Below are 57,671 nucleotides of genomic sequence, written 5' to 3' on the forward strand. Positions count from 1 at the left end.
GCCGATCCGCGTCGGGAAGGTGTGGTCATGGGCGACTGACTGCCCTTTGTTTCGGTCACGCCAGCGGCTATTCGCCTCGCGCCGTAATGGCCCCGCATGCTTTGCAAAGGCTGCTGAGCATGCGAGGCCCCGACTGCGGAGCGAACCGTCTAGCTAGCCGGCTCGCCTAGACGACGCGCGCCTCGTGCTCGAGACGCTCGATTGCGCTGTCGAGCTCATCCATCGCCTGAACAGCGCTCGGATGGTTCTGCTTCAGCAACGTCTCGCTACGCTCGCAGGCGGCGCGCAACTGCGGAACGCCGCAGTAACGGGTCGCCCCGTGCAGGCGATGGATGCGGTCAATCAGGGCCTGCCGGTCATTCACCAGGCGTGCCTCACGAATGGCGCGGCGGTCATCCTCCAGCGAGGCCAACAACATGCTCATCATGTCTGCAGCCAGATCGGCTTTTCCGGCCGCCAGACGCAAGCCTTCTTCGGAATCCAACACTTTCAGGAGGGTGTCCGGTAGCAGCGGCTCGGCAGGTGCCGCAAGGAAGCTGCGTGCCAGCGGCAAGCCGGTCCATTTCAGGATCACCTGAGCCAATTGCCGCTCGCTGATTGGCTTGGTCAGGTAATCGTCCAGGCCACTCTGCAGCAGTGAGCGTTTTTCGTTGGACAGCGCATGCGCGGTGAGCGCGATGACGGGCAATGGCGGCTGGCCAGAATCGGCTTCCCAGAGACGTATTGCCTCGGTGGTTTGGCGCCCATCCATCCCGGGCATCTGCACGTCCATGAACACCAGATCGAAGGATCTGCGCTTCACCGCCTCCAGCGCTTCCTGCCCACTGCTCACCGCCTCGACTTCGCCGCCCATGTCAGTCAACAGGGTTTCCAACAGCAACAGGTTGGCCGGATTGTCGTCCACACAGAGGACGCGGGGTGGCCGGGTTTCAGGCAGCGCGAGGCTTTCAACCAGCGCCTGTGGCGGGCGCAGCAGATCGAGAAGGACCCGCTGCAGCTTGCGGGTGCAAGCCGGTTTGCTTTGCAGCTGGGCATGCGTATGTGATTCGGGCAGCGCATCGTGGTACTGCGCCTGTTCGCTGGTTGGGCACAGCACGATGCATTTGCAGCCCAACGCTTCGAAATCCCATAGGCGCTGGCAGAGTTGCTGGGGGGCAATCTCGCGCTGGCTGACGCCAAGCACGGCGATATCTATCTGAGTCTCGCTGCTATGCGCTGCGGCAACCGCGTCGTGCAGCAGGTCCAGGCTTTCGAATGGCAGCACCTCCAGCCCGCAACTTTCCAGTTGATGTTGCAACGCCTGGCGCGCCAGCGGGTGCTGCTCGAGCACGCCGACCCGGCGGCCCACGAGCCCCGCACGAGGCAGGTCTTCGATGTCGTCACGCGCTTTCGGCAAGCTCAGGCTGATCCAGAACTCGGAGCCTTCTTCAGGAATGCTGTCGACCCCGATTTCACCGCCCATCTGCTCGATCAGGCGCTTGGAAATTACCAACCCAAGCCCCGTGCCGCCTGGCTGGCGCGACAACGAATTGTCCGCCTGGCTGAACGCCTGAAACAGCGAGCGCAGATCCTGATCGGTCAGGCCAATTCCGGTGTCTTGCACGCTGATGCGCAATTGCGCCCGATCGGAACGTTCATCCTCGACCATGGCGCGGACGACCACCGTGCCTTCATTGGTGAATTTGATGGCGTTGCTGACCAGGTTGGTCAGCACTTGCTTGAGCCGCAGCGGATCACCAACCAGCGACAGCGGCGTATCGCGGTAAACCAGGCTGACCAGCTCCAGATGCTTGGAGTGCGCCGCCGGGCCGAGAATCGTCAGGGTGTCCTCGATAAGGTCGCGCAGGTTGAAGGGGATGCTGTCGAGCACCAGCTTGCCGGCCTCGATTTTGGAGAAGTCGAGGATCTCGTTGATGATCCCGAGCAGGCTGTCGGCGGACTTTTCGATGGTCGACAGATAGTCTTGCTGGCGCGGTGAGAGGTCGCTTTTCTGCAGCAGATGAGTGAAGCCAAGGATGCCGTTGAGCGGCGTACGGATCTCATGGCTCATGTTCGCGAGGAATTCGGATTTGATCCGGCTGGCTTCCAGCGCTTCCTTGCGTGCCAGGTCCAGTTCGATGTTCTGGATCTCGATGGTCTCGAGGTTCTGCTGCACGTCCTCGGTGGCCTGGTCGATACTCTGCTGCAGCTCCTCGCGCGCACTGAGCAACGCCTCCGCCATGCGGTTGATACCGGCCGCCAGCTCGTCCATTTCGTGACTGCCAAGCGCCGGCAGACGGGTTTCTAGATAACCGTCCTTGAGCTGCGCGACCGCCACCTTGACCTTGTGCAACGGCTTGCTGATGGCGGTGCTCATCCGCAGCGCCAGCAGCGCGGTGATGATCAGCCCCGCGCCGATCAGCAGCAGGCTGGTAAACAGGCTGCGATACCCGCGCAGCAACGTGCCCTGGTGCGACAGCTCGAGCTCCAGCCAGCCAATCTGGCGAAGGTCGTCTTCCGGGTTGTCTGCGGCGAGGTTCAGGTGTTTGCCCAGGACCGGCAAGAGGATGCGCGTGGTGTCGACGCTACTGACCTGGGTCAGCGCCTCCGGGTCGGTGGGCGGCGAGGGAGTGATCATGTTCGGCCCCGCATGGGCCTGCACGTTGCGCTCGGTGTCGAGGATGGACACGGCACGCACATCCGGCTGGTCCAGCACCTGGTTAAGGATCCGCTGTAGACGCTTGCCGTACCCCTGCGCCATGGCCGGCGCTGCCAGGGGCGCCAATTGCTCGGCAATCAGTTGCCCGCGCTCGTCGAGCTGATGACGCATTTCCGACAACTGCATCCACGTGAAGTAGACGCCAAGCGCCACGGCTAGCACTGTGCTGGGCAGCAATATCAACACCAGCACGCGACTCTTTATTCCTAGGTCTCTCAGCACGGATCCATTCCCCTGGTTGCCAGGCCGCTAGTGTAGCGGCTCAGCAAGCGGGAATCTGCACGGCAGAGCCGTCGGCCGTCGGCGGATATGAATCAGTGGTGACGCTGGGGCGGATCGGCTGGGACGATCAGTCCAGACCGCGGATATCACGCCCCTGGAAATCGGGCAGCTTCCACTCAAAGATCATCGCCAGCACCCGGAACAGGAAACCCGCACAGAGCGTGGCGAGCGAGGCGATCGAGTTGCTGATGCCCAGCCACAGCAGGCCGACGTACAGCACACCGGTGAACAGCGCCACGGTGGCATACAGCTCGCGCCGCAGCACCAGCGGAACCTCGTTGCAGAGGATGTCGCGCATCAGCCCGCCGAAGACGCCCGTGATCACGCCGGCCAGCACGACGATGGAAAGGTGCACGCCCATTTCCATTGCCACGCCACAACCAATCACCGTGAAGGCCACCAGCCCCAGACCGTCGACCAGCAGGAACACCTGCCGCAGATGGTGCATGTGCCGCGCCACCATGGCGGTCACGATGGCTGCGCCGACGGTAAAGCCTAGGTATTCGGGGTGAGCAATCCAGCCGATCGGGTGATGCCCGAGCAGCACGTCCCGCGCGGTGCCGCCGCCCAATGCGGTAACGGTCCCCAGCAGGCAAATGCCGAACAGATCCATGCCGCGCCGCATCCCCATGATGGCTCCCGACATGGCTTCGGCTGTGATGGCGACCAGATAGATGATGTGCAGCAGCGTCACAGCGGTACTCCAGAACAGGGCATAACGGATGGAAGGTGCGCCATTATGGGGCCGGCCTTTTGTAAATTGACCCAGCTAAGCAAATTTAGGCTATACAAACATTTTCTTAATCTGGAAGAAGCCGCTTGAATCTCGACCCCAAGCAGACCGAAGCCTTCCGCGCCGTCATCAGGACCGGCAGCTTCGAGCAGGCCGCGTTGCGCCTGCATCTGACCCCGCCGGCGATTTCGCAACGGGTACGCGCCCTGGAGAGCGCATTGGGCAATGCGTTAGTGGTACGCAGCCGCCCGTGCCGGCCGACTGAAACCGGTCAGCGATTGTTGCAATACCTCAAGCGAGCCACCCTGCTCGAAGCCGATCTGATGGCCGATCTGGCCGAGCGTAGCGATGCGCCGCTGGTGGTGGTGGCCGCGCTCAATGCCGACAGCCTCGGCACCTGGTTCTTTCCGGCGCTGGCGGAAGTCCTGATTCAAGAACGCGTATTGCTGGACCTCACCATCGAGGACCAGGATCACACCTACAGCCTGCTGGAAACCGGGCTGGCCATTGGCTGCATCAGCACCGAACCCAAGCCCATGCGGGGGTGCACGGCAACGCCGCTTGGCAGCATGCGCTATCGCCTGGTCGCGTCCGCCGCGTTTCGCCAGCAATACTTCGCCAACGGCCTGACCCGCAACGCCGCACGCAACGCGCCGGTCGTCGCCTACACACGCAAGGACCGCCTCACCTCGTCCTTCTTGCTGCAGCAGCTTGGCCTGCCCGAAGGCGCCTATCCCTGCCACTACGTGCCCGGTGCCGAGCCGCGCTTCAGTGCCATTCGCTGCGGGCTGGGTTACGGCATGGTGCCGGAGCTGCTGTTGCACGATGCGCTGGCTGAGGGCTTGGTGGTCGATCTGGCGGCAAACGCACCGTTGGATGTTTCGTTGTACTGGCACACCTGGAAAGTGCAGTCGCCGCGAATGGAAAATCTATCGCGGCAGATCGTCGAAGCCGCGCCCAGAATTCTCGCGCGGCCCGCCGACGCGTGACGGCGGCACGGCAGGACTGCGTTTGCCTCAACGGTAAGGCACACTAACGCTCATGAACCCGCTTCCTCCACAACCCGCCTGTTGCTCGCCGCTGCAGGACCATTGGCCACTGCCGCGCGCCCTGCCCGGCGTGCGCCTGGTCAGCACCCGTTTCGATTCCGACCTGCTTGACCCCGAGGACTTCATTCGCTGGGGCATTCCCCCCATGGCGGCAGTGAGCAAGCGTCAGACCGAGTTTCTCGCCGGGCGCCTCTGCGCGTTCGAAGCCTTGCGCAGGGTCACCGGCGAGCCTGGCATTCCTCCCGTAGGCGAAGACCGCGCACCCTGCTGGCCGGCCGGCGTGGTGGGCTCCATCACGCACGGCGCCGGTTGGGCCGCGGTGGTCGTAGCTCAGGCTGCTCAGTGGCGCGGGCTCGGGCTTGATGTCGAAAAACGCCTTGCGATCCAGCGGGCCGACCGGTTGGCGGCCGAAATCCTCACACCACGAGAACTGGAAGGCTACGCCGAGCTTGACGACGCACAGCGGGCACTGCGCGTGACGCTGACTTTCTCGATCAAAGAAAGCCTGTTCAAAGCGCTCTATCCGCTGGTCAAGACACGCTTCTATTTCCAGGAGGCCGAACTGATTCACCAGGACGCCGGCGGCCATGCGCGGCTGCGCTTGCTCAACGACCTCTCGGAGGAATGGCGGACGGGGGCAGAACTCGACGGCCAGTTCGTTCTGTTCGACGACTACCTGCTGAGCCTGGTAAGCATCCCGGCCTGATCAGCCCCGGCGAACTACTACCCCATCACCTAGAGCCCGCTCCACACCCGCCCGCTCACACAACCTGAGTGGCGAACCTGTTCGCCCATGAGGCCGACAGCTCCGGTGCGACTGGCTCAGCCCACTACTGCGTATGCTTACGCGGCCAGACCAGGCTGAAGCGCGCACCGCCCAGTTCGCTGTGACCGATCTGCGAGCGGCCGCCGTGCCAGTACGAAATCCGCCGCACGATGGACAACCCCAGCCCGTGCCCGCCAGAGGCGCGGGTGCGGCTGTCGTCGAGACGTAGGAACGGCGCGAAAACCTTTTCCCACGCCTCTTCCGGCACGCCCGGGCCGTCGTCATCCACCGCCAACTCCGCCCGCTCGTTATCGACGATGAAGCTCACCTGCACACGGGTTTCGGCGTGACGCATGGCGTTGGTGATCAGATTGCTCAGGGCCCGGCGCAGGTAATGGGGCTCGGCATCGACCACGCTGCCGGTGTCGTTCGCCGCAACACAGGCGCCCCGTTCGACCCTTACGGTTGGGCGCAGCGGAGCGAGCTCGCCGATGACCTGATCGATCAGCGCGCCGAGGTCCACCGCCTGAAAGGTCAACTCCGGTGATCCGCGCTCCAGGCGCGTGTAGACCAGCATCTCGTCCACCAGACGGTCGAGATCATCGATGTCGCCGTCCATGTCGTCCAGATAGCGCGTTCGGGCCTCTGGTGTCTGCGCCGAACCAGCCATTTCCAGCCCAAAGCGCAACCGGGCCACTGGCGTCCGCAGTTCGTGCGCGACCGCGCTGACCATCTCCCGCTGTACCGCCAGCAGACGCTGCAGGTGGCTGGCCATGCCGTTGAAGGCTTTCGCCAATCGACCGACCGAGTCCGTCCCGGCATCCGGCACCCGCGTTTCCAGATGGCCGGCAGCGATACGCGTGGCGGCGCGCTCAACACCGCGCAAACGCCGCTCCAGCTGTCGCACCAGCAAATAAACCATCAACCCGATCAGCGACAAGCCGAGCACGCCGATCAGCGCGAGCAATTGCGGCGGGTACAAATTGAGCTGGTAGAGCGGCCCCAGCGCCATGATCCAGGCCGTGCCGGAAACCGCCGCGAACACTCGAATGGCTTCGCCACCGCGAACCAGAGCCATCACCGTATCGCCTTCATCCAGACGGCGCCGCTGATCGTCGTCGAGGCTGGCGCTGTCGCGGGTCAACAGGTCCAGCTCATAACCAAACCCGTGCGTCTGCTTGAGCTCGGCCAGCCGCCGGGGTTGTTCGTCTTCCGGGTAGCGGATCAATTCGTCGATAAGCAGGTAAATGGTCGCGCGCGCCAGCTGCTCGCTGAGCTGCTCCACTTCACCGGTCAGGGCCAGGCGGTCTTCTGCGCTGACCAGCGAAAAGACCGTGACGCTGTGCGGCCGCACCTGCTCGACCAGCACCTGGCCGTTGAGCAGGCGTGCTTCCAGGCGGCTCTCCAGGCTGATGTCGTCCAGCGTCCGCACCCGCAGCGGAATGCCCAGCAAGCGACCCCAGAGGTTTGCCGCCTGACGCCGCTCGATCGGCGTCATGCTGCTCATGTTGTAGGCCATCAAGCGGAATGTCCCGCTGGCCAGCGCCTCCCGATGCCGATCCGCCCGGACCTCGTTGAGCAACTGCAAGCCGCCTGCGCCCAGCAACCCAACCAGCACCAGCACAGCGAGCATGCCGCCATAGATGCGCAGGAAGATTGAATTCACTGCAGCGCTTCAGCCGCTTCGGATACGAACAGATAACCCTTGCCGCGCACCGTCTTGATCAGGCGCGGATGATCCGGATCATCGCCGATTTTCGGACGAATCCGCGAAATGCGCACATCAATGGAACGATCCTGGCCGTCGTACTCGATCCCGCGCAGCTCTGCGAAAATCTGCTCGCGCGACATGATGCGGCCGGGGTTGGAGGTCAGCAGCCAGAGGAGGTCGAACTCGGCGCCAGTCAATTCGATGCCTTCGCCCCGCAGCCAGGCTTCGCGCAGTGCATGGTCGACCACCAGCGGGCCGTACTGGATACGCTTGCTGGCTGCCGGCGCCGTCTCGACACCTTCACGTCGACGCAGCAGCGCGCGGATACGCGCCAGCAACACCCGAGGGCGCACCGGCTTGCAAACATAGTCGTCAGCGCCAATTTCAAGGCCGAGCACCTGATCGAGGTCATCGGCGCGGGCGGTGAGCATCAGGATCGGGCCGTCATAACGGTCACGAACCTTGCGGCAGATGCTCAACCCATCCTCACCCGGCAGCATGAGATCGAGCACCACCAGATCGGGGCGCTCGTTGATGATGCGTGCCGCGGCCTGGGCGCCGTCCGCTTCGACAGCAACGTGCAAGCCGTTGCCTTCAAGATATTCCCGCGTCAACTCGGCCAACCGCTGGTCGTCTTCGACAATGAGAATTCGCCAAGCTTCTTGATCCGTCATGCGCCCTCCTTACAGGCCATCGGGCGCATTGTAGCGTCAGGCTGCAGCCACATGGCAGCGGTTGCGACCGCCCCGCTTGGCGGCATACAGAGCTTCATCGGCCTGCCGCATCAAGTCGGCACTGGCCAGTTCGCCAACCGGTCTGGCCACAGCGGCACCAATGCTGACGGTGATGCAAGACTGATCGCCGCCAGCCGCATGCGGAATCGCCAGGGCCTCGATTGCGGCGCGCACTCGCTCCGCCACGCGCCGCGCGGTTGGCAAGTCCGTCTCGGGCAATAGCACGACGAACTCCTCCCCGCCCAACCGAGCCACCAGGTCAATCTTCCGCACCTGTTTGCCGATAATCGCGGCGACCCGCTGTAAACAGACGTCACCCATCGGGTGACCGAACGCATCGTTGTAGGCCTTGAAGTGGTCGATATCGATCATCAGCAGCCCCACCTCATCGCCCGCCGTTCCGGCTTCCCGCCAGGTCGCTTCGAACACCTGCTCGAACCGACGGCGGTTCGCCAGCTGGGTCAGAGGGTCGGTCTGGGAGATATGCGTCAGTGTGAGGTTGTCTTCGCGCATGGCATCAGCGCGCAGCTGCTCACGCAAGAGGAACAGATACGCACGTCGATCGGTCACCTCGAACCTGAGATTCGCGACCAGCGTGAAAACCGCCGTCGCCGTCGCAAGCACCAGGGAAAACAACTGCGCATCAACGCCCAATGTAGAGGAAGACAGTACGTACCCCGCCATCACCAGCAGGCCGGCCACCGAGGCCGCGAGCGCGTACTTGAAGCGCAGCGCGATGACAATGTTCCCGGCCAGTAGAATCAGATCGAAGGAAAACGGGTCGAACATATCGACTGGCGAAGTGGTGATACGGAAAATTTGACCCGAAATCGCCATCGCCACCACCACCAGGCAGGCCATCAGGCCTTCCCTCCACCGAGCCGTTACGCCCCGGTGAATCACCAGCAGGTAGAACAGCCCAATAGGTGTCATCAGGCCCAGACGCAACAGCAGGATTTCAGCGAAATTTACCTGTCGCATCGCGTAATCGCCGATAAGAAACGCATTGAAAATGCACAGGGACACTAACCCAGTAAGCACAAACATCCGCGCCCGTCCTGCGCCGGTATCCGATTCGAACCGCTGCTCCAGGTCCGGACTGAAGCGCAAGCGCTTTCTAAGTAGATTCGACTCGATCTGGTGCAACAGCTCGTCGGTGGTTGGCAGCGTCGTTTCGGATGTATTCATGGCGTGGCTCACGAACGCTCGAATGATATCAGTGAGCCATTATTGCCGAAGTGCCCTGCACTTACCTTTCCTGTTGTCGGAAAGTGGCGCCTGGGCGGGAAAGACAGCCGAAAAACAAACACTACATATAGTGTTGTCAAGTGATTTTGGAAGACTCGCATTTCGTACTCAGCGGGCGACAAACGCGCAAGACCTTGAAGCGTCTGGACCACAGGTGATAACCCACAAATCGCCCACATGTTATCCACAGGTTGTTCATTTTCTCGCACCTTGCGTTAGCCAAGCAGCGCAACTATCGTGTCGATCCGAGCGGGTTAAACCCTATATGTGGGGTTGTATCAGCCATCGAGACACAACCGAGCAAAAAAGCAAGCAAAAAAGATTTCGTGTCAGGTAACGCTTTCGTTACCGCCGTTCGGTCAGTGCGGCAGCCGTGAAAGCCCCGGCCAGCCGAGCCCAACATTGATTTCGCTCAAGCCCACCCGTAGCGCACGCGCCAAGCGCGTCACACTACATGTTGTGTTTTGAGGTTGTGATCTTCACAACGTCTGACTATGCTTCGGCACATTCGATTCGCCGCGTCCCGCGACAGGATCGACCCCTATTAGCGACACCCATGTACCGGTTCGCCGGGGCATGCTTCATGCAATACGACACACGCAATAGAACAAGGCCGCTCACGAAGCAGGCCCAACACCTAACGTGCTACCGAGACAGAGAGAATCCGGAGACCCCATGCAGAACGAGTCCATTCGCGAGAACCCGCACGCCACAGACAGCACGCTGGACCTGGCCGCCACTGCGCCGGGCCAGCTGCGCGTGATCAAGCGCAACGGTACAGTCGTCCCCTACACCGATGACAAGATCACCGTCGCCATCACCAAGGCGTTTCTCGCAGTGGAAGGCAACAGCGCCTCCGCCTCGTCGCGCATCCATGACACCGTCGCCCGCCTGACCGAACAGGTCACCGCCACCTTCAAGCGCCGTATGCCCTCCGGCGGCACCATCCATATCGAAGAAATCCAGGACCAGGTCGAACTGGCCCTGATGCGTTCCGGCGAGCAGAAAGTCGCCCGCGACTACGTGATCTATCGCGAATCCCGCAGCCAGGAGCGCAAGCGCGGCGCAGTCGACGCCCCGGTCGACGCCCACCCGAGCATCCGCATCAAGCGTGCCGACGGCAGCATGGCGCCGCTGGACCTGGGCCGCCTGAACACCATCATCACCGAAGCCTGCGAAGGCCTCGAAGAAGTCGATGGCTCGCTGATCCAGAAAGAAACCCTGAAGAACCTCTACGACGGCGTCGAGCAGACCGACGTCAACACCGCTCTGGTGATGACCGCCCGTACTCTGGTTGAGCGTGAGCCGAACTACTCCTACGTCACCGCCCGCCTGCTGATGGACACCCTGCGCGCCGAGGCTCTGACTTTCCTGGAAGTCGCCGAGTCCGCTACCCATCACGAAATGGCCGACCTCTACGCCAAGGCGCTGCCGGCCTACGTGGACAAAGGCGTGCAGTTCGAACTGCTCGACCCACGCCTGAAGGAATACGACCTGGCCAAGCTGGGCGCCGCGATCAACCACGAGCAGGACCAGCAGTTCACCTACCTCGGCCTGCAGACCCTTTACGACCGCTACTTCATCCACAAGGATGGCGTTCGTTTCGAGCTGCCGCAGATCTTCTTCATGCGCGTCGCCATGGGCCTGGCCATCGAGGAAGAACAGCGCGAAGCCCGCGCCATCGAGTTCTACAACCTGTTGTCGTCCTTCGACTACATGGCCTCCACGCCAACCCTGTTCAACGCCGGCACCCTGCGTCCGCAGCTGTCCTCTTGCTACCTGACCACCGTGCCGGACGACCTGGGCGGTATCTACGACGCCATCCGCGATAACGCCCTGCTCTCCAAGTTCGCTGGCGGCCTGGGCAACGACTGGACTCCGGTGCGCGCACTGGGCGCCTACATCAAGGGCACCAACGGCAAATCCCAGGGCGTCGTGCCCTTCCTGAAAGTGGTCAACGACACCGCCGTCGCGGTCAACCAGGGCGGCAAGCGCAAGGGCGCGGTCTGCGCGTATCTCGAAACCTGGCACCTGGACATCGAGGAATTCCTCGAGCTGCGCAAGAACACCGGTGACGACCGTCGCCGTACCCACGACATGAACACCGCCAACTGGATTCCGGACCTGTTCATGAAGCGCGTCTTCGATGACGGCAAGTGGACCCTGTTCTCGCCAAGCGAAGTACCCGACCTGCACGACCTCACCGGCAAGGCCTTCGAGGAGCGCTACGAGTACTACGAAGCCCTGATCGAATACGGCAAGATCAAGAACTACAAGACCCTGCAGGCCAAAGACCTGTGGCGCAAGATGCTCTCCATGCTGTTCGAAACCGGCCACCCATGGCTGACCTTCAAGGACCCGTGCAACCTGCGCAGCCCGCAGCAGCACGTCGGCGTGGTGCACAGCTCCAACCTCTGCACCGAGATCACGCTGAACACCAACAAAGACGAGATCGCCGTCTGCAACCTGGGCTCGATCAACCTGCCGCGCCACATCGTCGACGGCAAGCTCGACACCGCCAAGCTGGAGCGCACCGTGCGCACCGCCGTGCGGATGCTCGATAACGTTATCGACATCAACTACTACTCGGTGCCGCAGGCGCGCAACTCCAACCTCAAGCACCGCCCGGTGGGCCTGGGCATCATGGGCTTCCAGGACGCGCTGTACCTGCAGCACATCCCGTACGGCTCAGATGCCGCCATCGACTTCGCCGACAAGTCCATGGAAGCGGTCAGCTACTTCGCCATCCAGGCCTCCTGTGACCTGGCCGACGAGCGCGGCGCCTACGAAACCTTCCAGGGTTCGTTGTGGAGCCAGGGCGTGCTACCGCTGGATTCCCAGCAGATCCTCATCGAAGCGCGTGGCCAGAAGTATATCGACGTCGACCTGACCGAGTCCCTGGATTGGGCCCCGGTGCGTGCCCGCGTCAAGAACGGCATCCGTAACTCGAACATCATGGCCATCGCACCGACCGCGACCATCGCCAACATCACCGGCGTATCGCAGTCCATCGAGCCGACCTACCAGAACCTATACGTGAAATCGAACCTCTCGGGCGAATTCACCGTGATCAACCCCTACCTGGTTCGCGACCTCAAGGCACGCGGCCTGTGGGACGCGGTCATGATCAACGACCTCAAGTACTACGACGGTTCCGTGCAGCAGATCGAGCGCATCCCGCAGGAGTTGAAAGACCTCTACGCGACCGCCTTCGAAGTGGAAACCAAGTGGATCGTCGACGCCGCCAGCCGCCGCCAGAAGTGGATCGACCAGGCCCAGTCGCTGAACCTCTACATCGCCGGCGCCAGCGGCAAGAAGCTGGACGTGACCTACCGCATGGCCTGGTACCGTGGTCTGAAAACCACCTACTACCTCCGTGCCCTGGCCGCGACCAGCACCGAGAAGTCCACCGTCAACACCGGCAAGCTCAACGCCGTGTCCAGCGGTGGCAACGGCAGCGCCAGCCCTGCTCCGGCCAAAGCTGCGCCAGCGCCAGAAATGGCAGCCGGCCCGGCACCGGTCCCAAAAGCGTGTGCGATTGATGAACCAGACTGCGAAGCCTGCCAATGAGGAGCCTGGCTGACGCACGAATCTGAGCGGACCGCGCGTTGTTGTCCGCCAAGCCGGCCCCCATCACGTACAGCTGTACGCTCAGGGGCTCCGGCTTGGCAGACGCCTAGCGCTGCCTCGCTCAGCTTCGCGCTCACACCGAGTGGCTGCGTTCGCTTTGATCTTCGTAGGAGCGAGCTTGCTCGCGAAGCGCTATCCGCCAACTCATCACCCGAGTTAGCGCATAGCCCGACGCCACCTCAAATCCAGTCCCCTCGCCCCTCCGGGGAGAGGGCTAGGGTGAGGGGCAGCCCACCAGACAACACCAAGGCCGGGCCCAACCCCCGACCTGTTACAGAACACCAAGGGCGCAGGGCACCACCACCCTCCTCCCCAAACAAAACACCCGCTTTTGCGTGCAAACCAAAAGCCACCAGACATTTTCGACCGGCCACGACCGGTCCCCAATCAGGAGAAACCGCCATGCTGAGCTGGGACGAATTCGACGAAGAAGACTCCACCACCGCTGCGCCTGCAGCCCCTCAAGCCGCTGCCGCCGCAACCGAGGCCCCCGCCAAACTCGACAAGGACGCCGCAGGCTCCGTCGAAGAAGCCCGCGCCGTAGCCGCTGACGACTCCGCGGCCGTGGCCCGCGCCAAGAAAGCCCTGGACGACCTCGACATCCAGGAAGGCTTGGATGAACTCGAAGGCGAATCCGCCCGCGTTCACGTCGGCGACAAGCAGATGATCAACGCCCGTGCCGACCTCAACCAGCTCGTACCCTTCAAGTACGACTGGGCCTGGCAGAAGTATCTGGACGGTTGCGCCAACCACTGGATGCCGCAGGAAGTGAACATGAACGCCGACATCGCCCTGTGGAAGACACCGGACGGTCTCTCCGAGGACGAGCGCCGCATCGTCAAGCGCAACCTCGGCTTCTTCTCCACCGCCGACAGCCTGGTCGCCAACAACCTCGTGCTGGCCGTGTACCGCCTAATCACGAACCCCGAGTGCCGCCAGTACATCCTGCGCCAGGCCTTCGAAGAGGCGATCCACACCCACGCCTACCAGTACTGCATCGAATCGCTGGGCATGGATGAAGGTGAGATCTTCAACATGTACCACGAGATCCCAAGCGTCGCGAAGAAGGCCTCCTGGGGCCTCAAATACACCCGCTCCATCTCCGACCCGACCTTCCAGACCGGCACCGTCGAAACGGACAAAGAATTCCTGCGCAACCTCATCGCCTACTACTGCGTCCTGGAAGGCATCTTCTTCTACTGCGGCTTCACCCAGATCCTCTCCATGGGCCGCCGCAACAAGATGACCGGCACCGCCGAGCAGTTCCAATACATCCTGCGCGACGAGTCCATGCACCTGAACTTCGGCATCGACGTGATCAACCAGATCAAGATCGAAAACCCACACCTGTGGGACGCCGCCATGAAGGACGAAGCGACCCAGATGATCCTTCAGGGTACGCAGCTCGAAATCGAATATGCCCGCGACACCATGCCCCGCGGCGTCCTCGGCATGAACGCCTCGATGATGGAGGACTACCTCAAGTTCATCGCCAACCGCCGCCTGACGCAGATCGGGTTGAAGGAAGAGTATCCAGGCACCACCAACCCGTTCCCGTGGATGAGCGAGATCATGGATTTGAAGAAGGAGAAGAACTTCTTTGAGACGCGGGTGATTGAGTATCAGACGGGTGGGGCTTTGAGCTGGGATTGATCAAAAATCGCGTAGCGCAAGGACGCGCTGACTATCGAAAAATAGCGATTTCGAGGATGTAAAACAAGAAACCCACGGAAGCCTTCCTAGGGGCCGCCGTGGGTCTTGACCGTGTTTGAAAGCGAAGCCTGCAAGCACGGGCCGCGACTGAAGATTGGGCCTCAATCACGTAGCATTTGAGCAAATGCGCTGCGTGATTATGGTCATTCAACGGGTGGTGTCAACGACTTCGGACAAGAGGTATTCGCCATGAGCGGAACCCCAACTCCACCGCCAGGCTACAGAGCTGTGTTCTGTATGACCTTCAAACATTGGCGGAGCGGTAAAGATGTACGCCGCAAAGACGGGCGCCCTTTCTGCTTCTTCGTGAAGCAGTAGCCCAAGCAGAGAGGCGGTGTAAACCGCCTCTCTCTACCATAGTCACACAGAGGTATTTACATGACACGCAAGAACCAACATGTTGTTCCGCATGATGATAAATGGGCTGTTCGAGGCGCTGGCAACAGTAAAGTTACCAAACAGTTCGATACCCAACGAGAAGCTATCGAGCACGCACGAGGCATTGCGACCAACCAGCAAAGCGAGGTCTTGGTCCACAACAAGCAAGGTCAAATTCGCGAGCGGAACAGCTACGGAAACGACCCATTTCCTCCAAAGGGATGACCCTAAGCCAGCGAGGTAGCCTGGAAGTGACGCGTGGAAAAGGCTTCGCCGTTTTCCACCCTACGCAACGTCGAGGCGTCGGTGGAATGGGTGGTTGAGACGGCGTAGGGTGGATAACGCTTTTCTTATCCACCAATACGATCTTCCGCCAACATCAAGCTCAAGGATGAGCCCACATGTCCCACTACCGCCGCGCCCGTGTGCCGGGCGCCACGTATTTCTTCACCGTCAATCTGTTCAACCGTCGCAGCGATCTGCTGGTCCGCCATATCGACCTGCTACGCGAGCCGGTGCGAGCCACACGCTCACGCCATCCCCTCCATATCGACGCCTGGGTCGTTCTGCCCGATCACATGCATTGCGTCTGGACGCTCCCGGATGGCGACGCTGACTTCGCCCTGCGCTGGAAAGTCATCAAATTTGCGTTTGCCCGGCGACTGCCGAAGACGGAGGTGCTTACAACGACCCAACGCTCTCGCGGCGAACGGGGTATCTGGCAACGGCGTTACTGGGAGCATCTGATTCAAGATGAACGCGATTATCGGCATCACGTCGATTACGTTCACCTGAATCCGTTGAAACACGGATTGGTGGAGCGCATCGCCGATTGGCCCTACTCCAGCTTTCATCGGGCGGTCCGGGCTGGTGTCTACCCGGTTGACTGGTGCGGTGATGAAACCAGGGGGATTAGTAGATGATGCGGGCAGACGCGTGGAAATGAATTGCCACATCCTCCTACGATTGCACTATACATATGCATCATCCCTCATTATTTCTTAGTGAGTCGATATAAGCCCCAGCCTTCGCATAATCACCGCCGGCAAAAACCATAATATGAGCAACCAGCATGGTGTATTCATGGAAAAATTTCGGCTTCTCTCTTGCCAGTCTTGTACACGTTTCCGTTTTAAGGCTTTTTATAAAGCCATTATTCGCTTTAATTTTTTCTAGAACGTCTATTGAAGAGCGTCTTGCTGACCAACTATCTTTAGACGACATAACTTCTATTTTATATCTTATAATCGCCGACTCGTATGCAATCGGACAAAATTCTTTAGCGCTAACTCTGTCTATTGCCTCAACCATCCCTCTGAGACCAGAGTCATATTCCCTCGCATCTATCAGGAGATTAGAGGCCGAGGTCATAACTAAATAGCAACGTACTGAATCGTCCGTGCACTTATTTTTCATCACATGATCTATAAGCTCCTGATTTTTACTTGAACCCTCGCGAAGGCTTAACAAATTTATGCGTTCATGTTCGTTAAGACCCTCCATGCGAGCATAGAAATAGCTTGAGCCCCACATATCCTGCAATATCCAGCGCGACTCTCGCTCACCAATAGCGATCACAGAATTTCCATAGACCCAAAACGATGCAAAAGAAGCAATTAAAATCCCGCTGAGCACCAGAAACCTGATCTTCATCCTACACACCATATTTAAATAAGCACTTCTTCCAGCTTTGAAATTTCACTCTTGTAATCTGACCCTTTGCCCAGCGTTTCGTTTTTCCGAAACGGACTCGAGAAATAATCTATCACTGGCCTCATTGTGGTCTCCGGTCGGTTTACCGAAGATGCGAAGGCCTTCACGCAGGGCAGGAATTCGCAATTGATCGAAAGCGCCGAGCTGAACAACATGAATTTTGAAAGCCGCAGCAAAAAGGGGACAGGTTTATTTTCTGATGCCGGCTCGCAGCTCGGCGTCCCCCACCAGCTTACCTCGGTCCTGCCGACAGGTTTCGCCTTGCACGGCGAGTCACTTTTTCTTGTCTGGCCAAGAGCGAGGTAGCCTGGAAGTGACGCGTGGAAAAGGCTTCGCCGTTTTCCACCCCACCTTCGGTAACGTCGATGCGTCGGCGGTTCGGGCGGTTGAGATGGCGTAGGGTGAATAACGCTTTGCTTATCCACCGATACGAAATCACCGCCAACACCAAGCTCAAGGATGAGCCGACATGTCTCGGTACCGCCCTCGCCCAAGCGACAGCTCACGGCTGACCTGCGTTACCGCCACACGCTTTAATTTTTCTAACGGCAAGGATCGCGCATGTTTCACATCGTTCTGCGCTACAGATACTGGGCTTTTTATATCATCGTCATAGCGATTGCTCTTAAATACTGCTCTGCCATGACTGACTCATATTTGCTAAAGCGATTCCCAGCAGGATTAGCAGACGGCGGTATCATCCTGAGTGAACGTCCATTTTTTGGGTATTGCGGCGTAGCGATAGTAGAGTTAGATGACAACACTTTGATGGGAATTAGAAAAAACGGGGTGATCTTCCTGAACGAGCGCCGCCAGGCGAGTCATGGTGACAAACATTCCCTAACTTTTAGTGAATGGAGCGAGACACCCCCACCGCACAATTGGACATCAGAAGGTACCGACTCCTGGCTATCTTGTGATGGAAGTTCGTACGACAAAATCAAGAACGAATTTCCTCAGATAACCAAACTAATCATGACATCCGGTTCCTTCTATACAAGCAACGACCATAACAGGCTGGTTCTATTCCCAGCACTCAAGATTGCCATTCTTACCAACTTCTAATATCAATCAGTCTGAAGATCGCAATGAAAAATGCGCAAAGAGGCAGCCTGTAAATAGCGCGTGGAAAAGGCTTCGCCGTTTTCCACCCTACGCTCTGGCAACGTCGATGCGTCGGCGGTGTAGACGGGTGAGATGGCGTAGGGTGGATAACGCTTTTCTTATCCACCGAAACTACAGCCAACACCCCGCTCAAGGATGAGCCGCATGTCTCGATACCGCCGCGCCCAGGTGCCGGGTGGCACCTATTTCTTCACGGTCAATTTGCGTAACCGCCGAAGCGATCTTCTAGTCCGTCACATTGACCTTCTCCGCGAAACGGTCCGCGCCACGCGTTTGCGCCACCCGTTCCATATCGATGCCTGGGTGGTCCTGCCGGATCACATGCATTGCGTCTGGACGCTACCTGATGGCGACGCTGATTTCGCTTTGCGCTGGAAGGTCATCAAGTTTGCGTTTGCAAGGCGGCTCCCGAAAACGGAGGTGCTGACGGCAACCCAACGATCCCGTGGTGAGCGAGGGATATGGCAACGACGCTATTGGGAACATCTGATTCGTGACGAACGCGATTACCGCCACCACGTCGATTATGTTCACCTCAACCCGCTGAAACATGGGTGGGTTACTCGCGTCGCCGATTGGCCTTACTCAAGTTTCCATCGCGCCGTCACAGCTGGCCTTTATCCCTCCGACTGGGGCGGCGAGGCGAGATAGCTGGGAAGCGAGCAGCCTGGAAGTGACGCGTGGAAAAGGCTTCGCCGTTTTCCACCCTACGGATCCGGGGCGCTACCTGTATTAGGCAGTACCTCATTCACCCGCTCGGTAGCGCCATCAACCGATCTCTCCATTCAAGCTCTCGCATACAACCGAAGCACTCCTCGGGCTTGGGCAGCTTCCCGATGAACGCTGCAATGCTCAGGGGAAACATGGGCGTTAATAAGATCGCCTTTTCCGCCGTGAGCAGGCTATCGAAAAGAAGCTATCCACCGAGGGACAGCTTCGACTCCTATCCACGGCCTATCGCCACATGCGGCGGCAGCCCTACCGTAAAGCAACATGGCTCAGGTCGTGGTCATGCAACGGCCCGGGCTGCAACTCCTCAGGAAGCTTCGTCTTCTACAACGTCCGACGCATGCGCGGCGCTATCGGATAGCACTTAATTCAAAGCGCCCCAATTTTCTGCAAGTACTTCTCAAGCTTATTGGCTTCGTTGTAAGAATCCCCTCGATCCCATATCTGATCTATTCGAGCCGCCAATTTCAGATTTTTGCCGTTATCGGTCATGTTCGCGACCATCACCAGCTGGTTATAGATGTGACGCATATCGCCGCCATAGCCCGGGCCCATCGAATGCCACTCACCATTTTTGGTGAAGTAGACAACGTCATCCACTACGCGGATCGACGCGGCATCGACCTTGTCCATGTCTTCCTTGAACTCATCCTGATCCTGGTTAGGCACCCGCATAAGACCCGCTTCTCCATCCGGGGTCTTATCCGCCCAGGTTCGTGGCTTCGGTGGGTCCATGTAGGCCTTCATCCTGCCCAGATCGTTGTAGTCATCAGTCGCCCCGAGCACCCGATCCATCTCCGTCGCCCGCGCCTTATAGTCCTCCCTCGTCGGGTCGGCTATATCGTGCAATCCTTTCAGATAGCGAATGATTTCCGTATTGGTATCGTTTGTATCGGATATTCTTTGCTTAATGCCATCTTTAACAAAAACGACTGATCGCCCATCATCAGATATGGCAATAGTCCCCACATCCACTCTATCAATATCCTCAATAAAATCGCTCGACGTACCAACTTCGTTATGATTCACACTGCCACGTTCATTATACGTGGTGCCAAATGTAGCGGGCTCCTCACCGTATTCCTTCGGAAATTTCTCCACGAGGTGCTCACGAAGCGTCTCGATACCATTATAGTCATCGCCCTTATTGTGCAGATCTGTAACTTCCTTGGCGATTTTTTTATCTATATTTTTACCGTCAGGGCGAATCAGATTGTGCAAGTCACGCAAGTAGGTATATATGTCCTTAGCATTGTCGCCATCCAGAATTCCGTGATTCTCCGTATCCAACATCCACTCTTTACCATCCTTAACAAAATAGATAACGCTACTGTCCTCTGGATCCAGCCTTATCGTATCGACGTCGACACGGTCAATGTCTAGCTTGAACTCAAAATAGTTTCCGGGTTTTGTGTCATCTTTACCCATCATGTGGACAAAGTCGTCACCCAAAACACGCCTTAACTCTTCAATCTCGTTGTATCTATCGGATTCATTGTGCAGGTCTGTAATGCGCTTAATAATCTTTTCATCTCGCTTGCCTCCCGGATGCGCCAGTTCGTACAGGTCTGTCAGGTAACCAACAATCTCCTGATTAAGCCCGGACTCGTTAGTCCCTATTACGGGATCGATAATTTGCTTGACCCCGTCCTTGACGAAAATAACCCTACCATCCTCCAGCAACTCGATAGACCCGACATCAACGCGATCCACATCCATTTTGAATTCTTCAAAATTACCGGTGCCATCTTGATCTCCAAAACGCGGCAAACCGCTTTCATCACCGTCACTATCTCGATTGATGACCACGCCGTTTGCTCTGTCCCAGTGATCAAACCATTCTTCAGAGGAGAGATTGTCATTTTTTTTGAGGTGTTCAGTAAAATCTTCATACTGCTCCGGCCGGGCTTCCCACACAGGGATGTCAGCCGGAAATGCATCAAAGTAAGACTCTGAACCGTAGGCGTAATAATAGGCATAACGGGCGTTTTGAGTGTAATTGAGCTTATCCCCCCAATCATCTTCGGTGATGCCCAACGCACTCCAATTATTGAACTGCTCGGCTCGTTTGTTAAGCTCTTGCCCTCTCTTTTGGCTGGCAACTTCACGGGCAATGATTCCTGCGATCACCCCAAAACCGATGCCGATGATGCCTAAAACACCCGAAGCGATGCTAAGGCCCGCGGCAAGTGCGGGGCCTGCAATCAAAGACGCCAAACTGGTGGTGGCCATTGCAGCGATAGAGGCCCCTCCCAGCACTTGCATTGACTTTTCAGCGAACTCCAGCGAGGTGCCGCCGTTCTTGATCAGCTTGTCAATTCCCATCGCGCCCAGAGCCAAATCGAGGAAACCGCCTGCTGTATCGGCCACAATACCGACCGGCCCCAGGATGGTGCCCACGAGCCTCAGTTTGCTGGGGATATCCATGCCCTTCGGATCAAGCCGCATCTCATTGATGGTGTTATCAAGCCATGAATCGAGAAAAGCACGGCTTTTTTGATCTAGGGCGTCGACGGCGGCCAAATCGAGCCTTGATGTTCGCGACTCGGCCGCATCAAGACGGAGGTCGGTTTCCGCCATTATCTGATCAAACTCTAGAAACGAATTCTTCAACCACTTTTTAGTCTCACTGTCCAAGTCGGCGCTACTTATAAAGTCGACTTTATCTGCAGCTACCCCATCAAACCAGTTTGTTATATCAGCCAGGTCTACCGTTGAATTAGGACTGTATGAGACCACCGACCGATAGTCGTCAGCGTTGTACAACCCCTTAATGGATGCATCGTCGTCAGCCACCATAGGAGCCGAGCCCGGGAACCGTTTCTCAAAGATCTCGCGCAGCTGCGTATTATCGCCAAACCCAAGTAAGTCCCTCACGCCTGGTTTATTGAATACCGCACCGAATATATCCAGGGCATTACCAACCAAGGCGGGGGATGTCGCAATAGTGATCATGAACAAACGCGCGGCTGCCATGCGATCTTCAACCGTTTCGCCTTTGTTCTTCGAAAGATTATAGATGGCCGCCGTTGTAACCAACATCCCGCCCATGGCCGGGATTACCCCTCGACTCATCGCCGCATGAATAAGCGCGGCCGCACCACGACGCGTACTTAATCCATCCGGATTGTTCGAGGTGAGAAAGTTGGACAGTCGCGAGGATATATCCTTTATGTCAAAGGTCCCTTTTGCCTTGACAGACTGATACATCTCGTTGCTCAGTATTTTAACCGCCTCTTTATAGCTATCGAGGCTGCGCTTGATGTCCTCGGAGAGATTTCCGCCACCCTTACCACTCAGGTAGCCTTGAACTGACCTGTCAGCGAAGGTAATACCAAAGAGCGCAGACCAGGTGCTCGACAGCCCAAGGGTTACGGTATCCGTTACCGCCGCCTTTAATGATTCGTCGGAGTAGCTGCCATTTTCAATCATCTCGGCGACATCATTAACTATATCGACGTCGACCTCGACGCCACTTCCCAACTCGATGGAGAGCTTGCTAAAAACTTCGTCGGCCTTATCTTCATCCAGCATTTGCAACGATTTAAAATCATTGGCAAACCGCACGTTGGCGGCTTGCGGGTCCATGCCTTTCAGCATGTTCACGTAGTCATCGCTCATCATGCTGTTGTATATCTTGTTGGTCAGGCCGTTCTTGTCAACGATTTTATCTACGGCATCTTCCATTAACTTGTCGAGGCCGTTTTTCACGATGTCATTATCGGACAAAGCTGCCAGCTTCTTGTAAATCTCTTCCTCCTTCAATAAGCCGTATATGTTGGCGTTATGCATAACAACGCCATCTCTGTCTACTGTTTCACTATACCAATATTTTGCTTTTGTTATGGCTGGCTTATATACGTAGCCCGTTTCCAGAGCTGTCTTTGCCTGAAGCAGTTCATAATATTGACGCCGCGGATCGCTCATATCGAGCTTGCCCCACTCTTCCTCCATCTTGTCCTGAAATAGCTCGCCAACCGTCTTCCCGTCTTCCGTGGTCTTGGCATTCATGAAATCCGTTGCTTCGGAATCTGGAACATCGACTTTGATGTCATTGTCCGTTCGACGAATATCACTACCAACTACCTTATTTTCCATAACTGAATACTTAAAGGGCGTCAGGTGCACCGATACGGCGTAAGTCTTTCCGTCGTATTCATAGGTATAGGTCGTATCGTCGACCCTGGTGGGTTTAAGCTTACCCATTGGGGGTAATTCATCGTCCTCTTCGACTACTATCCACTCTTTTTCTTTGGCCTTCGCCCGAAACTCCTCCTCTGTTGCCGGGCTCTTGGATCCATCGCTCGGCGTGCCTTCGTCCATCTTCGCCTTGGCGGTCTTGAAGAGTTCGGGGTGGTAATCGGGGTGTAGCAGCACCTCCTTGCCATCCTTGGTCTTGACCCTCAGCATCCCGTCCCATAGCAGCAACGAGTCACCCGACGGCGATAGCCAGCGATCCGAGACACTCTCGATATCGTCCTTGCCCAGCTTCATGTCCGGGTCGGCCAGCTCGGGCTTGCCTTCCAGATAGGGCCCGCGTTGCTTCTTGTATTCGTCGAGCGAAGGTTTCTTTTCTTCCGGCGTGTTGTTGGTGACCCGGGCTTGGGCCAGGCCGATGATTGTTTCGAATATTTCGACCAGGCCTGCCTGGGTATTGTTTTTTTCGACTTTCATTCGAATGCCCTCGATGCCTGCATGAAGTTCGGGACGGTACGAGCCAAGCTCGACCAGCCCTTTCAGCGGCGTCGACGGGGGATGATTCATCCGACCTGACGCCGTTGCGGGTTGATCTGGAACGATCAGCCAAATCACGGCGCGTACAACTGAAACGTGCGCTTAACAGGATTGAAACGCTGCCTTTATCAGCACTCAACAATCGAGGCGTTTAATCCACAACGTTTCACAACCGGCAACCTGTCCGGGGCGTGGCGCCTGTTGCCGGGGGTGCCGAACCGCGTGGGCAGCGTTAGTGGGCTGGCGCTCGTCGAAGTCGGTTAGAGCGATCGCGGCAGCGAGCATTGAGCATTGAGCATTGAGCGTGAAGCATTCAAGCCGGGGGAAGATCGGATTCTTCGGATCGCGAGGTGTTGGTGAGTAGCGCGTGGAAAAGGCTTCGCCGTTTTCCACCCTACGGCTGCGTGGCGCGACTGGTATCAGTTAGTCATCTCACACAACCCACCCGGCACCGCCATCACCCAATCCTTCACAGCCAGAACGGTCGGGTCATCCTTCCGCCCCTCCGGATACACGAGATGAAATGGCTTGCCCTCCATCTCCGGCCCGAACGGCTGCACCAACCGCCCCTTCCTCAACTCATCCTCAATCAGCTGACGGCTCATCAACGCCACGCCTTGCCCGTCAATGGCGGCTGAAATGGCGTGGGTTTCATCGGAGAAAACCAAGCCGGCACTGACGTCCAACCACGGCACCTTGGCCAGCTTCTGCCACGCCGCCCAATGAATCGGGGCGGAAGCTGCGCCCTGGGCGCGAAAGTGGATGAGCGAGTGCTTGGGCAGATCGGCTGGATCATGCAAGCCAAGGTGAGGGCTGCAGGTCGGTACGAAGGTATTGTCGAACAGCTTCTCCGCCACCAGCCCAGGCCAACGGCCATCGCCATAGCGAATGGCGACATCTGCCGTGACGCCATCCAGCGCGACCGGCTCATGAGAGGTGTGGAAGCGCAGATCAATATTCGGATGAGAGTCGCGCAGCATGCACACCCAGGGCACCAGCCAGCGCACCGCGATGGCCGGTGTCGTGCTGAGCGTGATCGCCTGGCGACACGGCCCGGCGCTGAGGCGACTCACCGTTGTGGCAATGGTGTCGAACGCGGTCTCCAGCACCTGTTGCAGTTCGCGCCCGGGGTCAGTCAGCTGCAGCTTGCGGGGCTTGCGCAGAAACAGCGCCACGCCGAGGGATTCTTCCAGCAATCGAATCTGGTGGCTGATGGCCGTGGCGGTGACGGACAGCTCTTCAGCTGCCTGCTTGGCGCTCTCATGGCGGGCGGCCGCTTCGAAGGCGCGCAGTGCAGAAAGCGAGGGTAATCGGCGGTGCGCCATGGCTGAGTTTTCCTCATCTGTATCTGGAAATAATCATCGTTTGTGGCTCACAGAGCCTAGACCTAGCCTGGGTCTACCGCGAATGACAGATGAATTCATTCACAGAGGAGACCCACCATGACGCACCTATTACACCTCGACGCCAGCGCCCGCCCCGGTCTTGCGGGCAAAGACGCACACGGCTCCCACAGTCGGCATCTCAGTCAGCGTTTCGTCAGCCAATGGCGGGCCCGCCGCCCGCAGGACAGCGTGACCTATCGGGACATCGGCCAGAACCCACCCTCATTCGTCGACCATGACTGGATCGCCTCGGCCTTCACGCCGCAGGAACGTCAGGAGCCGTGGATGACGGATGCACTGGCCGAAAGCAACCAGCTGGTTGATGAGCTGATCGCCGCCGATGTGCTGGTCATCGGCACGCCGCTCTACAACTTCGGTATGCCGGCGGCGCTCAAGGCCTGGATCGATCAGGTGGTGCGCCTCGGCCGCACGGTTGGCATCGACGAGTCTCGACTTCCCGACGACCCGTATCTGCCGATGCTGGAAGATCGGCCGCGGCACGCGGTCATCCTCACCGCCCGGGGCGGCATTGGCTTTGGCCCTGGCGGCGAGATGGCGCACATGAACCATCTGGAGCCCAACCTGGTAACGGCGCTCAACTTCATCGGGGTCACTCGCATTCACCAGATCGCAATCGAAGGCCAGGAGACGGGCGGCGAAGTGTTGGCCGCCTCGGTGGCCCAGGCACTACGTCAGGTTGATGTGTTGGTAGGCGAGGTTCAGGGAGCGCTTGGATCAAATCTTCAGCCCGTCTTCACCCAACACGCCTCTGCTGCAGCCCCGGCACCGGCTTCGTGAATACGCACTAATGGGCTGTCCTTAATCAGCATGGGCTGACTTCTTCTGGTGGTTGGTTTACTGCACCCAATGGAAGCTGATGCGCCCAGCGACAGACCCGCCTATAGACTGCCAACAACCCTCGGTCGCCCCGCAACCAGGCTTCCACGCTAAGCGTGGGAGCCTTCATACGCTGATCACCCGCACTGGCACTCGCCGGGTGCGCAACGCCCGGTACAATGCCGCCTTGCCGCACCGCCCGGAGCCTTTGCCAATGTTTACCCTCACTCACCTGAACACCCCACCGCCCGAATCGATGAAAAACCAGGTGTTGCAGATGGTGGTGGATTACCTCAGCGACATCAGCGCGGTATCGCTCCCGCCGAGCAACCCGCTGTATCAGCTGTATCAGTACGTGGTGGGCTTGGAGGTGCATCGTTATCTGGACAGCATGGACGGTGCGCAGGCAGGCAAGCCCGAGCTGATCATGGCGTTGGATGCTGACGATCCGGCTAGCCTGCTCGGCTTTGCGCTGTACTTGCCCTATGTAGATGATCCCGACGCCTGCTCGCTGTTGTATCTGGCCGTACAGGACAGCCATCGCCGACAAGGCATCGGGCGGGCTATGGTCGAGGCGATGCTGGCGCGTTACGCACATGCGGAAGTGGCCTGCGTTGCCGGAAAAGTACCTTACTTCGAAGCGTTGGGCTTTCTCCCTGTGGCAGCGCGCGGCCCGCAAGTGGTGATGAACATCCGAAGCCAACCATCGGACGGCGCTCTGGCGGTGCAGGATCTGGAGCCGATCTTCCAGTCCGAGGAAGTCCGGCAGATTCATACGTACCTGGTCAAACAACACGGCACGGAAGCCATGAGCGACGCAGAGAAAGCTCGGGACCACCGGCTCGATGAATTAGCCCAGCAGGCAGCGCATCTGATCCAGACGAGCTCGACGGCGAAGCGCTTGCACTAAGCGCTTTGCGCCAACTCGATGAACCGCAACACCGTCCGTCCTGTGCTGCTCCGAAAGCGTGATCTGCACCACTAAAACTACCCCGAGAACTTGCCCACAACCGTTGTGAGGTTAAGGTGCGCGCGCTGGCAATTTGCTGCCATCCCTCTGCCAAACACTCAGGAACGAGTATTCATGTTCAAGCACTTCATGATGAGCGCCGCGGCGCTGAGCTTCGCCGTATTGACTGGCTGCGCGTCGGTACCCATGGAATCGCCCGAGAAGGATCAGGCTTACAAGGCCTTCCCAACGCCACCACAGGACCAGGCCGGTCTCTACATCTTTCGCGACTCGATGCTCGGGGGAGCGCTAAAGAAGTCGGTGAAAATCGACGGTGAAGTCATCGGCGAAACCGCGCCCAACACCTATTTCTATCGTTTGATCACGCCAGGGTTGCATTCGCTTGCCACCGAATCGGAGTTCAGCGACAACCTCATCGAGCTCAATGCCAAGCCCGGCAAGAACCACTACGTGCGCCAGTCAATCAAGATGGGGCTGTTCGTAGGCGGAGCCAAGCTGACCGAAGTGTCTGAAAGCGAAGGCCAGAAAGCCGTGGCAAACACCGAACTCGCTCGCTAGTCGTCCAATTCGAGCGCAACAATAAAAAGCCCCGTCATCGCGGGGCTTTTTCATGTCGGCTGTACGCGCTGAGCGCCCGGTCAACTCTTCACGCAGGCAAACAACGCATTCCCCGAATTACCACCCCAGGGAATGAGCCTCTGATAATCGTGCTCGAGCACGTGGACGTCGAAGTGCGGCTTCAGCAGGTCGGAGAGTTCACTGAAGCTGACGGCGACCATGGGATGCTCGTCTTGCCATACCTGGCTGTCGCCGGCGAGGGTCCGCTCGATACGAAGCTTGAGTAGCTGGCTTTCGCCAGTGCCGGCGTAGTGCCAGCGGGAGCTGAAAGTGAACAGGCCATCGTCATGCCGGGCGCTGTGCGACACATAGGAGCGGTTGTCGATGCTGTGCTTGTCGACGGCGTTGAAGCAGAACAGCCCACCGGCCGCTAACGCGCTGTGTGCACTGGCGATACAGGCCTTCAACCGCTCGACGCTAGCGCTGTAGTGGATGGAGTACAGGAAGCAGGTAATCAAATCGACTGGCTGATCCAGGGTGAAACCACACATGTCCTGCCGGGAGAAATGCGCTTCCGGGCAGCGGATGGCCGCTCTGTCCAGCATGGGCTGATTGATGTCGAGCCCGCTGCTCTCGAAGCCCGCGTCGATGAAATGCCGCACATGCGGCCCGGTCCCACAGGCGAGATCCAAGTGCGTCTTTCCGCCATTGCCGAACAGCTGTTGAAGCCGATGAATACAGTGGCTTTGTGCGCTGTAGTCGATGTCGGCACACATGAGGTCGTAGTAACCCGACAAGTCGGTATAGAGCGCATTGCCGGGCATGATGGCCTGCTGGTCGAGCGGGAGCGTTGAGGGGCGCGCATCATAATCTCAACCCCGGCACGGTGGAATGGCCCCGTAGTGGCCGAGGGCAAACACGAGGAAGGTGGCGGGCCTTACAGGCGCCTGAGCCCGCCACCCTTCTCGCCTTAAGGACAATCACTCATCCGGAATCTCTGCCTCGACCAGCTTCGCCAGCAGTGTCAGCGACTCCTGCCAGCCGAGATAGCAGGCTTCGGCGGGAATCGCGTCGGGGATACCTGCCTGGATGATGTTCAGCTCGGTACCGCAGGAAACCTGTGTGAACGTCACGGTCACTTCAATGGTGCCCGGTAAGCCGGGATCATCGAACCTGTCTTCGTAGCGGATGCGCTGGTTTTCCAGCAGTTCCAGATACTCGCCACTGAAGCATTGGGTCGTGCCGGTGGTGAAATGGGTGAACGACATCCTGTAACGGCCACCAACACGCGCATCGAGCTCATGCACCTTGCCCGTGAAGCCATTCGGCGGCAGCCATTTAGCCTTGGCGTCTGCATCGAGGAACGCGCGGTAGAGGCGGTCTGGCGTCGTTCGCAAGACGCGGTGAAGACGGACGGTGCTGGTCATGGCGGTTCTCCATTGGTTGCGGGTTCGCCTTGATAGTCGAACGCAGGAGGAGGATTTCGACGACCGCGTGCGTCTTGTGATCCATCAGGTGTTCTCGTGATAGGCAATCGATCGATGGCGGTCAGGCCGTATCGCTTGAACCCGCGAGTGAGCGCAGACACAGCTGCTCCATGCAGCCGGCCCAGGCGTGCATGCGATCCGCTTCGAGCTGCACCAGCATGGCGTAACGGCGCCCGCCCCAAACGGAAAGATGAAGCGCTTCCAGGGTCGCAGCAGAGGGGCGCACCGGCAGGTCGGTGGCGACGTCGATGACTCGCTGCCAGGCGCCCAACAGATCTTCGTAAACCCTTCGCTGATGCTTGGGCTCGGCCACCAGCGTTTCCAATTCGAGCATGTCCGGGTGAAACCACGGCAGCTGCGGCTCGACCCCGGCCAGAGCGCGCACCAGCCGCCGGATGCGTTCGTGCCAGGCCAGCGCGGTTGGCGCTATCGCCTGCACGTCGATCGCATCCAGCAACTGCTCGACGCAATAGCGCACGTAGCCCGAGTGCAGCGCATGTTTACTGGGGAAATAGTCATACAGCGTACCAATGGCCACGCCGGCTTCCAGAGCAACCGCTCGGGTGGTCAATCGAGACCAGCCGTCGCGCTGCCAAATCCGAACATAGCTGTCGAAAATCGCCTGAACAGTGGCCTTGGCGCGCCGCTGAGTAGGCCGTTTGAGCGGCTTGGCGCTCGGCAATCGTGTGCTCATCTAATCCGAACCCGGCGGTGAAACGAAAGGGCTACAGTCAATGCCGTCCATTTACGAACCCAAGGTGCCATTGATGAGCGTCATTCGCCAGTTGCAGAACAACAAGAAAGACATGGAGCAGACCCGCCTTCAGACCCAGGCCATGCCGGAACTGAAACCCGGCGAAGCCCTGCTGCGGATCAGCCGACTGGCCCTGACCACCAACAATGTCACTTACGCGGCGTTCGGCGAAACCCCTCACCTGCGTTACTGGGACTTCTTCCCACCGGGCGATGCCGACTGGTTCCACATGCCCGCCTGGGGATTTGCCGAGGTCGTGGAAAGCACCGTTGATGGCCTCGCGAAAGGCGAACGCTTCTATGGCTTCTGGCCGATCGCCAGCCATTTGGTCATGCAACCGGTGCGGGTCTCCGAGCGCGGTTTCTACGACGGTGCCGACCATCGACTTGAACTCACATCAGCCTACAACCAGTACCAGCGCATCAGCAGCGACGACGCCTATCGCGCCGAGAGCGAGAACTACCAGATGCTGTTGCGCCCGCTGTTCATCACCTCGTTCATGCTGGCCGACTTCCTGGACGACAACGCCTTCTTCGGCGCACGCCAGATTCTGATCTCCAGCGCCTCGAGCAAAACGGCATACGGCACTGCATTCTGCCTGCAGGATAACCCCGCCGTGCAGGTCATCGGCCTGACATCACCCAGCAATACCGACTTCGTCAAGCGTCTCGGCTGCTACCGTCAGGCGCTGGCCTACGACCAGCTCGCTTCGCTGGACCCGAGCGTGCCCACGCTCTACGTGGACTTCTCCGGTAGCGCGAGCCTTCGTCAGCAGATTCATGGACACTTCAAGGACGCCCTGGTGTACGACTGCTACGCCGGGTCCGCCCAGAGTCACGAATACAGCAAGCGTGACCAGACGCTGGCCGGCCCGCAGCCGCAGCCCTATTTCGCGCCTTACCAGATCAAGAAACGCAACGCCGACTGGGGCCCCGCCGAGGTGACCCGCCGCTTCAACGAAGCACAGCTGGCCTTCATTGCCCGCGTGAGCGACGCACAGCAGCCTTGGATGCAGGTGAACGAGCACGCCGGCCTTGAAGCGGCGCAGACGCTCGCCGAATCCTTGATCAAAGGCGCTATCAATCCGCTGGAGGGGCACGCCGTGGTCCTCGACTGAACAGTGGTCGGAAGTGCCTGACGGTGATCGAACGCGCCGCGATTGGCGAACAGCCAGCGCGGCGAAGCGCCTGGAAAAGGCGGAGATCTCCCTACCGCCCGTGCAATGCCAGCCCCCACGTTGCGGCTTACGCGTCCCGTCTGCGCGACGTGCTTCGCGGCTGTAGCTGGTCCAGCGCCTCCGAGTTCTGCCTCGCCCAGTCGTAGATCATCTCGATAGGCTGGACCATGAGTTTGCCCAACGGCGACAGCGCGTAGCTCACCGCCGGGGGTACGGTGTCGAGCGTGTGGCGTTCAATCAGCCTGCTCGCTTCCAGCTCGCGCAGCGTCTGGATCAGCATTTTCTTCGAGATGCCCGGCAGGCTTCGGTGCAGCGCGCCGCTCCGCGCTACGCCGTCGTGGCGGGCCTGTAGCGTGTGCAGAATCATGCTGGTCCACTTGGTCGAGAAAAGCTCGAGCACGCGGCGTGGCGCGCAGTCTTCGCGCCATTGTTCTTCATCAGAGCTGGGTTGCATCGGGGATGGTTACCATTTGGTGCCGACTTGGAGCGGCATTTTTGAGGGGGTAAGGTGCAGGCCTGTTTCATTTTGTGGGGGTCTGGACATGACAAATCAAGCACTGGTGGTCGGCGCGAGTGGCATCGTGGGTAGCGCGGTGTCGCGCCTGCTGGCCAAAGAGGGCTGGGCCGTCGCCGGGCTGGCCCGTCGACCGAACGCCGAAACGGGCATCACGCCGATCAGCGCGGATCTCTTGAACCCCTCTGCATTAGCCACAGCGCTGAGCGGCGTGTCGCCCACGCATCTCTTTCTGACCACCTGGGCTCGGCAAGCCAGCGAGGCGGAGAATATCCGTGTCAATGCGCAAATGGTGCGCAACGTGCTCGAAGCCGTCCGCCCGTCCGGCTCGGTTCGCCATGTGGCGCTGGTCACCGGTCTCAAGCATTACCTCGGCCCGTTCGAAGCCTATGGCAAGGGCTCGCTGCCGCAGACACCGTTTCGTGAGGAACAGGGGCGGCTCGACGTCGAGAACTTCTACTACGCGCAAGAGGACGAAGTGTTCGCGGCGGCCGACCGAGATGGCTTCACCTGGAGCGTACACCGGCCCCACACCGTCACCGGCGTGGCCGTGGGTAATGCGATGAATATGGCAACCACGCTGGCCGTCTACGCGTCCATCTGCCGGTTTACTGGCCGACCCTTCCGTTTTCCGGGCTCGGATGTGCAGTGGAACAGCCTGACCGACATGACCGATGCGGATCAGCTGGCCAGGCATCTGCGCTGGGCCGCGACCACACCGGCAGCTGCCAATCAGGCCTTCAACATCGTCAATGGTGATGTGTTCCGCTGGAAATGGATGTGGTCGCGCATTGCCGAGTGGTTCGGTATCGAGGCGGCAGCGTTCGATGGCCAGCCCGCGCCACTGGAGCAGCAGATGGCCAACGACGCCGAGGTCTGGGCAGAAATGACCAAGCAGTTCGGCCTGGCTGAAGCGGACATCGGCAAGCTCATCTCGCCATGGCACACCGATGCGGATCTGGGCCGACCTATCGAGGTGGTGACGGACATGTCGAAGAGTCGGAAACTAGGCTTTCTGGACTACCAGGCGAGTGACGAGGCGTTCTTCAACGTGTTCTCGACGCTGCGTGCCCGCAAGCTCATCCCCTGATCGCCGCCGGTTACGTCGCAGCCACCGGCGTTCGGGCTGTCCCGTATACTCGCGCGTTTTCCGCGCGAGTCTTCCCTTGTGAGCAACAAACGATACGCCTGCATTGGCCTGAGCAACCCGAAGTCGCCCTCGAACGTCGGCGCAATCATGCGGGCGGCGGGCTGCTATGGCGCGGCCTCGGTGTTCTATACCGGCACCCGTTATGACCGCGCCAAGGACTTCATCACCGACACCAAGAAGGTCCACCAGGACATTCCGCTTATCAACATCGACGACCTGCGCAAGATCCTGCCCCTTGGTTGCGTGCCGGTCGCCGTGGAGCTGGTCGAAGGTGCACGCGCCCTCCCCGAGTACACGCACCCGGATCGGGCCCTATACATCTTCGGTGCCGAAGACGGATCGCTGAGCAAGGAAATCCGCGACTGGTGCGAGGATGTGGTGTACATCCCCACCAACGGCTGCATGAACCTCGCCGCAACGGTGAATGTGGTGCTTTATGACCGCTTGGCCAAGGGCAACAACACACGCTCCGGCCCAGGCTTCGGACGCGAACCCCAGCCGAACACCTAGGCCCGCTGCCGCATTCGCCAAATCGGTACGTTCAGCACTGGCCGTACGCCTAGCCGCGGTCGGCAGCTCGGTTATCAGGTCATTTTCTCGATAGCGTTTTAGCGTCTAGCCTGAGGAGCTGACCTCACCACCGCCGGGGACGCCGATGACGAGCACCGAACTAACCGATTGCTACACGGGCTACATTGCCTGTTTGAACAGCCAGAACTGGTCCGAGCTGGGCCAATTCGTCGATGAGGATGTGCATTACAACGGTCAGCGAATTGGGCTTGAGGGCTATCGTGCGATGCTCGAGAACGACTTTGAAGCCATCCCCGATCTGCATTTCAACGTCGGGCTGCTGATCGCCGAGCCGCCGCGTGTGGCCTGTCAGTTGCGGTTCGACTGCCGGCCCGTTGGCGAATTGTTTGGCTTCCCGGTAAACGGGCGAACGGTGCAATTCAGCGAAAACGTGTTCTACGAATTCCGGAACGGAAGGATCTGCAACGTCTGGTCAGTCATCGACAAGGCGGCAGTTGGCGCCCAACTCGAAGGCCACTAGCGGGAGGTCATGCGTGAAGTCGTGGTAGCGGCCGCGGTCGGGCGTTCTAGCCGTGCCCGTCCACAGCCGCGCAACGGCAACAGGACGGGCCGAAGAGACGGCCGCCACCCGCCCACGTATGACGAAACAATCGGTGCGAGCCGCTTCGGTTCAGGACTTGGCCATCACCAGTACAAACCCCACGACAATCCCCGCCAGGGCAATCAGCCAGCCGATCCGATGCGCACGGTTCTTTTCGGCCTGGCGCACGGGGTCCACGGGTTTTTTCTTTCTCACGTTCCACCTGTCTGTCGGTCTATACGGCGCACGCTGAGAAGGGGGTCGAGCCTGCTCAGCACAATGCGCGCCTTTTTAGGCCGTAAGGGTGGGATTGTCCAGCGGGTCGCCCCGCTGTGATCAGGAAACTCAGCCGGCCATGCGATGCGGCTGTTATCCGAGCGGGCTCTCGCCCGGGTTCGGTTCGACATCAGATTCGGCTTCTTTCTCCGACTCGGCGTTTTCGCCTGAATCAGGCGCGTCTCCGTATTCATCGTAATCGGGCGGGGTCAGCCCATCTTTTAGCGGGTCTTTGGGGTCGATCATTTCAGCGGTCCTCGTGGATTCGGCGATGTCGTGAAGCTGCTGAGATTGGAACCCGCCAAAAGACCGTGGTTCGGCTATCTGGCCGGGCGCCGTCTGAATGAGCCATCGTCCGGGCTGTCCGCTACACATGAGAACGCGCCACTCCCCAGAGGGAGCAGCGCGCTACAGGCTGCGGTACCGCTGAGGCTTACTGGGTCTGCATGACCGACGCCGTATTGCCGTTGCCGGATTGCATGATGAATGCACTGTTGGCCTGCATATCGTTTTGCATGACGGTCGCCACGTTGTAGGTACCCATTTGCGTCACGTTCGCATACTGGTCAGCGCCAAACTGCTCGACGTCGATGGTGTTGTTGTTGCCGCCCATTTGCAGCGCATCGACGATGAGCGAGTCGCCATCCTGCGCGATATCCACGTTCTGGTTGTCTCCGACTGACATGCCCTCGACGTCGTTATTGCTGCCGGCCTGAGTGAGGGTTGCCACGTTGGCGTTACCGTCCTGCAGGAAATTCAGCTCGTTGCCGGTGCCGGTCTGCGAAGCGGTCAAGTCGTTGCCCTCGCCGGTCTGGCTGACCGAGGCGTATGCATCCGTCGCACCGGTCTGGGTGATCGAGCCCCTGTTGTAGTTGCCGTACTGCTGCAGGTAGGCCTCGTTCCCCTCGCCTTGTGTCTGGGTCACAGTGCCGTCGTTCCAGTCGCCCTCCTGAAGCACGTCGGCCAAGCTGTTAACCGTACCGTACTGGTCGATCTCTGCCAGGTTATTGGAGCCATCCTGTTCCTGAAGCGCGGTGACCGAGGTGGAATGCTGCTGGTAGACGCTCGCACTGTTGCCGGTGCCGTTAGTCTGGATCTGTTCAGACAGTGAATTGCCGGACGTAGCGAACTGCTTTGCATAGAGTTCGCTGTTGGTCGAGCTGTCGGTCTGTTCCTGAACTGCCCGGGCGAATGAGTCGGTCTCCTGGTAGATCTCGACGGTCCCGTTATCGCCCGCCTGATATTGCTCAGCCTCGTTCATCCGGGTGTTGTAGATACCGTTTTTCTGAGTGACGGTGGCCGTGTTGTTGTCTCCGGTCTGCTCCTGGATGGAGGTATCGAAGTTAGCGAACGCCTGGGTCGCGAACACGGTCAGGATGGCAGCAGCGAGGGGTTTGAACTTGAACATGTTGTTTCTCCATGGATGTTTTTGTTCTTAAAGGCACTTCCTTTACCGGTAGTGGCGGACCAGCACCGTACTGCGCTGGCGCGGGTAAAAGCCCACGCCAGGGTGCAAACGGGCACGGCAGTAAGCCCGGCTGCTCATGGCGTCCGTCAAGACGCGCTGTTCTTGCTCGGCAGGCGATTCGCGCTGCGAAAAGCGGATCGATTGTGGTGATTCGCGAGGTGGGTCAGCGACGGGCTTTGCGCGTGGAGTGGAGCAGCTTTGAATGCGCGGCTGCGGCCAATCACGTCAATCAGCGAGGTCTGGGTAGCACTCGTGGGGTGGGAAAGCTCCGTCGGCCCTTGCATGGCAGGTTCCTAGCGTCCGTTGTCTGGTTGCGATCATGCGCAACGCCATCGCGGGCGGAATCCATCCAACGAGCGAAATGCATCTGTCTGAAGGCGCAGCCTGTCTGGACCTGACCAACGGTTGTGGGTCGCTAGCGTCGGCGGACCAAACCTGACCAGCCGAGAGCAGTCGGCTGCTGTGATGACTGGCGCGCGGCCAATCACCGTCCGCCAAACATGCCGACCCAGAAAATCCCGGCGTCGCTCTGGGGATCCACTGCGTAGGCAGCACCCAGTTCGCTGAACTGCGGGTTCATGATGTTGGCGCAATGCCCCGGGCTCGCCAGCCAGCCTTCGACCACACGGCGCGGCCGGTCCAGCGCGGCGGCGATGTTCTGGCCGACCGGCGAGCCGGTAAAGCCGGCCAATTCCGCCCTGTCACCTGGCGTGCGACCGTCTGGATCGAGGTGGCTAAAGAAGTTGCCATTGGCCATGGCTCGGCTGTGCGCGTCTGCCAGGCTGGCAAGTGTCGTGTTCCAGGTCAGCGGCGGCGCAGCCGAAAAGGATACGCCCCCACACTGGCGCGGCGTTGTGCGGGCGCGATTGACCTCCTCCAGCAGCCGCTGCCCTTCCGCCTGCCAATCCCTGAGGTGGCCACCCAGCAACGGCCGCGCCAGGACGATGCGCCAATCGCGGCCTTCACGGCTGACGCCGATGTCGGCGTACTGCGGGTCGAGTACCACGCGGCAAAAGCTTTCGCGCAGCGCTTGCATGGCCGCCTGAGCATCGCGCGGGCCGGACAGGCTCATGGCTTGCACATTGGCCATGGGGTAACCGGCGCGGGCCAGCGAGCCCTGAAGATCGCCGGCGCCAGCGGCCGGCAGCAGCACCAAACGCGAGTCCGGCGCAAGCGCTGTCAGCTCTTCACTGGCCCGACCGTCGCAACGCTGGACTGCGCTGCGGTAATGATTGATCGCCTCGATCAGCTGGGCTTCCTGCCCCTCGTCTGCGCCAACGGCAACCCGACCACTGCCGAGCAATACGACGAGAAGCAGCGAAGGAGTAAGCAGGCGCATGATCGTCTCCAGCGAACCGAAATCAGGAACGCTGAAGATGCACCGTGAACGCTCGCCAAGTCGAGCCCGCGCAACCGTCGCACACGAATAGAGGCCGTTTCGTTCCGGGGCCATTCGGCACTTGCCGTATCGGCAGGCGCTCAATCTATAATCGTTCTTATTTGCACCGGACTAACCATGGCCTCTTCTGCAGTCCGCCAGATCCTGGCGATCGAAGACGACCCGATTCTCGGCACCCACCTGAAAACGTCGCTGGAGCACCGCGGGTTTGACGTCACGCTTGCTGATAACGGCCGCGCCGGTCTGGCGTTGGCACGCGCGTCGTCGTTCGACTTGATCCTGCTGGATGTGATGCTGCCGGAGCTCAGCGGCATGGAATTGCTGACCCAGTTACGCAAGGACCAACGTACACCCGTGCTGATGATGTCCGCGTTGGGCAACGAGGCACACCGCATCCAGGGCTTCGATAGCGGCGCCGACGATTACCTGCCCAAGCCGTTCAGCATCGAGGAATTGCAGGTGCGTATCGCCGCGATCCTGCGACGCGTGGCCTATGAGCGCAGCAGCATGCCACCCGCGGCGAATGATGACTTGATTCGGTTCGACGATCAGCGCTGTGATGTGCGTTACGACGGGCGCTGGGTCGGTTTAACCGCCACCGAATACCGGCTGATCAAGGTGCTGCACGAGTCTGCGGGTGAGGTGCTGAGCAAACCCTTCCTCTATCAGCAGGCCCTGCGCCGCGGTTACTCACAACACGATCGCAGCCTGGACATGCACATCAGCAACATCCGCCGCAAACTGGTGCGCGAGAAGGTCACGGCGCTGCGCCTGGAATCGGTATGGGGCAAGGGCTACGTGCTGGATCTGCAGGCCAGCTGATGCCCAATCGCCATTCGCTGTTCTGGCGCCTGGTGGTGCTCGTCGCCGGGTTTTGTCTGTCAATGATCTGGGCCGGCGGGTACGTGGGCCGGCAAATCGACCGGACCAGTTCCTATTTGTCGCAGGACGCCCACGACGTGCTGGCCGGCTATGCCGATGAAGCGCATCGCGCCCTGCAAGCAGGGCCCGATGCGCTGGGCCAATGGATCACCGCGATGCATCAGCGCGAGGTGGACTGGCTGGTGGTCGTGGATCGGCAACTCCAACCGCTTGGCGGGCAGCGACTGACTGACCAAGAGCGGGAAATGCTCACCTTCGTACGTCATTACGAATGGCCCATGAGCCGCCGCAATCAAGGGATGCCGTTGGTCTCGGTGCCAATAGAGGACAGCGGCGCGCGGCTCATCCTGCGCTTACCGGAACGCTTCCGGCCCTGGCGCAACCATGCGCTGCTCACGGCCGGCGCGGTGTACCTGCCGCTGGTTCTGTTGTCGGTGCTGTTCTGCGGGTTGCTTTATCGCGTGCTGGTCTCGCCGCTAGACAGCTTGCGTCGGCAGGCCAATGCACTGAGCGGCCACCGTCTCGATGCGTTGCTTCCGGCTGCGATTGCCGGGCGCAACGACGAGCTGGGCGAACTAGGGCGGTCCCTGGAATACCTCACCCGGCGTCTGCGCGATTCCATCGATCAACAGCAACAGTTGCTTCGTGACCTGTCCCACGAGCTGCGCACGCCACTCAGCCGCCTGCGCGTAGCCTGTGAAAGCGACTTGAGCATCGAGGACATGCGCCGCCGCACCGACCGCGAAATCACCAGCATGCAGCACCTGGTCGACAGCACGCTGGAGTTCGCCTGGCTCGACAGTGAGCAGCCCCGCTTCGAATGCGAGGCGGTTGAGGTCGCGGCGCTCTGGGACATGCTGAGCGAAAATGCTTGCTTCGAAGCCGGCTGGTCGCGCGAGCGTATCCAGGCGCAGGTCCCGGACGATTGCCGGGTCCTCGGCAACCTCAACGCCCTGGCGCAGGCGATGGAAAATATTCTGCGCAACGCGATCCGCTACTCCCCGTCTACCGGCACGGTCACCCTGTCGGCGGAACGCGACGGCTCGCATTGGCAACTGCGCATCGAAGACCAGGGCCCCGGTGTACCAGCGGATCAGCTCTCATTGATCTTCCGGCCGTTCGCGCGGCTCAGTGCGGCACGCCCCGGCGGGGACGGCTTCGGGCTGGGCCTCGCAATCGCCAGAAGCATGGTGCTGATGCAGGGCGGCGACATCTGGGCCGAGAACCGCGACGCGGGTCTATGTATGACCATCCGACTGAGAAATGTATAGATTGTAAATGCGCTTTACTCTCAAATGAGAATACATAGCATTGCTGCAAATTGAGCGTGCGCTCCGCTTCATAGCTGAAGAGCGGCACGTTCAGAACCGCAACGGCGAAATGTTCTCAGGGAGACTGTTGTACATGGTGATTTTCAATCGGCATCGACTGGGGTGTGCGGTCGCGATGGCAACCTGGATGAGCACCCCTGCAAGCGCCGAGCAGCCGGTCGAACTTAATAAAGTCGTCGTTACCGCTTCGGGTTTTGAGCAACAAATAAAAGAAGCGCCTGCCTCCATCTCGGTCGTTACGCGCGAAGACCTCGAGAAAAAATCCTATCGAGATGTCACCGATGCACTGCGCGACATCCCAGGTGTAGTGATTACCGGCGGCGCCAGCTCCAGTGACATCAGCATCCGGGGCATGGCCTCCAAATACACGTTGATCCTCATCGACGGCAAGCGCATGGAATCCCGGGCTACGCGCCCCAACAGTGACGGCCCAGGCATCGAGCAAGGGTGGACGCCGCCGCTCGAGGCGATCGAGCGCATCGAAGTGGTGCGCGGGCCGATGTCCTCCCTCTACGGTTCAGATGCTATGGGCGGAGTGGTCAACATCATTACGCGAAAGGTAGCGGACAGCTGGCACGGCGGTTTGCGCACTGAAAACACCTTTCAAGACCGCTCTGATTCCGGCGACTATCGCACCCTCAACGGCTATCTCTCCGGACCGCTGGTCGACGGGCTGCTGGGCCTGCAGCTTTATGGACAGACGTCACAGCGCGACGAGGACGATATCCTCCGCGGCTTCAACGAGCAAAAGACTAACAGCGGCACTGCAAAGCTGTCGTTCACACCTAACGATTCCAACGATCTGGTGCTGGAAGGTGGAAAAGTCGAGCAGAAACGCAACGCAACCGTCGGTCGATCCGGGTCGGGCAACACCGACTCGCTCTCGGATTATGACCGGACGCATGTCTCTCTTAGCCATACCGGCCGCTGGAGCATGGGCCAGTCCGAGACCTACCTGCAGCAGGAGCGTATCGAGAATCCTGGACGGGAAATGGAGCTGGAGAACAGCGTCTTCAATACCCAAACGTCATTGTTTATTGGCAACCATGTTGCGACTGTCGGCGGCCAGTACAAATACGAAGACCTGACTGACGAGGGTAACCAGTTGGCCGGTGCCGAAGACTTGACGCGTCTAACGCGATGGTCGTGGGCATTGTTCGCAGAAGACGAGTGGAGTTTGACCGACACCTTTGCACTGACGACCGGGCTGCGGATGGATCGCGACGAGAACTATGGCACTCATTGGTCTCCACGCGTCTACGGTGTGTGGCAAACAACCGATCATTGGACGGCAAAAGGCGGCGTTTCAAGCGGCTATCGCTCGCCCGATATTCGCGCTGCCGTCGATAACTGGGGTCAGATCACAGGCGGCGGGCAAGGTGATCCGGCGGTCATCGTAGGCAATTCAGCCCTCAAGCCCGAAGAAAGCCTGAGCCAGGAAATCGGCATCATGTGGGACAGCCTGAACGGCTTCTCTACCGGCCTGACCCTGTTCAACACCGATTTCAATGACAAGATCACTGAGTTGCGTCGTTGCACTGACAGCACGGGAACGGCTTCCGGTCAATGCGTCGTCAATGGCGAGGCCTACCGCTTCATCAGTGACCGCGTAAACGTCGATGAGGCGCGCATGCGCGGCGTCGAAGCGACATTGGACTGGGCGATCACCGAAAGCGTGTCCTTGGGTGCCAACTACACCTATACAGACTCTGAGCAGCGAAGCGGTGATTTCCGCGGCGAGCCCTTGAATCAGATGCCCAAGCACATGTTCAACACGACGCTGGACTGGCAGGCCAGTGACCGTCTTGGTACGTGGGCCCGTCTTAATTATCGCAGCGAAACGTCCGAATACCTGTCTCGCACCAGCATGGCTGAAAGCACCCCTGCGTACACGCTGGTCGATGTTGGTGGGACTTACGACCTGAGCAAAAACCTCAAGTTGCTGGCTGGCGTCTACAACGTCTTCAACGAAGAGATCGATTACGAAAGCTATGAAACTGTTCTTGACGGCCGCCGTTACACGGTCGGAATGAATCTATCGTTCTGAAGACAACGGGACGCTTGCAGTATCGAGCGTCCCGATTCGCAAGTGCCGTTCGCTGAACGTAATTATCCAGAGTGGACCCGATCGACACTCTGGATACTCAAGCCAACCGGAACCCGGTGCCGAACTGCTTGGTAGCCCGTTGGGCACTTTCTCGTTTGAATTTCTTCGAGTACCTGACGTGGCTCGTTCCGTATCGCAATCCCGTCGTACCTGGCCCCGCGTCGCCGCGCGTACTGGCCTCGCCATCATGGGCGGCTACGCCTTTACCTACGCCTTCACCGCCGCGCTGGCCCGGCTGCTTCCGGTGAATCCGGTAGACGCCTCGACCATCGCCTCGCTGCTGTCGTTTGTGGTGTATCTGCTATTTATCTTGTGGGTCTTCGCCGCAGTCTCCATACGCCGGGTGCTGCTCGGCCTGAGCATGGCCCTGCCGTTGGCAGTCATCGGCTTCGGGCCCCAGTTGCTGGAGGCCTGGCGATGAAAGGCAGCCTGACGCAATCCATGTCCTGGTTGCATACCTGGTGCGGGCTGTTGCTCGGCTGGGTGCTATTCGCGATCTTTCTGACCGGCACGTTGGCGGTCTTCGACAAGGAGATCAGCTGGTGGATGCAGCCTGAGTTGTCGGACAGGACTCAGTCTCCAGCCGCTGCGGCGAACGTGGCGCAGCGCTGGCTGATGGCACACCACCCTGACGCATCGCACTGGAACATCAACCTACCCACCGAGCGCTCACCCGACCTCAGCGTTTCGGTCGGCGAGCGCCGCCGTGGCGCCGAACAGACCCAGCTGGACCCGCGCTCAGCAGAAACCGTAAAGGCGCGGGAGACCGTCGGCGGGAATTTCTTCTTCCATTTCCACTACACCCTGCACTTGCCGCGAATATTGGGCGTGTGGGTCGTGGGGTTCGCGGCGATGGCGATGCTGGTGGCGCTGATCAGCGGCATCATCATCCACAAGAAAATCTTCAAAGAGTTCTTCACCTTCCGCCCGGCCAAGGGGCAGCGTTCCTGGCTGGACGGCCATAACGCCAGCGCCGTTCTGCTATTGCCGTTTCATCTGATGATCACCTACACCGGACTCGCCATTTTTTTCGTCCTTTACATGCCAGCAGCCGTGGATGCGCTGTACGACGGTGATCGCCAGGCCTACTTCCGCGACGCACAGTCGTCCCGGGCTGCCGAGCAGGGCCAACAGGCTCAACAAGGACCACATCGCGAGCAGGCGCTGCGAGGCGAAGGGCGCAACTCGGTTACCGCACCCGCGGCACCACTCCTCGCCTTGAGCGAGTTCGTCCGCAACGCTGAGGCTCACTACGGCCAGGGCATGATCGGCGGTCTGGCCGTGAGCAATCCAGGTCGGGCCAACGCCGAGGTCACGGTGCGCCCCGTACTGGGCAATCGCATCGAACTGACAAAAGGCGAAGGCATCGTCTTCAGCGGTGTTACCGGCGAGCTGATCCAGTCGCCCGAGCCGTCGCGCGCTAGCCTGCTGACCCAACGGGTGATGGCGGGTCTGCATTTTGCTCAGTTTGGCGGTTACCCGATGCGCTGGCTGTACTTCATCTGCGGCCTGATCAGCTGCGCCATGATCGCGACCGGGTTGGTGCTCTACACCGTCAAGCAACGCAGGCAAGCCAAGGTCAATCAGCACTTTCTTCGGCTCGTTGAAAGCACCAACGTGGCGATTGTTGCCGGGCTGTCGCTGGCCTGCATCGCGCTTCTCTGGGGCAATCGGCTATTACCCGCCGAGCTGAATAGCCGACAGGCGTGGGAGCTGCGGATATTCTTCGGTCTATGGGCGTTGAGCTGGGTGCATGCCTGGGGCCGTAAGCCTTTGCACGCGTGGCGCGAGCAGCTATTCGCCACCGCCGCACTGGCGCTGTTGTTGCCGGTGCTGGACATGGCCACGACCAACACGTCGCTCGATGGCATGCGGTTGTCCGTTCTCGCCAGCGTCTCGCTACTCGGTCTGCTGATTGGCTGGATCGCCTGGCGAATTCAGATCCCCATCTCAGCCAGAACGATGCGGCCCGCTCCGATCAAGCAGCCGGCTCCGGGTGTCTCGTCATGAGTAGTACAGCCCTGCTCGCCAGCCTGCTGCTGGCCTATTCCGGCATGCTCGGTTTTTGTTTGGGCAAGGAACGTCATTGGAAACAGCTGGCTCACCCTCGGCTGCCGGCCCGACTGCGCCGTCTCGCGGCGCCGAGCGGCGCGCTACTGCTAGGCCTCGCCGTCTATGTGGCTGGCCACGTCTGGCCTGGCGGCATGGCGGTGGTCGGCTGGTTTGGCCTGATTTCACTGGCCGGCCTCGCCCTGCTCATGCTGATCCCGTATGCGCCGCGCGTGGCGACAGCGCTGCCACTAGTGGGCGGCACGATCTGGGCGCTAGTGGTGCTGGCAACTTAGCGGTCGACCATGGAAACGCCATGGCAGATATGAGCGGAAGCATCCTTATGCCAACGAGGATTGTCTGAGCCAGATACTTCCGTCCGGACTGTAATGGCTGCCGGATATGACGGTTGACGCTACGTGTCCCGAACTGCATGCCGCACCCGCTATCAGGTCTGCTCTTCAATGACGCCTTAATCACGCCAGCAAAGTTTAGCCAGCCGCTTCACACGCCCGGCGGCCGACCCAAATGGCCCGCAAGCTATTACAATGCGCGCCTTCGATCTACACCCGGTCCGCGCTCATGTCCCTGCCCCAGCATCACCTCGAACTGCTCTCCCCTGCCCGGGACACGACCCTTGCACGTGAAGCCATCCTGCATGGCGCCGACGCGGTGTATATCGGCGGGCCGAGTTTTGGGGCGCGGCACAACGCTGAGAACAGCGTGGCGGACATCGCCGAGCTGGTGAAATTCGCCCACCTGTTTCATGCCCGGGTGTTCGTCACCATCAACACCATCCTCCATGACGACGAACTGGAAGCCGCGCGGGCGCTGATCTGGCAGCTCCACGAGATTGGTGTCGATGCGCTGATCGTGCAGGACATGGGTGTCATGGAAATGGACATCCCGCCGATCGAACTTCACGCCAGCACCCAGACCGACATCCGCACCCTGGAGCGCGCCACGTTTCTCGACAAGGCCGGGTTCTCTCAGCTGGTGCTGGCCCGCGAATTGAACCTGCAGGAAATCCGTGCGATCAGCGATGCGACCGATGCGACGATCGAGTTCTTCATTCACGGCGCCCTGTGCGTGGCGTTTTCCGGACAGTGCAACATTTCCCATGCGCAAAACGGCCGCAGCGCCAACCGTGGCGATTGCTCCCAGGCGTGCCGCCTGCCCTATACGCTCAAGGATGACCAGGGCCGCGTCGTTGCCTTCGACAAGCATCTGCTGTCGATGAAGGACAACAACCAGAGCGCCAACCTGCGCGCGCTGGTCGATGCCGGCGTGCGTTCCTTCAAGATCGAGGGGCGCTACAAGGACGTGAGCTACGTGAAGAACATCACCGCGTACTACCGCCAGCGCCTCGACGAGATCCTCGCAGACCGCCCTGACCTGGCCCGCGCGTCCAGCGGCCGCACCGACCATTTGTTCGTGCCGGACCCGGACAAGACCTTCCATCGCGGCAGCACCGATTACTTCGTGACCGACCGCAAGATCGACATCGGCGCCTTCGACTCGCCGACCTTCACCGGTCTCGCCGTGGGTGAAGTGCTCAAGATCGGCAAGCATGACCTGACCGTGCAGACCCGTGAGCCGCTGTCCAACGGTGACGGCCTCAACGTGCTGATCAAGCGCGAGGTGGTGGGTTTTCGCGCCAGCGTGGTCGAGCCGCTGAAGCAGTTCGAAGAGGACGGCCAATCGCTCTGGCAATACCGCGTCGAACCCAACGAGATGCCCGACGCGATCCGCCAGCTACGTCCGAACCATCCGCTCAACCGCAACCTGGACCACAACTGGCAGAACGCGCTGCTGAAGACTTCCGCCGAGCGCCGCATCGGTGTGCGCTGGCTGGCCAAGCTGCGTGCGGACGAACTGGAACTGCACGTCACCAGCGAAGAAGGCGCCTATGCCAGCGTCTCGCTGGCCGGCCCCTTCGGCGAAGCGAAAAAGCCCGAGCAGGTGCCCGGCCAGATCGCCGACCTGCTGAGCCAGCTGGGCACCACGATCTACCACGCCGAAGAAGTCGACGTGGACGCGCCCCAGGCGTTCTTCATTCCCAACTCGCAGCTCAAGTCGCTGCGCCGCGAAGCCATCGAGGCGCTCACCGAAGCCCGTGAAGCGATCCGCCCGCTGGGCAGTCGCAAAGCCGTCAGCGTGCCGCCACCGGTTTACCCAGAAGCGCACCTGTCGTTCCTCTATAACGTCTACAACGAGAAAGCCCGGGCGTTCTATCACCGTTACGGCGTGCAGCTGATCGATGCGGCCTACGAGGCCCACGAAGAAACCGGCGAAGTGCCGGTGATGATCACCAAGCACTGTCTGCGCTTCTCCTTCAACCTCTGCCCGAAACAGGCCAAGGGTGTGACGGGCGTGCGGACCAAGGTCGCACCGATGCAGCTGATTCATGGCGATGAAGTCCTGACGCTGAAGTTCGACTGCAAGCCCTGCGAGATGCACGTGATCGGCAAGATCAAGGGCAACATCCTCAACCTGCCGCAGCCCGGCAGCGCCAGCAGCGTCGTCGGCCATATCACGCCGGCCGACCTGATGAAGACCATTCGTAGCAAGCCCCACGCCTGAGCCCTGTCGAGAATCAACCCGGAATTGCCTCACGGCGGCGGAATGCATTCGGCGCTACACATCGTAGGGCTGAACCTGTTCGGCCGCGGGCACTGCGGTAAGGCGGCGGCACGGCGTTACGCAAATCCCTTGTGAGGGTTGGTCGCTCTCCGTTACGTTCGACGTGCCCGACTGACGGGTCAGAACAATAACCGCAGCCTTAGGCATGCCCTTGCAAGGAAACACCATGAGATCTCTGATCACGGCTGGCATCTTGCTGGCCAGCGGCGCGACCTTCGCCGCGCCCTCCTCCTCAGTGCTCGATGAAGCCCAACAGCGCGGTACGTTGAAGGTCTGCACCACCGGTGACTACAAGCCCTACACCTTCCTGCGCGACGACAAACAGTACGAAGGCATCGACATCGCGCTGGCCGAGTCGCTCGCTAAATCGCTGGGCGTGAAAGTCGAGTGGGTTCCAACGACATGGAAAACGCTGATGCCGGATTTCCTCGCTCAATGCGACATGGCCGTCGGTGGCGTGTCCATCTCGCTGGAGCGGCAGAAAAAGGCGTTCTTCAGCGACCCCATTGCCGTGGACGGCAAGATCCCCTTCGTTCGCTGCGACGAGGTCGAGAAGTACCAGACCATCGAACAGCTCAACCAGCCCTCCGTGCGGCTGATCGAGCCACCAGGTGGCACCAACGAGGCCTTCGTCCATCGCGAGTTGCCCAAGGCTCAGCTCGAGCTGTTTCACGACAACACAGTGATTTTCAAGTCCGTCGCCGACAACAAGGCCGACGTGATGATCACCGACTCGTCAGAAGCGCAGTACCAGCAACGCAACTATCCGACCCTGTGTGCGGTGAACCCCGACAAGCCCCTGCAGTACAGCGAAAAGGCCTTCCTGCTTCCGCGTGACGATGTGGCGTTCAAGGCCTACGTCGACCAGTGGCTGCACCTGACCAAGGCGACTGGCGAATACCAACGCATCGCTGATACCTGGCTGGCCAAGCCGAGCGAGTGAACCGATAAGGCGGACCCGGGCGATGCAGGTCCGCCTTTGGTTTGCCCGTCACGCTTACCGCCTCGGCGCGTACGCCGCCGAGCCGTAAACACAGGCGGGCGCGCGCACGACGGTGTGTCATGCGGACGTCATAGCGCTCGCTTCGCTACTCAGCAAAACTTACGGACGCGGCGACACTCTTAATGGCACCGCGCCGCCTAGCGAGCGCCAGCACACCACCTAGCAGACAAGGATCGATCATGCTCCACAGGCCAGCCGTTTGGTTAACTACCCTGCTCGCGGTCGTCGCCCTTGCGGGCTGCACCACACCCACCCCGAAAACACCCTCACCACAAGCGCCACCCGCCGCACCGACCACCGAGTTGATCGGCTCCGGCAAGGCCTCCTACTACGGAAGCCAGCATCACAACAAGCTGACCGCCAGCGGTGAGCGCTTCGATCAGGGCGCGCTGACCGCAGCTCACCGCACCCTGCCCTTCGGCACTCACGTGCGGGTCATCAACACGCGCAATGGCAAAAGCGTGGTGGTCCGCATCAACGACCGTGGGCCGTTCGTGCGGGGCCGCATTATCGACTTGTCCAAAGCGGCCTTTCAGAGCATCGCCAGCACCCGCTCCGGGATTATTAGGGTGCGCCTGGAAAAGGTTGAGTAGCCGAACAAATCCTTTGCAGGCGGCATCAAGTCGGGGCGCAGCGTGCCGATAGATTGTCACGTCCCCTCCCGCCCGGTGCTTCCATGTTCAATGGTCAATTAAAAAAACAACTCGAAGAACAAGCCGCAGAGCTTTTGCTGCTTCGCCAGCTGCGCGACCAGATGAACGCGACACTGCTGTCGATCACGCTCGACACCGAGTTCCGAATGGCCGCCATCAACCCGGCATTTGCCAAGACGCTCGGCTACACAGTTGAGCAGCTGCAAGGCCGGCCAATGGCTGAGATCGTTCCGGCGTACGTCAAGAACCTGCCCTGCTTCCACAATTTCCGGGCCGCTGTCGCCAAGCTCGCGCCCGTGAGCGATGACTACCGTTTTCTGCGCACCGACGGCAGTCTGGCGTGGCTGCACATCGACTGGTTCCCGATCAAGAACGCCCAGGGCAGCTTGCTGCAGATCAGCGGCTATGCGCGTGAAGTGACTAAAGAACTGCAGCTCGCCAAGGAAAACGAGGCGTTCATCAACGCACTGCTTCGCTCCACCGCTGTGATCCAGTTCAACCTGGACGGCACCGTCGTAACGGCCAACGATCAATTCCTGCAAGGCATGGGTTATTCGCTGAAGCAGATCGTCGGCAAGCATCACAGTATGTTCTGCACCACCGAAGAAGCGTCTTCGCAGTCCTACAAGGCCTTCTGGCAGACTCTCAATCGGGGCGAATTCGTCGCCAATCGCTTCAAGCGCATCGACAGCATGGGCAGGGACGTCTGGCTGGAAGCAACGTACAACCCGGTCTACGACACCGAAGGCACGCTCTGCAAGGTCGTGAAGTTCGCCAGCGTTGTGACCGAGCAGGTCGCGCGTGAGGAAGAAGTTCGCGAAGCGGCCAGCATCGCCTACGACGTGTCGCGCAAGACGGACACCAGTGCCGAGCGCGGTGCCGTGGTGGTCAAGGACACGGTAGCCACCATGCAACGCATCGCCGAGGAAGTCGAATCAGCCACTCAGGGTATCGAGGCGCTGGGCCAGCAGTCCCATCTGATCAGCTCCATCGTGCAGACCATCGGCGGCATCGCCGCACAGACCAACCTGCTCGCGCTCAACGCCGCCATCGAAGCGGCGCGTGCCGGTGAGCAGGGTCGCGGGTTTGCGGTCGTCGCCGATGAGGTACGCCAACTGGCTGGCCGGACCAGCGCGGCTACCGAGGAAATCGTCAGCGTGGTCCAGAAAAACCAGTCACTGGTCGACGAAGCCGTACGGGAAATGGCCAACAGCCGCGAGCAAGCCGCTCAGGGTTTGTCCCTCGCCAATCAGGCCGGCGCGGTGATCGTCGAGATCCAGGACGGCGCCAAACAGGTCGTTAGCGCCGTTGGCCGCTTCGCCAATGAGCTGAAATAACCGCGTCGGAAGACCGGTCTGAATGCACGGACGCTGTCTGTGCATTCCCTTCTTTCAGCGTTGGTTCTGTCTCGGGATTCGGGTCCGTAACACGTCGAAACCCCGCGAGGGCCAACGCCATCCCATTCTGAGTGTTCAGCCCGTCGAACACGGCACTGTGAGCCCCTGATTGCCAGGAGTCAGCTCACCGTCGTGCTCATCGGACGCGCAAAACGGTACGTGGCGAAACAGCACAGCACCACGCCGCTCAACGCCAGCAAGCCGCCGACGATGCCGACATTGCTCAGTCCCAGATGAAGCGTGACCAGGCTCCCCAGCAGCGCCCCGCCGCCAATCCCGACGTTATAGATGCCGGAGAACATGGCCATGGCGACGTCGGTCGCATCGGACGCGAGGTTGAGTACCTTGGTCTGCAGCGCCAGACCGAAGCACATCCCGGCGATTCCCCAGACCACCACCAGCGCACCTAGCAACGAGCTGTCCCGCGCGGCGGGCAGCAACAGCAGCAGGCAGGTCGCCATGGCCGAAATTGCCGCGATCAGAAAGCCCCTCGGGTAGCGACCGCTGTAACGACTGAACAGCACCGAACCCAGGATGCCGGCGCCGCCGAAGAGCAACAGCAGCACCGTCGTCATTTCACCGCTGAGGTGCGCGATGGTCTGGGCGAAGGGTTCGATATAGGTGTAAGCGGTGAACTGCGCCGTGATCACCAGCGCAGTCAGCACGTAAGCGGCCACCAACGCTGGGCGCTTGAACAGCACCGGCAGGCTGCGCAGCGATCCGGAGTTCTGGCTGGGCAGCAATGGCAGGGTGCGCGCCAGCACCACAACGACCAGCGCGGCGATCCCGGCAATGGACAGGAATGTCGTGCGCCAGCCGAGTGCTTCACCGACGACACGACCCAACGGAATGCCCAGCACCATGGCCAGTGCGCTCCCCGTCGCCAACAAGCCCAGCGCCTGAGCCTGCTTGCCTTCAGGCGCAACACGCACGGCCAACGATGCAGTGATCGACCAGAACACCGCGTGCGCCAGCGCGATGCCAATCCGACTGAGCATCAGCATGCCGAAGCTTGACGCCACGCTCGAGACCAGGTGGCTACCAATAAACACCACGAAGACGAACATCAGCAGCGTGCGGCGCTCGACATTGCGCGTCAGCAGCATCATCGGCAGCGACATCAACGCAACCACCCAGGCGTAGATGGTCAGCATCAAGCCGACCTGGGCGGGCCGCATATCGAACGAGCGCCCGATATCACTGAGCAAGCCGACCGGGACAAACTCGGTGGTGTTGAAGATGAAAGCGGCAAGAGCCAGTGCAACGACACTGAGCCAACTGCCGGGCTGGGCGTTCGATTCGTTCATGTAGACAGGTCTGACTGCGGTGCATTGGTGGAGGGATGCCGCATGGCATCCGGGCACGAATGGCGATTGGAAGATGACAAGCCGCTTGAAAGTCCACAACGCGGTCGCGCCGCTACTCCGAAGAAGTACGGGGATCGTTCACAAAGGAATGTGTTTCAGGCGGAAGGTCTGAGCGGCGCGGATTCTACGCCTGCAGCTGAAGCCTGTCAGGCACGGGGGATGACGGCCGACCAATGGCGGCTGCGCCCAGCAAACAGCGCCTTGGAACGAGGCGTCCAAAGCGCTGGGGTGTAGCGATCAGTTGGTGAACCGCAATTACGGGTTAAAGTAGGCCCGGGCGCGCGCCACTTCAGCGGCGGTCGGTGTATAGCTGGTCCACTGATCCTGCTCGTTCTTCTTGTAGCGCACCACACCCTTGGCCACATCGAACTCGTAGAACGGATAGACCTCACGCAGGTTGTAGAAGGCGGCGGGGGCGAAGAACAGGATGTCCGCCACGAGATAGCCACTGTTGAACTTCAGCGGGATCAGCCCGTACATGGGCTCCATGCCGGCCTGCGTGGCGCGGAAGCGGTACTGACCGAAGCTGGTCGCCTTGTAGGTCTTGCTGACCGGATTCTTCAGCACCAGCGGCGCGTCATCGTTGATCTTGACTGCGAGGCTGGGGTCGCTGGAGCGCAGCGAGGTGGTGGCGGTGCAGGCGGACAGCAGAACAGCCATCAGCGGCAGTGCGAAAAGGTGTTTGGTTTTCATCGTCATTCCCTTGCAGGTGGTTGGCGTAGACGGCTCGCTGTCGCCCTGCGCTGGGGTGCTGCGGCCGTCCGTTGGCGGGCGGCACTATAGGGCAACGTCCGTGTTGTGGCCATGTGACACGACGCCCAAGCAGCCTGTTTCCGATCACCGGTCCGTTCGCATGCTGCCACTCGGCACTCCGCCGAAACTTTCCCCGCCGGGCACCAGCCGTATTTACAGAACCCATCCGACTCTGGAGCACCTATGGCTTACCCGAAGATCCCTGCGCAGCAGCAGGACCGCTTGCCCGGCCGTGAAACCGAGATGCACCCGCAGGCCGAATTCATACGCGACAGCTACAAGGGCAGCGACAAGCTCGCGGGCAAGGTCGCGTTGATCAGCGGCGGCGATAGCGGCATCGGCCGTGCCGCTGCGGTGCACTTCGCCCGTGAGGGCGCGGACGTCGCGATCATGTACCTCGACGAACACGAGGACGCCGAGAACGCCAAGCGCATGGTGGAAGCCGAGGGCCAACGCTGCCTGCTGTTACCCGGCGATATCCGTGACAGCCGCCACTGCAACGATGCCGTCGAGCAAACCGTGAAAACCTTCGGCCGGCTGGACGTGCTGGTGAACAATGCCGGCCGCCAGGAGGTGCAGACGCGGCTCGAAGACATCACCGACGAGCAATGGGAGAAGACCTTTGCCACCAATATCCACGGCTACTTCTACCTCACCCGTGCCGCCCTGCCTCACTTGAAGGGCGGGGCTTCGATCATCAACACGACCTCGATCAACGCCTTCATCGGCAACCCGTTGCTGGTCGACTACACCTCGACCAAAGGGGCGATCGACGGCTTCACCCGCGCCCTGTCGCAGCAATTGATCGAGCGCGAGATTCGCGTCAACCAGATCGCGCCCGGGCCGATCTGGACGCCTCTGCAGCCGCCGTCGCTCGGCAAGCATGATCCACAGCTGCTCGAAGATTTCGGCAGCCAGATGCCCATGGGCCGTTGCGGCCAGCCCTCCGAGCTGGGCCCGGCCTACGTTTACCTCGCCTGTGAAGATTCATCCTACGTCAGCGGCCAGACGATCCATATCAACGGCGGCAAGGTGGTTAACGGCTAGGCACCGTTTCCACCATCTGCTGGGATTTACGTCGATTCGACTCGGTGAAGCATCGCGAAATGACCGCGTATGGAACCATCGCCTCGCTTGCCCCGCCCAACAATCAGGACGACGCGCATTGACCGAGCCGGGCTGAATGCGCGCCACGCACTTCCATCGCAGCGCACGCTGCACGTGAACAAGGTGAAGTCATGACCCAGATTCTCATTGCGGCCTTTGACCGCTACGCCGAGGCCGAGCAAGTCAAATCCGAGCTCCTGAGCAAGGGAGTAGCCAGCGACGCCATTCAGCTTTCAGCCTCGTCCAATCCCGAGACGATCAACAGCAGCCGCGTCGAGGTGATCGGGGAAGAACCGGATGAGGACGCCTCGGTGGCCGATAAGCTCGGCAGCTTCTTCAGCAAGGTCTTCGGTGACGACGCAAGCAAACACGCCGGCCGCTATCCGGAGGCAGCCCGGCGCGGTTCGACGGTGGTCACCGTCACGCTGGAAGACGACAGCCAGGTTTCCATGGTCGAGCAGCTGATGGAACAGAACGGCGCCATCGATATCGACGAGCGCAGCGCCACCTGGGGCAGCGATGACGCCACACCGATCACGGCCAGCACCGAAACCCTGACCACCGGTTACCCCGACGCCTCTTCTATCAGCGAGGACGAACGCAAACTGAACGGCATGGCCACACCGGATCGCGGTGCTGACGATGGCAACATTCCAGGCCGTGCGGAAAACGAGAAGGTCGCACGCCGTGACAATACCGCTGGCCGGGTGCGCATCATTCCGCGCTAAGCCGGTGGCAGGCGGCCGTTGCTACCGCGACTCCGCCTGCACGTATTGAAAGCCGTGATGTTTGAACAAGGGCCTTACTGCGTCGCGAAGACCTCATCGAGCAGGTTGTTCATCGCCTGGAACGCCCGCTTCGCCACTTCCGGATGGTATTCGTTACGCCCCGGCACGTTGGCGTAGGGGTCCGTGAAGGAGTGCACCGCATTGCCGTAGCTGTTCATTTGCCAATCGACGTCAGTGGCCTTCATCTCGGCGATGAACCCATCGACCTGTTCTTTGGGTACGGCCGGGTCGTCCGCGCCGTGCAGCACCAGCACTGGCGCCTTGATTTGTTTCGCATCGGCCGGGTTAGGCGTGTCGAGATTACCGTGGAAGGACACGAAGGCATCCAGATCGGCACCCGAACGCGCCAGTTCCAGAACCGCCCCGCCACCAAAACAGAAGCCGATCGCCGCCATGTTCGCCGTATCCAGCGGCACCACCGTTTGCGCTTTGAACGCATCCACGGCCCCCTGCGCCCGCTTGCGCATCAGTGCTCGATCGCCACGCACTGCGGAGGCAGCGGCCTTGGCTTCGTCCGGGTTGGATGGGCGCACCGTTTTGCCGTACATGTCGGCCATGAACACGACGTACTGGTCCCCCGCCGCTCGCGCCGCTTTTTCCGCAGAGCGCTCGGTTACCCCGAGCCAATTGGGCACCATCATCAGGCCGGCCCGGGGGGTCGTCACCGCATCGTCGTAGATGATCAGTCCCTCAAACGCCTCGCCATCAATGTCATAGGCATGCGGCTTGACCACCACGGCAGCCTCGGCAACGCCAACCATTGCCGCCACCACCAAAGGAATGCACAGCTTCTTCATCGACCCACTCCAATCAATCAGTGAACCTAAGCAACACTAGAGGAAAAACCCAGCAACGCAGATTTTTCGAGCGGGCCTCCCCTGTGCCATCGACGATCCCAGCAGAGCCGATGCCGGGAAACCCATGCACGCTGCCCCACGGTTACTACACTCGACAGGCGTGCAAGCGCTACGACGGGCCGCTTCAGCAATGCTGATGCAGGCGTGCGCTCCCTCATCTACAAAGAGAACTGCCCTATGAGAATCACCCACAGGGCCTTCGCCCTGGCTTCGCTCGCTGTACTGATCTCCGCTTGCGGGACGCAACACACCGCGCCGACACAACCAGAGCTAGTGGGTCGCGCACAGGACCTGTACGAGCTGCCCCCTGCCTACCAGGCCGGCACCTACCGCAACATGGATGCGCTGTTTTTCACCCGAGAGGTGGCGCGCGGCCCGCAGGTCTATCCGTTGCCAACAGGTGCGCCGTTGGAGGTGGAGTACCGCGTCGAAGGCAAGCCGCTCAACACCGATGACTTCATGCAACGCAACCAGGTCGCCGGACTCTTGATCATCAAGGACGGCCAGGTCGTTCTGGAGCGCTACGGTAAAGGCAACGATGAAACCACTCGGTGGACGTCGTTCAGCGTGGTGAAGTCGATCTCCTCCAGCCTGATCGGTGCTGCCCTGCATCAAGGCAAGATTGTCAGCCTGCAGGATCCGGTGGTCCGCTACTTACCGGAACTGGAAGGCAGCGCCTATGACGGCGTGACCATCGAGCAGGTACTGCAGATGAGCTCCGGCGCAGGCTGGAACGAGACCTACCGAGACCCTGAATCAGACCGGCGTCAGCTGTTCGATCTGCAACTGGCCAACAGCCCCGGCGGGTTACTCCGCCTGATGGCGGGACTGGAGCGGGAGCAGACACCGGGCACGGTGTTCAACTACAGCACCGGCGAATCCCATCTGCAGAGCGAGATCGTGCGCGCCGCAACGGACATGACCGCCAGCGACTACCTTTCCGAGCGAATCTGGGCGCGGATGGGCATGGAACGTGACGCCTATTGGCAGCTCGATGCCAAGGCGGGCCAGGAGATCGGCAGTAGCGGCTTTTCCGCCACGCTGCGTGATTACGGCCGGTTTGGTCAGTTCATCCTCAACGACGGGGTGATCGGCGGCGAGCGCATTCTGCCGCGCGGCTGGGTCGAGCAGGCCAGTCGCGTCGACCCCGACTCGCACCTTGCGCCCGGCAAACTCTACGACGGCGAATACGCGCTGGGTTACGGCTACCAATGGTGGACCTTTCCCGTGGGGGCACAGGCATTACCCAACCATGACGGCGCCTTCGAAGCCCAGGGCATCTTCGGGCAGTTCCTCTACATCAACCGCAAGGAAAACGTAACGGCGGTGGTCTGGAGCACCTGGCCGGAGCCCGAAATGGACGCCCACGAGCAAGAAACCTATGCCTTCCTAGGCGCAGCGGTTCAGGCGCTTCGGCAGAAGTAAAACCCGCGTGCGCCGCGCCGCTTACTGGGAAAACACCGCATCGCACGCGGCAGGCAGCGTCTGCCGTGGACGGTCCATGGCGATCGGCCGGGGCGTCGGCAGGATCGCCTTGCAGCCTTCGCCCGGCGGTGGCGGGGGCTGGTCGACGCAGTCGGCCGCGCCCTCCGGGCAACGCAAGCGCACATGCAGATGTTCATCGTGGAAAGGCCAGGGACGGATGCGTTGCAGCCAGGCGCGGTCCTCCCACTCACGCTCGCAGAGGTCCCGCTTGACCGCGCCATCGACGAAGATCCGTGTCACGCGTGGATCTTGTGCGGCAAGGTGGATCAGCTTGGCCTGATTGTTGTTCCACCTCGCCTTGTCGAGTTCGCCGGTCGTTGCGTCGACTAGGATGGGCTGTTCGATGCCTTCCCGCTGGCTGCGCTCGAGTGGCGGCAGGTCCAGGCGAAACCAGATATCCACGTCCAGCCCGCTTTGATGGCTGACGTGCCCGTACGACATCGGCCCGCCGCGTGGCTGCGCCATGTCCCCCACCAGCATGGGCCCAAAACCGGCCGCCTCGACACGGCGCCCAAGCCCCTCGATGTAGTCGACCAGATCGGGATGGCCATAATGCCGATTGCGCTGCAGGTCGACGGCCTGATAACCCTCGCCGTCGGGCGGGAGTTTTACCGCGCCGATCAGGCAGGCCGCTCCATGCTGCCCGATGACCCGCGGTTCGCCAGGCAGCGGCTCGGCAAGGCTGGACCAGTCCCTGTCTGCCGCCCCTGCGGAGGCGGTGAAGGTTGCCAAAAGCCCGCAGATGGCCAAAGCCTGCAGGACGGGCCGATTCACTGTTCGAGGGGAACAACGCATAGCTAACAAAAAGTCCTCGTATCGATTCGAATGTCGTATCAGCGGCGCTGACGGGCTAACCACTCCAGCCCAGGCCGGTAGAGCATGTCGTGCTCGCCTTCGAACAACACCAGCTCGGCAGGACCGGACTTCAGATGCAGCAACACGTCGGCGTCCGCCTCGGCAAAGTGCGGGAAGTCATTGCTGTCCTGGGTCGAGCGCTCACGCAAGCCAGCCGGCACCTGACGGGTTTCCATCAGTTGGTCGATCTGCTCTTGCGGGATGCGGTCTTCTTCGTTTGCCAGGTCGTTAAACGCATGCAGCGCCTGTTCCGGCGGAACGGTGGTGTCGCCGATACCATGCGCGATCAACACACGGATTTCGCCCGCGGCGTCCGGTACATGGGTGCTGGGACTGCGCTTGCGGCACTCTTCAAAGGCGCTGGAGCCTTCGCTCGGCTCGCCACCGCAGGCCTGTGCGATCTCGCCAGCGTATTTCTCCCCGCGCGCTTCATTCCATTGATGCCAGGTAACCAGGTCATAGACCGGCACCCAGGCCGAAACGCCGGCAAACACATCGGGGTGGCGGCTCGCCAAATGCAATGCGTTCATCGCGCCGCCCGAATAGCCGAGCAGGTAGATCCGTGATTCGTCGATCTTGGCGTTCTCACGCGCGTACTTGAGCGCATCTTCCATGTCGGAGATCGCCAGGTCAGAAGCGGTCGACTCGGGGCGGCCATCGTTCTGGCCGCGAAAGTTCGGATGCATGAACACCCAGTCATTGGCGACGGCGAACTGACCCAGCGGAATATCGATGTTCTGCAGGTAATCGGTGCTCCAGCTGTGCAGGACCAGCAGCAGCGGCTTTTTCGTATCCGACTCGGAGTCGTAGAACAGCGCGGCCTGCTCGCCGTCGTCGGCACTCGACGGTATCCGGATGTCGTCTATTTCGGGTGTCTCTTCCCGCCAGCGGGACAGTTCGGCATCAGCCAGCGTGCCGGGAAACCGGGTGACGCGCAGGTGCTCGCTGGGGTGTTCCAGGTCAGGGTTTTGCCGTCGCTCGCTATTGCTGGGATCTGCGTTCTGACCGCCCGTCGCGCCTTGGCCAGTCGACGAGGTCTGCGCCTCGCTGGTCGCCCCGGTCTCATCACCATCACCGCAGCCGCTGACCAGCACCATCGCGCCGAATAAGGCGGCGAGACCGAGCTGTTTGTATCGACAGGCGCACGTTGCCAGATGGCCCATGCCGGGCGAAACGATTCGGCTAGCGAGAGCGGAGTAACTGCAGCGGATGGATCGCATCATTGTGGTCTCCGGCAGGCGTGTTTCCAGGGTCGTATCAGTTTTGCGACCCTGCACGCTTCCAGACGTTCCTGCTGCTGCGCTTTGTCGGCGCGACACGCATCCTGAGCGATCGGAACTCGCCATCAGGTTGTCCATAATGAGCAGCTGAACGGATCAGAGAGGTGTCGATCATGCGCAAGGCCGAACTCAAACAGCGTCACGCTCGCAAGCTGGAGCGGCTGCAGCGCTTCCTGGACTGGGCAGCGGAACGTCATCCGGATTTCGTGCCAAAGAAGAACCACCAGGAAAACTGGTTCAGCACCTACATCGGTCATCAGCCGCCCGAGATCGGCCGCGCCGCCCGGCTGTTCTGGTTGGGGTTGGACGAACCGACCGTGAACGCCAATCTCGAGGGCGCTGACCCGGCGAGCCTGATCGGCAGGCTGCTTAACCGCGATCTGAATGACTACAGCTGCCGTGTCGATGTGTTCGGCGTCGAGAAAACCCTCGACTGCGGTCCGGTTCAACAGTTGCTCGAACCCGACTTCGCCCTGCGCATCGAAGACAGCGCCTCGACCGATGCCTTCGAGGCGCATGTTCGCGACGCCATCGAGGCATTGGTAAGAGATCGGCTGCACGTGCTGGACCACCCTTTCACCAGCATGACTGATGACGAGAAGGAGCAGTGCCTGCAGCGGTTGCCATCGAAACTCTCGCGTCTCGACGATTTCGCGGTGAAGGCCGTCGACATCGTCAACGAGGTGAAGCACGAGCTGCGCTACGTGGTGGAGCTGCGCCACGGCGATATTGCGCTGGACATGCAGCGGCGCATTCCCGGCGGCCAAGGCCATGTACTCAGCGAG

General features: G+C 60.3%; 51 protein-coding genes and 2 pseudogenes (2 of these 53 only partly in view). 32 read left to right on the forward strand and 21 right to left on the reverse strand.

The features are described from left to right. Positions 1 to 39: the 3' end of a gamma-glutamyltransferase gene (gene ggt / locus K4O48_RS13700; RefSeq protein ID WP_222908960.1), read on the forward strand. Its footprint begins 1,755 nt before the window's first position; only the last 39 of its 1,794 coding nucleotides appear in the window; its start codon lies beyond the left edge, outside the window; its stop codon occupies positions 37 to 39. A gap of 127 nt (positions 40 to 166) precedes the next feature. Here the strand turns inward: ggt and K4O48_RS13705 are convergent, their stop codons facing one another. Both K4O48_RS13705 and K4O48_RS13710 read right to left on the reverse strand, forming a co-directional pair. Then, the gene (locus K4O48_RS13705; protein WP_222908961.1) at positions 167 to 2,920 is read right to left on the reverse strand and encodes a response regulator; all 2,754 of its coding nucleotides are present in this window, start codon (positions 2,918 to 2,920) and stop codon (positions 167 to 169) included. 127 nt (positions 2,921 to 3,047) lie between these two features. Beyond that, a complete protein-coding gene (locus K4O48_RS13710) occupies positions 3,048 to 3,674 on the reverse strand; it encodes a trimeric intracellular cation channel family protein (protein ID WP_222908962.1) in 627 nt (208 codons plus the stop codon). Positions 3,675 to 3,799: 125 nt separating this feature from the next. Here K4O48_RS13710 and K4O48_RS13715 point away from each other — a divergent pair, with 125 nt between their 5' ends. After that, a complete protein-coding gene (locus K4O48_RS13715) occupies positions 3,800 to 4,702 on the forward strand; it encodes an HTH-type transcriptional regulator ArgP (RefSeq protein ID WP_222908963.1) in 903 nt (300 codons plus the stop codon). 52 nt (positions 4,703 to 4,754) lie between these two features. Then, positions 4,755 to 5,468 (forward strand): 4'-phosphopantetheinyl transferase, encoded by a 714-nt coding sequence (locus tag K4O48_RS13720; protein ID WP_222908964.1) that lies wholly within the window; start codon positions 4,755 to 4,757, stop codon positions 5,466 to 5,468. A 124-nt stretch (positions 5,469 to 5,592) separates the two neighbouring features. Here K4O48_RS13720 and K4O48_RS13725 read toward each other — a convergent pair whose 3' ends face one another. From K4O48_RS13725 to K4O48_RS13735, 3 genes are read right to left on the reverse strand one after another with little or no spacing between them, the layout of a single operon-like run. Further along, entirely contained in the window at positions 5,593 to 7,194 is a 1,602-nt protein-coding gene (locus K4O48_RS13725) for an ATP-binding protein (protein ID WP_222908965.1), read from the reverse strand. Next, entirely contained in the window at positions 7,191 to 7,913 is a 723-nt protein-coding gene (locus tag K4O48_RS13730; RefSeq protein ID WP_222908966.1) for a response regulator, read from the reverse strand. The genes K4O48_RS13725 and K4O48_RS13730 overlap by 4 nt, the downstream gene beginning before the upstream one ends. A 36-nt stretch (positions 7,914 to 7,949) precedes the next feature. Next, a complete protein-coding gene (locus tag K4O48_RS13735) occupies positions 7,950 to 9,161 on the reverse strand; it encodes a diguanylate cyclase (protein ID WP_222908967.1) in 1,212 nt (403 codons plus the stop codon). Positions 9,162 to 9,896: 735 nt separating this feature from the next. Here K4O48_RS13735 and K4O48_RS13740 point away from each other — a divergent pair. The 4 genes from K4O48_RS13740 (at position 9,897) to K4O48_RS13755 (ending at position 15,865) form a co-directional block, all read left to right on the forward strand. Continuing rightward, complete coding sequence (locus K4O48_RS13740; RefSeq protein WP_222908968.1) at positions 9,897 to 12,791, forward strand: ribonucleoside-diphosphate reductase subunit alpha; 2,895 nt, start codon at positions 9,897 to 9,899, stop codon at positions 12,789 to 12,791. Between the two features lie 462 nt (positions 12,792 to 13,253). Continuing rightward, positions 13,254 to 14,504 (forward strand): ribonucleotide-diphosphate reductase subunit beta, encoded by a 1,251-nt coding sequence (locus K4O48_RS13745; RefSeq protein ID WP_222908969.1) that lies wholly within the window; start codon positions 13,254 to 13,256, stop codon positions 14,502 to 14,504. 438 nt (positions 14,505 to 14,942) lie between these two features. Further along, complete coding sequence (locus K4O48_RS13750) at positions 14,943 to 15,167, forward strand: DUF2188 domain-containing protein (RefSeq protein WP_015277493.1); 225 nt, start codon at positions 14,943 to 14,945, stop codon at positions 15,165 to 15,167. Positions 15,168 to 15,343: 176 nt separating this feature from the next. Beyond that, positions 15,344 to 15,865, forward strand: coding sequence for an REP-associated tyrosine transposase (locus K4O48_RS13755; protein WP_222908970.1), 522 nt, complete (start codon positions 15,344 to 15,346; stop codon positions 15,863 to 15,865). 61 nt (positions 15,866 to 15,926) lie between these two features. Here K4O48_RS13755 and K4O48_RS13760 read toward each other — a convergent pair whose 3' ends face one another. Beyond that, a complete protein-coding gene (locus K4O48_RS13760; RefSeq protein WP_222908971.1) occupies positions 15,927 to 16,595 on the reverse strand; it encodes a hypothetical protein in 669 nt (222 codons plus the stop codon). 186 nt (positions 16,596 to 16,781) lie between these two features. On the opposite strand from K4O48_RS13760, the gene K4O48_RS13765 reads away from it, so the two are divergent. From K4O48_RS13765 to K4O48_RS13775, 3 genes are all read left to right on the forward strand, one after another. Beyond that, entirely contained in the window at positions 16,782 to 16,961 is a 180-nt protein-coding gene (locus tag K4O48_RS13765) for a hypothetical protein (protein ID WP_222908972.1), read from the forward strand. 255 nt (positions 16,962 to 17,216) lie between these two features. Further along, entirely contained in the window at positions 17,217 to 17,720 is a 504-nt protein-coding gene (locus K4O48_RS13770) for a hypothetical protein (protein WP_222908973.1), read from the forward strand. 204 nt (positions 17,721 to 17,924) lie between these two features. Continuing rightward, complete coding sequence (locus K4O48_RS13775; protein ID WP_222908974.1) at positions 17,925 to 18,431, forward strand: REP-associated tyrosine transposase; 507 nt, start codon at positions 17,925 to 17,927, stop codon at positions 18,429 to 18,431. Between the two features lie 447 nt (positions 18,432 to 18,878). Here K4O48_RS13775 and K4O48_RS13780 read toward each other — a convergent pair whose 3' ends face one another. Both K4O48_RS13780 and K4O48_RS13785 read right to left on the reverse strand, forming a co-directional pair. Further along, complete coding sequence (locus K4O48_RS13780; RefSeq protein ID WP_222908975.1) at positions 18,879 to 23,321, reverse strand: hypothetical protein; 4,443 nt, start codon at positions 23,319 to 23,321, stop codon at positions 18,879 to 18,881. Between the two features lie 341 nt (positions 23,322 to 23,662). After that, the gene (locus K4O48_RS13785) at positions 23,663 to 24,568 is read right to left on the reverse strand and encodes a LysR substrate-binding domain-containing protein (RefSeq protein ID WP_222908976.1); all 906 of its coding nucleotides are present in this window, start codon (positions 24,566 to 24,568) and stop codon (positions 23,663 to 23,665) included. Positions 24,569 to 24,685: 117 nt separating this feature from the next. On the opposite strand from K4O48_RS13785, the gene K4O48_RS13790 reads away from it, so the two are divergent. The 3 genes from K4O48_RS13790 to K4O48_RS13800 all read left to right on the forward strand — a co-directional run bounded on the left by K4O48_RS13790 (position 24,686) and on the right by K4O48_RS13800 (position 26,993). Then, a complete protein-coding gene (locus K4O48_RS13790) occupies positions 24,686 to 25,426 on the forward strand; it encodes an FMN-dependent NADH-azoreductase (RefSeq protein ID WP_222908977.1) in 741 nt (246 codons plus the stop codon). 253 nt (positions 25,427 to 25,679) lie between these two features. Then, positions 25,680 to 26,375: a GNAT family N-acetyltransferase gene (locus K4O48_RS13795; protein ID WP_222908978.1), complete on the forward strand. Its 696-nt coding sequence runs from the start codon at positions 25,680 to 25,682 to the stop codon at positions 26,373 to 26,375. A 174-nt stretch (positions 26,376 to 26,549) separates the two neighbouring features. Then, complete coding sequence (locus K4O48_RS13800; RefSeq protein WP_222908979.1) at positions 26,550 to 26,993, forward strand: DUF2846 domain-containing protein; 444 nt, start codon at positions 26,550 to 26,552, stop codon at positions 26,991 to 26,993. An 80-nt stretch (positions 26,994 to 27,073) separates the two neighbouring features. Here K4O48_RS13800 and K4O48_RS13805 read toward each other — a convergent pair whose 3' ends face one another. The 3 genes from K4O48_RS13805 to K4O48_RS13815 all read right to left on the reverse strand — a co-directional run bounded on the left by K4O48_RS13805 (position 27,074) and on the right by K4O48_RS13815 (position 29,174). Beyond that, positions 27,074 to 27,817 carry a class I SAM-dependent DNA methyltransferase gene (locus tag K4O48_RS13805; protein ID WP_222908980.1) on the reverse strand — a complete coding sequence of 248 codons (744 nt, stop codon included), beginning with the start codon at positions 27,815 to 27,817 and terminating at the stop codon, positions 27,074 to 27,076. 156 nt (positions 27,818 to 27,973) lie between these two features. Beyond that, positions 27,974 to 28,420 (reverse strand): SRPBCC family protein, encoded by a 447-nt coding sequence (locus K4O48_RS13810; RefSeq protein WP_222908981.1) that lies wholly within the window; start codon positions 28,418 to 28,420, stop codon positions 27,974 to 27,976. A gap of 121 nt (positions 28,421 to 28,541) precedes the next feature. Further along, entirely contained in the window at positions 28,542 to 29,174 is a 633-nt protein-coding gene (locus tag K4O48_RS13815) for a TetR/AcrR family transcriptional regulator (RefSeq protein WP_260523629.1), read from the reverse strand. Positions 29,175 to 29,247: 73 nt separating this feature from the next. Here K4O48_RS13815 and K4O48_RS13820 point away from each other — a divergent pair, with 73 nt between their 5' ends. Continuing rightward, positions 29,248 to 30,351 carry a DUF2855 family protein gene (locus K4O48_RS13820; protein ID WP_222908982.1) on the forward strand — a complete coding sequence of 368 codons (1,104 nt, stop codon included), beginning with the start codon at positions 29,248 to 29,250 and terminating at the stop codon, positions 30,349 to 30,351. A 127-nt stretch (positions 30,352 to 30,478) separates the two neighbouring features. Here K4O48_RS13820 and K4O48_RS13825 read toward each other — a convergent pair whose 3' ends face one another. Then, the gene (locus K4O48_RS13825) at positions 30,479 to 30,865 is read right to left on the reverse strand and encodes a winged helix-turn-helix transcriptional regulator (protein WP_222908983.1); all 387 of its coding nucleotides are present in this window, start codon (positions 30,863 to 30,865) and stop codon (positions 30,479 to 30,481) included. Between the two features lie 88 nt (positions 30,866 to 30,953). On the opposite strand from K4O48_RS13825, the gene K4O48_RS13830 reads away from it, so the two are divergent. The 3 genes from K4O48_RS13830 (at position 30,954) to K4O48_RS13840 (ending at position 33,126) form a co-directional block, all read left to right on the forward strand. Further along, positions 30,954 to 32,015 (forward strand): SDR family oxidoreductase, encoded by a 1,062-nt coding sequence (locus tag K4O48_RS13830; RefSeq protein ID WP_222908984.1) that lies wholly within the window; start codon positions 30,954 to 30,956, stop codon positions 32,013 to 32,015. A gap of 78 nt (positions 32,016 to 32,093) precedes the next feature. Next, the gene (locus K4O48_RS13835) at positions 32,094 to 32,585 is read left to right on the forward strand and encodes an RNA methyltransferase (protein WP_222908985.1); all 492 of its coding nucleotides are present in this window, start codon (positions 32,094 to 32,096) and stop codon (positions 32,583 to 32,585) included. A gap of 145 nt (positions 32,586 to 32,730) precedes the next feature. After that, positions 32,731 to 33,126, forward strand: a complete 396-nt coding sequence (locus tag K4O48_RS13840; RefSeq protein ID WP_222908986.1) for an ester cyclase — start codon at positions 32,731 to 32,733, stop codon at positions 33,124 to 33,126. Positions 33,127 to 33,276: 150 nt separating this feature from the next. Here K4O48_RS13840 and K4O48_RS20520 read toward each other — a convergent pair whose 3' ends face one another. The 4 genes from K4O48_RS20520 to K4O48_RS13855 form a co-directional block, all read right to left on the reverse strand. Continuing rightward, entirely contained in the window at positions 33,277 to 33,402 is a 126-nt protein-coding gene (locus K4O48_RS20520) for a hypothetical protein (RefSeq protein WP_260523630.1), read from the reverse strand. A gap of 153 nt (positions 33,403 to 33,555) precedes the next feature. Beyond that, a complete protein-coding gene (locus K4O48_RS13845; RefSeq protein ID WP_222908987.1) occupies positions 33,556 to 33,708 on the reverse strand; it encodes a hypothetical protein in 153 nt (50 codons plus the stop codon). 187 nt (positions 33,709 to 33,895) lie between these two features. Then, positions 33,896 to 34,870, reverse strand: coding sequence for a hypothetical protein (locus K4O48_RS13850; protein WP_222908988.1), 975 nt, complete (start codon positions 34,868 to 34,870; stop codon positions 33,896 to 33,898). A gap of 544 nt (positions 34,871 to 35,414) precedes the next feature. Then, complete coding sequence (locus K4O48_RS13855) at positions 35,415 to 36,269, reverse strand: CAP domain-containing protein (protein ID WP_222908989.1); 855 nt, start codon at positions 36,267 to 36,269, stop codon at positions 35,415 to 35,417. A 177-nt stretch (positions 36,270 to 36,446) separates the two neighbouring features. Between K4O48_RS13855 and K4O48_RS13860 the strand changes: the two genes are divergently transcribed. From K4O48_RS13860 to K4O48_RS20760, 11 genes and pseudogenes are all read left to right on the forward strand, one after another. Next, complete coding sequence (locus K4O48_RS13860; protein WP_222908990.1) at positions 36,447 to 37,151, forward strand: response regulator transcription factor; 705 nt, start codon at positions 36,447 to 36,449, stop codon at positions 37,149 to 37,151. Continuing rightward, positions 37,151 to 38,482, forward strand: coding sequence for a sensor histidine kinase (locus K4O48_RS13865; protein ID WP_222908991.1), 1,332 nt, complete (start codon positions 37,151 to 37,153; stop codon positions 38,480 to 38,482). Before K4O48_RS13860 ends, K4O48_RS13865 begins: the two co-directional genes overlap by 1 nt. Before the next feature lie 187 nt (positions 38,483 to 38,669). Beyond that, positions 38,670 to 40,589: a ligand-gated channel protein gene (locus K4O48_RS13870; RefSeq protein ID WP_260523631.1), complete on the forward strand. Its 1,920-nt coding sequence runs from the start codon at positions 38,670 to 38,672 to the stop codon at positions 40,587 to 40,589. 178 nt (positions 40,590 to 40,767) lie between these two features. Further along, a complete protein-coding gene (locus K4O48_RS13875; protein WP_260523632.1) occupies positions 40,768 to 41,070 on the forward strand; it encodes an iron transporter in 303 nt (100 codons plus the stop codon). Next, a complete protein-coding gene (locus K4O48_RS13880; protein WP_222908992.1) occupies positions 41,067 to 42,659 on the forward strand; it encodes a PepSY domain-containing protein in 1,593 nt (530 codons plus the stop codon). The genes K4O48_RS13875 and K4O48_RS13880 overlap by 4 nt, the downstream gene beginning before the upstream one ends. Beyond that, positions 42,656 to 42,994, forward strand: a complete 339-nt coding sequence (locus K4O48_RS13885) for a DUF3325 domain-containing protein (protein ID WP_222908993.1) — start codon at positions 42,656 to 42,658, stop codon at positions 42,992 to 42,994. The genes K4O48_RS13880 and K4O48_RS13885 overlap by 4 nt, the downstream gene beginning before the upstream one ends. 286 nt (positions 42,995 to 43,280) lie before the next feature. Further along, positions 43,281 to 45,281, forward strand: a complete 2,001-nt coding sequence (locus K4O48_RS13890; RefSeq protein WP_222908994.1) for a peptidase U32 family protein — start codon at positions 43,281 to 43,283, stop codon at positions 45,279 to 45,281. Between the two features lie 226 nt (positions 45,282 to 45,507). Then, positions 45,508 to 46,284, forward strand: coding sequence for a transporter substrate-binding domain-containing protein (locus K4O48_RS13895; protein WP_222908995.1), 777 nt, complete (start codon positions 45,508 to 45,510; stop codon positions 46,282 to 46,284). A 239-nt stretch (positions 46,285 to 46,523) separates the two neighbouring features. After that, positions 46,524 to 46,937, forward strand: a complete 414-nt coding sequence (locus K4O48_RS13900; RefSeq protein WP_260523633.1) for a septal ring lytic transglycosylase RlpA family protein — start codon at positions 46,524 to 46,526, stop codon at positions 46,935 to 46,937. Between the two features lie 206 nt (positions 46,938 to 47,143). Next, positions 47,144 to 47,749: pseudogene (locus K4O48_RS20755) on the forward strand (PAS domain-containing protein); the annotation flags it as partial. Between the two features lie 147 nt (positions 47,750 to 47,896). Then, positions 47,897 to 48,334, forward strand: a pseudogene (locus K4O48_RS20760) (methyl-accepting chemotaxis protein); the annotation flags it as partial. A gap of 179 nt (positions 48,335 to 48,513) precedes the next feature. Here the strand turns inward: K4O48_RS20760 and K4O48_RS13910 are convergent. Beyond that, the gene (locus K4O48_RS13910) at positions 48,514 to 49,701 is read right to left on the reverse strand and encodes a sugar transporter (protein WP_073302112.1); all 1,188 of its coding nucleotides are present in this window, start codon (positions 49,699 to 49,701) and stop codon (positions 48,514 to 48,516) included. Positions 49,702 to 50,016: 315 nt separating this feature from the next. Continuing rightward, positions 50,017 to 50,454 carry a hypothetical protein gene (locus K4O48_RS13915; protein ID WP_222908998.1) on the reverse strand — a complete coding sequence of 146 codons (438 nt, stop codon included), beginning with the start codon at positions 50,452 to 50,454 and terminating at the stop codon, positions 50,017 to 50,019. 243 nt (positions 50,455 to 50,697) lie between these two features. On the opposite strand from K4O48_RS13915, the gene K4O48_RS13920 reads away from it, so the two are divergent. Together K4O48_RS13920 and K4O48_RS13925 are read left to right on the forward strand one after the other, a co-directional pair. Then, the gene (locus K4O48_RS13920) at positions 50,698 to 51,561 is read left to right on the forward strand and encodes an SDR family oxidoreductase (RefSeq protein WP_222908999.1); all 864 of its coding nucleotides are present in this window, start codon (positions 50,698 to 50,700) and stop codon (positions 51,559 to 51,561) included. A 191-nt stretch (positions 51,562 to 51,752) separates the two neighbouring features. Next, positions 51,753 to 52,349 carry a hypothetical protein gene (locus K4O48_RS13925; protein WP_222909000.1) on the forward strand — a complete coding sequence of 199 codons (597 nt, stop codon included), beginning with the start codon at positions 51,753 to 51,755 and terminating at the stop codon, positions 52,347 to 52,349. Positions 52,350 to 52,423: 74 nt separating this feature from the next. Here the strand turns inward: K4O48_RS13925 and K4O48_RS13930 are convergent, their stop codons facing one another. Further along, positions 52,424 to 53,170, reverse strand: coding sequence for a dienelactone hydrolase family protein (locus K4O48_RS13930; RefSeq protein ID WP_409518949.1), 747 nt, complete (start codon positions 53,168 to 53,170; stop codon positions 52,424 to 52,426). 273 nt (positions 53,171 to 53,443) lie between these two features. Between K4O48_RS13930 and K4O48_RS13935 the strand changes: the two genes are divergently transcribed. After that, positions 53,444 to 54,691: a serine hydrolase domain-containing protein gene (locus K4O48_RS13935; RefSeq protein ID WP_222909002.1), complete on the forward strand. Its 1,248-nt coding sequence runs from the start codon at positions 53,444 to 53,446 to the stop codon at positions 54,689 to 54,691. Positions 54,692 to 54,712: 21 nt separating this feature from the next. Here the strand turns inward: K4O48_RS13935 and mepA are convergent, their stop codons facing one another. Together mepA and K4O48_RS13945 are read right to left on the reverse strand one after the other, a co-directional pair. Further along, the gene (gene mepA, locus K4O48_RS13940; RefSeq protein ID WP_222909003.1) at positions 54,713 to 55,546 is read right to left on the reverse strand and encodes a penicillin-insensitive murein endopeptidase; all 834 of its coding nucleotides are present in this window, start codon (positions 55,544 to 55,546) and stop codon (positions 54,713 to 54,715) included. 38 nt (positions 55,547 to 55,584) lie between these two features. Further along, on the reverse strand, positions 55,585 to 56,829 hold the full coding sequence (locus tag K4O48_RS13945; RefSeq protein ID WP_222909004.1) for an alpha/beta hydrolase family protein: 1,245 nt from the start codon (positions 56,827 to 56,829) through the stop codon (positions 55,585 to 55,587). Between the two features lie 170 nt (positions 56,830 to 56,999). Here K4O48_RS13945 and K4O48_RS13950 point away from each other — a divergent pair, with 170 nt between their 5' ends. Then, a protein-coding gene (locus K4O48_RS13950) for a DEAD/DEAH box helicase (protein ID WP_222909005.1) crosses the window boundary here: on the forward strand, positions 57,000 to 57,671 show its beginning. The gene runs 1,764 nt beyond the window's last position; the window shows 672 of its 2,436 coding nt (coding positions 1-672); its start codon is at positions 57,000 to 57,002; the stop codon falls past the right edge of the window.

Origin of the sequence: Pseudomonas sp. DNDY-54 (assembly GCF_019880365.1) — a bacterium.
GTDB lineage: Bacteria > Pseudomonadota > Gammaproteobacteria > Pseudomonadales > Pseudomonadaceae > Stutzerimonas > Stutzerimonas stutzeri_P.

Coding starts and splice junctions, on each gene's coding strand:
- K4O48_RS13720 (WP_222908964.1), top strand. CDS start 4,755: ATGAACCCGCTTCCTCCACAACCCGCCTGTTGCTCGCCGCTGCAGGAC.
- K4O48_RS13730 (WP_222908966.1), bottom strand. CDS start 7,913: ATGACGGATCAAGAAGCTTGGCGAATTCTCATTGTCGAAGACGACCAG.
- K4O48_RS13735 (WP_222908967.1), bottom strand. CDS start 9,161: ATGAATACATCCGAAACGACGCTGCCAACCACCGACGAGCTGTTGCAC.
- K4O48_RS13740 (WP_222908968.1), top strand. CDS start 9,897: ATGCAGAACGAGTCCATTCGCGAGAACCCGCACGCCACAGACAGCACG.
- K4O48_RS13745 (WP_222908969.1), top strand. CDS start 13,254: ATGCTGAGCTGGGACGAATTCGACGAAGAAGACTCCACCACCGCTGCG.
- K4O48_RS13750 (WP_015277493.1), top strand. CDS start 14,943: ATGACACGCAAGAACCAACATGTTGTTCCGCATGATGATAAATGGGCT.
- K4O48_RS13755 (WP_222908970.1), top strand. CDS start 15,344: ATGTCCCACTACCGCCGCGCCCGTGTGCCGGGCGCCACGTATTTCTTC.
- K4O48_RS13760 (WP_222908971.1), bottom strand. CDS start 16,595: ATGAAGATCAGGTTTCTGGTGCTCAGCGGGATTTTAATTGCTTCTTTT.
- K4O48_RS13770 (WP_222908973.1), top strand. CDS start 17,217: ATGTTTCACATCGTTCTGCGCTACAGATACTGGGCTTTTTATATCATC.
- K4O48_RS13775 (WP_222908974.1), top strand. CDS start 17,925: ATGTCTCGATACCGCCGCGCCCAGGTGCCGGGTGGCACCTATTTCTTC.
- K4O48_RS13785 (WP_222908976.1), bottom strand. CDS start 24,568: ATGGCGCACCGCCGATTACCCTCGCTTTCTGCACTGCGCGCCTTCGAA.
- K4O48_RS13790 (WP_222908977.1), top strand. CDS start 24,686: ATGACGCACCTATTACACCTCGACGCCAGCGCCCGCCCCGGTCTTGCG.
- K4O48_RS13795 (WP_222908978.1), top strand. CDS start 25,680: ATGTTTACCCTCACTCACCTGAACACCCCACCGCCCGAATCGATGAAA.
- K4O48_RS13800 (WP_222908979.1), top strand. CDS start 26,550: ATGTTCAAGCACTTCATGATGAGCGCCGCGGCGCTGAGCTTCGCCGTA.
- K4O48_RS13805 (WP_222908980.1), bottom strand. CDS start 27,817: ATGCCCGGCAATGCGCTCTATACCGACTTGTCGGGTTACTACGACCTC.
- K4O48_RS13810 (WP_222908981.1), bottom strand. CDS start 28,420: ATGACCAGCACCGTCCGTCTTCACCGCGTCTTGCGAACGACGCCAGAC.
- K4O48_RS13815 (WP_260523629.1), bottom strand. CDS start 29,174: ATGAGCACACGATTGCCGAGCGCCAAGCCGCTCAAACGGCCTACTCAG.
- K4O48_RS13820 (WP_222908982.1), top strand. CDS start 29,248: ATGAGCGTCATTCGCCAGTTGCAGAACAACAAGAAAGACATGGAGCAG.
- K4O48_RS13825 (WP_222908983.1), bottom strand. CDS start 30,865: ATGCAACCCAGCTCTGATGAAGAACAATGGCGCGAAGACTGCGCGCCA.
- K4O48_RS13830 (WP_222908984.1), top strand. CDS start 30,954: ATGACAAATCAAGCACTGGTGGTCGGCGCGAGTGGCATCGTGGGTAGC.
- K4O48_RS13840 (WP_222908986.1), top strand. CDS start 32,731: ATGACGAGCACCGAACTAACCGATTGCTACACGGGCTACATTGCCTGT.
- K4O48_RS13845 (WP_222908987.1), bottom strand. CDS start 33,708: ATGATCGACCCCAAAGACCCGCTAAAAGATGGGCTGACCCCGCCCGAT.
- K4O48_RS13850 (WP_222908988.1), bottom strand. CDS start 34,870: ATGTTCAAGTTCAAACCCCTCGCTGCTGCCATCCTGACCGTGTTCGCG.
- K4O48_RS13855 (WP_222908989.1), bottom strand. CDS start 36,269: ATGCGCCTGCTTACTCCTTCGCTGCTTCTCGTCGTATTGCTCGGCAGT.
- K4O48_RS13860 (WP_222908990.1), top strand. CDS start 36,447: ATGGCCTCTTCTGCAGTCCGCCAGATCCTGGCGATCGAAGACGACCCG.
- K4O48_RS13865 (WP_222908991.1), top strand. CDS start 37,151: ATGCCCAATCGCCATTCGCTGTTCTGGCGCCTGGTGGTGCTCGTCGCC.
- K4O48_RS13870 (WP_260523631.1), top strand. CDS start 38,670: ATGAGCACCCCTGCAAGCGCCGAGCAGCCGGTCGAACTTAATAAAGTC.
- K4O48_RS13880 (WP_222908992.1), top strand. CDS start 41,067: ATGAAAGGCAGCCTGACGCAATCCATGTCCTGGTTGCATACCTGGTGC.
- K4O48_RS13885 (WP_222908993.1), top strand. CDS start 42,656: ATGAGTAGTACAGCCCTGCTCGCCAGCCTGCTGCTGGCCTATTCCGGC.
- K4O48_RS13890 (WP_222908994.1), top strand. CDS start 43,281: ATGTCCCTGCCCCAGCATCACCTCGAACTGCTCTCCCCTGCCCGGGAC.
- K4O48_RS13895 (WP_222908995.1), top strand. CDS start 45,508: ATGAGATCTCTGATCACGGCTGGCATCTTGCTGGCCAGCGGCGCGACC.
- K4O48_RS13900 (WP_260523633.1), top strand. CDS start 46,524: ATGCTCCACAGGCCAGCCGTTTGGTTAACTACCCTGCTCGCGGTCGTC.
- K4O48_RS13910 (WP_073302112.1), bottom strand. CDS start 49,701: ATGAACGAATCGAACGCCCAGCCCGGCAGTTGGCTCAGTGTCGTTGCA.
- K4O48_RS13915 (WP_222908998.1), bottom strand. CDS start 50,454: ATGAAAACCAAACACCTTTTCGCACTGCCGCTGATGGCTGTTCTGCTG.
- K4O48_RS13920 (WP_222908999.1), top strand. CDS start 50,698: ATGGCTTACCCGAAGATCCCTGCGCAGCAGCAGGACCGCTTGCCCGGC.
- K4O48_RS13925 (WP_222909000.1), top strand. CDS start 51,753: ATGACCCAGATTCTCATTGCGGCCTTTGACCGCTACGCCGAGGCCGAG.
- K4O48_RS13930 (WP_409518949.1), bottom strand. CDS start 53,170: ATGGTTGGCGTTGCCGAGGCTGCCGTGGTGGTCAAGCCGCATGCCTAT.
- K4O48_RS13935 (WP_222909002.1), top strand. CDS start 53,444: ATGAGAATCACCCACAGGGCCTTCGCCCTGGCTTCGCTCGCTGTACTG.
- mepA (WP_222909003.1), bottom strand. CDS start 55,546: ATGCGTTGTTCCCCTCGAACAGTGAATCGGCCCGTCCTGCAGGCTTTG.
- K4O48_RS13945 (WP_222909004.1), bottom strand. CDS start 56,829: ATGATGCGATCCATCCGCTGCAGTTACTCCGCTCTCGCTAGCCGAATC.